The sequence below is a fragment of the Kitasatospora sp. NPDC048662 genome (assembly GCF_055587065.1).
In genome coordinates this window covers 81,185-136,522 of sequence record NZ_JBVJHA010000005.1, presented here as the reverse complement: position 1 = coordinate 136,522, position 55,338 = coordinate 81,185, and the positions used below count along the sequence as shown (strand labels likewise).

49 protein-coding genes and 1 tRNA gene are annotated in these 55,338 nt (G+C 73.3%); 18 read left to right on the top strand and 32 right to left on the bottom strand.

Going from position 1 to position 55,338, the window contains the following annotated elements:
• Positions 1-74: 74 nt before the first annotated feature.
• The 3 genes from ACZ6R9_RS16460 to ACZ6R9_RS16450 all read left to right on the top strand — a co-directional run bounded on the left by ACZ6R9_RS16460 (position 75) and on the right by ACZ6R9_RS16450 (position 3,970).
• Positions 75-965: an NAD(P)-dependent oxidoreductase gene (locus ACZ6R9_RS16460; RefSeq protein ID WP_465538644.1), complete on the top strand. Its 891-nt coding sequence runs from the start codon at positions 75-77 to the stop codon at positions 963-965.
• Between the two features lie 173 nt (positions 966-1,138).
• Positions 1,139-2,611 (top strand): RICIN domain-containing protein, encoded by a 1,473-nt coding sequence (locus ACZ6R9_RS16455; protein ID WP_465538643.1) that lies wholly within the window; start codon positions 1,139-1,141, stop codon positions 2,609-2,611.
• Between the two features lie 153 nt (positions 2,612-2,764).
• Positions 2,765-3,970 carry an alpha/beta hydrolase family protein gene (locus ACZ6R9_RS16450; protein WP_465538642.1) on the top strand — a complete coding sequence of 402 codons (1,206 nt, stop codon included), beginning with the start codon at positions 2,765-2,767 and terminating at the stop codon, positions 3,968-3,970.
• A gap of 31 nt (positions 3,971-4,001) precedes the next feature.
• On the opposite strand, the gene ACZ6R9_RS16445 is transcribed toward ACZ6R9_RS16450, so the two are convergent.
• From ACZ6R9_RS16445 to ACZ6R9_RS16425, 5 genes are all read right to left on the bottom strand, one after another.
• Positions 4,002-4,694 carry a response regulator gene (locus tag ACZ6R9_RS16445; protein ID WP_465538641.1) on the bottom strand — a complete coding sequence of 231 codons (693 nt, stop codon included), beginning with the start codon at positions 4,692-4,694 and terminating at the stop codon, positions 4,002-4,004.
• Positions 4,691-5,911: a sensor histidine kinase gene (locus ACZ6R9_RS16440; RefSeq protein ID WP_380480719.1), complete on the bottom strand. Its 1,221-nt coding sequence runs from the start codon at positions 5,909-5,911 to the stop codon at positions 4,691-4,693. Before ACZ6R9_RS16440 ends, ACZ6R9_RS16445 begins: the two co-directional genes overlap by 4 nt.
• 97 nt (positions 5,912-6,008) lie before the next feature.
• Entirely contained in the window at positions 6,009-6,929 is a 921-nt protein-coding gene (locus ACZ6R9_RS16435; protein WP_465538853.1) for an amidohydrolase family protein, read from the bottom strand.
• Between the two features lie 210 nt (positions 6,930-7,139).
• On the bottom strand, positions 7,140-10,820 hold the full coding sequence (locus tag ACZ6R9_RS16430; RefSeq protein WP_465538640.1) for a DUF4132 domain-containing protein: 3,681 nt from the start codon (positions 10,818-10,820) through the stop codon (positions 7,140-7,142).
• Between the two features lie 101 nt (positions 10,821-10,921).
• The gene (locus ACZ6R9_RS16425; RefSeq protein ID WP_380480723.1) at positions 10,922-11,596 is read right to left on the bottom strand and encodes a response regulator; all 675 of its coding nucleotides are present in this window, start codon (positions 11,594-11,596) and stop codon (positions 10,922-10,924) included.
• Between the two features lie 510 nt (positions 11,597-12,106).
• Here ACZ6R9_RS16425 and ACZ6R9_RS16420 point away from each other — a divergent pair.
• Positions 12,107-13,990 carry an APC family permease gene (locus ACZ6R9_RS16420; protein ID WP_380480954.1) on the top strand — a complete coding sequence of 628 codons (1,884 nt, stop codon included), beginning with the start codon at positions 12,107-12,109 and terminating at the stop codon, positions 13,988-13,990.
• Positions 13,991-14,147: 157 nt separating this feature from the next.
• Here ACZ6R9_RS16420 and ACZ6R9_RS16415 read toward each other — a convergent pair whose 3' ends face one another.
• The 6 genes from ACZ6R9_RS16415 to ACZ6R9_RS16390 all read right to left on the bottom strand — a co-directional run bounded on the left by ACZ6R9_RS16415 (position 14,148) and on the right by ACZ6R9_RS16390 (position 19,434).
• Complete coding sequence (locus tag ACZ6R9_RS16415; RefSeq protein WP_465538639.1) at positions 14,148-15,053, bottom strand: DUF4232 domain-containing protein; 906 nt, start codon at positions 15,051-15,053, stop codon at positions 14,148-14,150.
• A gap of 96 nt (positions 15,054-15,149) precedes the next feature.
• Positions 15,150-15,308 carry a hypothetical protein gene (locus ACZ6R9_RS16410; RefSeq protein WP_380480727.1) on the bottom strand — a complete coding sequence of 53 codons (159 nt, stop codon included), beginning with the start codon at positions 15,306-15,308 and terminating at the stop codon, positions 15,150-15,152.
• 34 nt (positions 15,309-15,342) lie between these two features.
• On the bottom strand, positions 15,343-15,657 hold the full coding sequence (locus ACZ6R9_RS16405) for a class I SAM-dependent methyltransferase (RefSeq protein ID WP_465538638.1): 315 nt from the start codon (positions 15,655-15,657) through the stop codon (positions 15,343-15,345).
• A gap of 270 nt (positions 15,658-15,927) precedes the next feature.
• A complete protein-coding gene (locus ACZ6R9_RS16400) occupies positions 15,928-16,455 on the bottom strand; it encodes a GNAT family N-acetyltransferase (RefSeq protein ID WP_465538637.1) in 528 nt (175 codons plus the stop codon).
• A gap of 32 nt (positions 16,456-16,487) precedes the next feature.
• Positions 16,488-17,690, bottom strand: coding sequence for a DUF5685 family protein (locus ACZ6R9_RS16395; protein ID WP_465538636.1), 1,203 nt, complete (start codon positions 17,688-17,690; stop codon positions 16,488-16,490).
• A 124-nt stretch (positions 17,691-17,814) separates the two neighbouring features.
• Positions 17,815-19,434, bottom strand: a complete 1,620-nt coding sequence (locus ACZ6R9_RS16390) for a serine hydrolase domain-containing protein (protein WP_465538635.1) — start codon at positions 19,432-19,434, stop codon at positions 17,815-17,817.
• 164 nt (positions 19,435-19,598) lie between these two features.
• Between ACZ6R9_RS16390 and ACZ6R9_RS16385 the strand changes: the two genes are divergently transcribed.
• Both ACZ6R9_RS16385 and ACZ6R9_RS16380 read left to right on the top strand, forming a co-directional pair.
• Positions 19,599-20,855, top strand: coding sequence for a sensor histidine kinase (locus tag ACZ6R9_RS16385; RefSeq protein ID WP_465538634.1), 1,257 nt, complete (start codon positions 19,599-19,601; stop codon positions 20,853-20,855).
• Entirely contained in the window at positions 20,852-21,550 is a 699-nt protein-coding gene (locus tag ACZ6R9_RS16380) for a response regulator (protein WP_465538633.1), read from the top strand. Before ACZ6R9_RS16385 ends, ACZ6R9_RS16380 begins: the two co-directional genes overlap by 4 nt.
• 103 nt (positions 21,551-21,653) lie before the next feature.
• Here the strand turns inward: ACZ6R9_RS16380 and ACZ6R9_RS16375 are convergent, their stop codons facing one another.
• From ACZ6R9_RS16375 to ACZ6R9_RS16355, 5 genes are all read right to left on the bottom strand, one after another.
• On the bottom strand, positions 21,654-22,418 hold the full coding sequence (locus ACZ6R9_RS16375) for an HAD hydrolase family protein (protein WP_380480741.1): 765 nt from the start codon (positions 22,416-22,418) through the stop codon (positions 21,654-21,656).
• 47 nt (positions 22,419-22,465) lie between these two features.
• Positions 22,466-22,894, bottom strand: coding sequence for a DUF6188 family protein (locus tag ACZ6R9_RS16370; RefSeq protein ID WP_465538632.1), 429 nt, complete (start codon positions 22,892-22,894; stop codon positions 22,466-22,468).
• 49 nt (positions 22,895-22,943) lie between these two features.
• The gene (locus ACZ6R9_RS16365) at positions 22,944-24,047 is read right to left on the bottom strand and encodes an NUDIX hydrolase (protein ID WP_465538631.1); all 1,104 of its coding nucleotides are present in this window, start codon (positions 24,045-24,047) and stop codon (positions 22,944-22,946) included.
• Between the two features lie 304 nt (positions 24,048-24,351).
• Complete coding sequence (locus ACZ6R9_RS16360) at positions 24,352-24,540, bottom strand: YegP family protein (protein ID WP_380480747.1); 189 nt, start codon at positions 24,538-24,540, stop codon at positions 24,352-24,354.
• Positions 24,541-24,672: 132 nt separating this feature from the next.
• On the bottom strand, positions 24,673-25,653 hold the full coding sequence (locus ACZ6R9_RS16355; protein ID WP_465538630.1) for an ATP-dependent DNA ligase: 981 nt from the start codon (positions 25,651-25,653) through the stop codon (positions 24,673-24,675).
• Positions 25,654-25,803: 150 nt separating this feature from the next.
• Here ACZ6R9_RS16355 and ACZ6R9_RS16350 point away from each other — a divergent pair, with 150 nt between their 5' ends.
• On the top strand, positions 25,804-26,349 hold the full coding sequence (locus ACZ6R9_RS16350) for an AAA family ATPase (RefSeq protein ID WP_465538629.1): 546 nt from the start codon (positions 25,804-25,806) through the stop codon (positions 26,347-26,349).
• A 291-nt stretch (positions 26,350-26,640) separates the two neighbouring features.
• On the opposite strand, the gene ACZ6R9_RS16345 is transcribed toward ACZ6R9_RS16350, so the two are convergent.
• The gene (locus ACZ6R9_RS16345) at positions 26,641-27,528 is read right to left on the bottom strand and encodes a helix-turn-helix domain-containing protein (protein WP_380480752.1); all 888 of its coding nucleotides are present in this window, start codon (positions 27,526-27,528) and stop codon (positions 26,641-26,643) included.
• A gap of 310 nt (positions 27,529-27,838) precedes the next feature.
• On the opposite strand from ACZ6R9_RS16345, the gene ACZ6R9_RS16340 reads away from it, so the two are divergent.
• A complete protein-coding gene (locus tag ACZ6R9_RS16340; RefSeq protein ID WP_465538628.1) occupies positions 27,839-28,360 on the top strand; it encodes a hypothetical protein in 522 nt (173 codons plus the stop codon).
• Positions 28,361-28,498: 138 nt separating this feature from the next.
• Here the strand turns inward: ACZ6R9_RS16340 and ACZ6R9_RS16335 are convergent, their stop codons facing one another.
• Positions 28,499-29,113, bottom strand: coding sequence for a helix-turn-helix domain-containing protein (locus tag ACZ6R9_RS16335; RefSeq protein WP_465538627.1), 615 nt, complete (start codon positions 29,111-29,113; stop codon positions 28,499-28,501).
• A 140-nt stretch (positions 29,114-29,253) separates the two neighbouring features.
• Between ACZ6R9_RS16335 and ACZ6R9_RS16330 the strand changes: the two genes are divergently transcribed.
• Complete coding sequence (locus ACZ6R9_RS16330; RefSeq protein WP_465538626.1) at positions 29,254-30,243, top strand: alpha/beta fold hydrolase; 990 nt, start codon at positions 29,254-29,256, stop codon at positions 30,241-30,243.
• 48 nt (positions 30,244-30,291) lie between these two features.
• On the opposite strand, the gene ACZ6R9_RS16325 is transcribed toward ACZ6R9_RS16330, so the two are convergent.
• The 7 genes from ACZ6R9_RS16325 to ACZ6R9_RS16295 all read right to left on the bottom strand — a co-directional run bounded on the left by ACZ6R9_RS16325 (position 30,292) and on the right by ACZ6R9_RS16295 (position 38,114).
• Positions 30,292-31,614: an aldehyde dehydrogenase family protein gene (locus ACZ6R9_RS16325; RefSeq protein ID WP_465538625.1), complete on the bottom strand. Its 1,323-nt coding sequence runs from the start codon at positions 31,612-31,614 to the stop codon at positions 30,292-30,294.
• A gap of 217 nt (positions 31,615-31,831) precedes the next feature.
• Entirely contained in the window at positions 31,832-33,655 is a 1,824-nt protein-coding gene (locus ACZ6R9_RS16320) for an asparagine synthetase B family protein (protein ID WP_465538624.1), read from the bottom strand.
• Positions 33,648-34,208 (bottom strand): hypothetical protein, encoded by a 561-nt coding sequence (locus tag ACZ6R9_RS16315; protein WP_465538623.1) that lies wholly within the window; start codon positions 34,206-34,208, stop codon positions 33,648-33,650. Before ACZ6R9_RS16315 ends, ACZ6R9_RS16320 begins: the two co-directional genes overlap by 8 nt.
• A gap of 19 nt (positions 34,209-34,227) precedes the next feature.
• Positions 34,228-35,061 carry a hypothetical protein gene (locus ACZ6R9_RS16310; protein ID WP_380480766.1) on the bottom strand — a complete coding sequence of 278 codons (834 nt, stop codon included), beginning with the start codon at positions 35,059-35,061 and terminating at the stop codon, positions 34,228-34,230.
• Positions 35,058-36,191 carry a hypothetical protein gene (locus tag ACZ6R9_RS16305; protein ID WP_465538622.1) on the bottom strand — a complete coding sequence of 378 codons (1,134 nt, stop codon included), beginning with the start codon at positions 36,189-36,191 and terminating at the stop codon, positions 35,058-35,060. Before ACZ6R9_RS16305 ends, ACZ6R9_RS16310 begins: the two co-directional genes overlap by 4 nt.
• Complete coding sequence (locus tag ACZ6R9_RS16300; RefSeq protein WP_465538621.1) at positions 36,188-37,309, bottom strand: hypothetical protein; 1,122 nt, start codon at positions 37,307-37,309, stop codon at positions 36,188-36,190. Before ACZ6R9_RS16300 ends, ACZ6R9_RS16305 begins: the two co-directional genes overlap by 4 nt.
• Before the next feature lie 166 nt (positions 37,310-37,475).
• Positions 37,476-38,114: a cupin domain-containing protein gene (locus ACZ6R9_RS16295; RefSeq protein WP_465538620.1), complete on the bottom strand. Its 639-nt coding sequence runs from the start codon at positions 38,112-38,114 to the stop codon at positions 37,476-37,478.
• Positions 38,115-38,237: 123 nt separating this feature from the next.
• Between ACZ6R9_RS16295 and ACZ6R9_RS16290 the strand changes: the two genes are divergently transcribed.
• Positions 38,238-38,501: a hypothetical protein gene (locus ACZ6R9_RS16290; protein ID WP_380480773.1), complete on the top strand. Its 264-nt coding sequence runs from the start codon at positions 38,238-38,240 to the stop codon at positions 38,499-38,501.
• Positions 38,502-38,621: 120 nt separating this feature from the next.
• On the opposite strand, the gene ACZ6R9_RS16285 is transcribed toward ACZ6R9_RS16290, so the two are convergent.
• Positions 38,622-40,019, bottom strand: a complete 1,398-nt coding sequence (locus tag ACZ6R9_RS16285; RefSeq protein ID WP_380480775.1) for an NADP-dependent succinic semialdehyde dehydrogenase — start codon at positions 40,017-40,019, stop codon at positions 38,622-38,624.
• A 72-nt stretch (positions 40,020-40,091) separates the two neighbouring features.
• A tRNA-Cys gene (locus ACZ6R9_RS16280) sits at positions 40,092-40,162 on the bottom strand.
• 230 nt (positions 40,163-40,392) lie between these two features.
• Between ACZ6R9_RS16280 and ACZ6R9_RS16275 the strand changes: the two genes are divergently transcribed.
• Both ACZ6R9_RS16275 and ACZ6R9_RS16270 read left to right on the top strand, forming a co-directional pair.
• Positions 40,393-40,815, top strand: a complete 423-nt coding sequence (locus tag ACZ6R9_RS16275) for a helix-turn-helix transcriptional regulator (protein ID WP_465538852.1) — start codon at positions 40,393-40,395, stop codon at positions 40,813-40,815.
• Positions 40,816-40,825: 10 nt separating this feature from the next.
• Positions 40,826-41,239, top strand: a complete 414-nt coding sequence (locus ACZ6R9_RS16270; protein ID WP_380480777.1) for a VOC family protein — start codon at positions 40,826-40,828, stop codon at positions 41,237-41,239.
• A gap of 131 nt (positions 41,240-41,370) precedes the next feature.
• On the opposite strand, the gene sph is transcribed toward ACZ6R9_RS16270, so the two are convergent.
• Positions 41,371-42,348: a sphingomyelin phosphodiesterase gene (gene sph / locus ACZ6R9_RS16265; protein ID WP_465538619.1), complete on the bottom strand. Its 978-nt coding sequence runs from the start codon at positions 42,346-42,348 to the stop codon at positions 41,371-41,373.
• Positions 42,349-42,551: 203 nt separating this feature from the next.
• Here sph and ACZ6R9_RS16260 point away from each other — a divergent pair, with 203 nt between their 5' ends.
• Both ACZ6R9_RS16260 and ACZ6R9_RS16255 read left to right on the top strand, forming a co-directional pair.
• Entirely contained in the window at positions 42,552-43,283 is a 732-nt protein-coding gene (locus tag ACZ6R9_RS16260; protein WP_380480780.1) for a Clp protease N-terminal domain-containing protein, read from the top strand.
• A 147-nt stretch (positions 43,284-43,430) separates the two neighbouring features.
• Positions 43,431-44,051: a GNAT family N-acetyltransferase gene (locus tag ACZ6R9_RS16255; protein ID WP_465538618.1), complete on the top strand. Its 621-nt coding sequence runs from the start codon at positions 43,431-43,433 to the stop codon at positions 44,049-44,051.
• Between the two features lie 649 nt (positions 44,052-44,700).
• Here ACZ6R9_RS16255 and ACZ6R9_RS16250 read toward each other — a convergent pair.
• Positions 44,701-46,050 (bottom strand): FAD-dependent monooxygenase, encoded by a 1,350-nt coding sequence (locus ACZ6R9_RS16250; RefSeq protein WP_465538617.1) that lies wholly within the window; start codon positions 46,048-46,050, stop codon positions 44,701-44,703.
• An 88-nt stretch (positions 46,051-46,138) separates the two neighbouring features.
• On the opposite strand from ACZ6R9_RS16250, the gene ACZ6R9_RS16245 reads away from it, so the two are divergent.
• A complete protein-coding gene (locus tag ACZ6R9_RS16245; protein WP_465538616.1) occupies positions 46,139-46,699 on the top strand; it encodes a TetR/AcrR family transcriptional regulator in 561 nt (186 codons plus the stop codon).
• Positions 46,700-46,707: 8 nt separating this feature from the next.
• Here the strand turns inward: ACZ6R9_RS16245 and srmL are convergent, their stop codons facing one another.
• Positions 46,708-47,883 carry a PheS-related mystery ligase SrmL gene (srmL, locus tag ACZ6R9_RS16240; protein ID WP_465538615.1) on the bottom strand — a complete coding sequence of 392 codons (1,176 nt, stop codon included), beginning with the start codon at positions 47,881-47,883 and terminating at the stop codon, positions 46,708-46,710.
• A gap of 575 nt (positions 47,884-48,458) precedes the next feature.
• Here srmL and ACZ6R9_RS16235 point away from each other — a divergent pair.
• From ACZ6R9_RS16235 to ACZ6R9_RS16225, 3 genes are all read left to right on the top strand, one after another.
• A complete protein-coding gene (locus tag ACZ6R9_RS16235; RefSeq protein ID WP_465538614.1) occupies positions 48,459-49,109 on the top strand; it encodes a class I SAM-dependent methyltransferase in 651 nt (216 codons plus the stop codon).
• 424 nt (positions 49,110-49,533) lie between these two features.
• Positions 49,534-50,097, top strand: a complete 564-nt coding sequence (locus ACZ6R9_RS16230; RefSeq protein WP_465538613.1) for a hypothetical protein — start codon at positions 49,534-49,536, stop codon at positions 50,095-50,097.
• 209 nt (positions 50,098-50,306) lie between these two features.
• Entirely contained in the window at positions 50,307-51,821 is a 1,515-nt protein-coding gene (locus tag ACZ6R9_RS16225) for an IPT/TIG domain-containing protein (protein ID WP_465538612.1), read from the top strand.
• Positions 51,822-52,210: 389 nt separating this feature from the next.
• Here ACZ6R9_RS16225 and ACZ6R9_RS16220 read toward each other — a convergent pair whose 3' ends face one another.
• Both ACZ6R9_RS16220 and ACZ6R9_RS16215 read right to left on the bottom strand, forming a co-directional pair.
• Positions 52,211-53,182: a helix-turn-helix transcriptional regulator gene (locus tag ACZ6R9_RS16220; protein WP_465538611.1), complete on the bottom strand. Its 972-nt coding sequence runs from the start codon at positions 53,180-53,182 to the stop codon at positions 52,211-52,213.
• 504 nt (positions 53,183-53,686) lie between these two features.
• Positions 53,687-54,508 (bottom strand): alpha/beta fold hydrolase, encoded by an 822-nt coding sequence (locus ACZ6R9_RS16215; protein ID WP_465538610.1) that lies wholly within the window; start codon positions 54,506-54,508, stop codon positions 53,687-53,689.
• Positions 54,509-55,338 lie beyond the last annotated feature (830 nt).

The window sequence follows — 55,338 nt, the reverse complement described above, 5'->3', positions numbered from 1 at the left end:
ACTCACCCCGGGGTAAGCACCCACTGCCAAGTGCGTACTTGATCACTTCCGGGTCCTGGACCAGCCTAATCGGCATGGCACAGAACACTGTTGAGAACACCGCCGCCGCCCCCGTGACCATGCTCGGGCTCGGCACCATGGGCACCGCGCTGGCCCGCACCTGGCTTGCCGCCGGGCACCCGCTCACCGTCTGGAACCGCACCCCGGCCCGAGCCGAAGCCCTCGCCGGCGAGGGCGCGAAGGTCGCCGGGAGCGCCGCCGAGGCGGTCGCCGCGAACACCCTGATCGTCGTCTGCCTGCTGGACGACACCTCGGTCGGCGACGTCCTGGCCGGGACCGACCTGACCGGCCGGGACGTGGTCAACCTCACCACCAGCACCCCCGCCCAGGCCCGCGCCCGCGCCGAGTGGGCCCGCGAACGCGGCGCCCGCTACCTGGACGGCGGGATCATGGCCGTCCCCCCGATGGTCGGCGTTCCGCAGGCCGGCGGCTACGTCTTCTACAGCGGCTCGCAGGACCTGTTCGACCGGCACCGGCCGGCCCTCGCCGTCCCGCTCGCCACCACCTACGTCGGCGAGGACCCGGGCTTCGCCGCCCTGCACGATGTCGCCCTGCTCAGCGCCATGTACGGCATGCTCGCCGGGGCCGCACACGCCTTCGCCCTGATCCGCAAGGAGAACATCGACCCCACCACCCTCGCCCCCCTGCTGGCCGGCTGGCTCACCGCGATGGCCCCCTCGGTCCACCAGACCGCCGAAAACCTGCGCACCGGCGACTACACCAACGGCGTCGTCTCCACCCTCGCCATGCAGGTCGCCGGCACCCCGACCTTCCTGGCCACCGCGCAGGAGCAGGGCGTCAGCCCCGAACTCCTCACCCGCTACTTCGAGTTGATGCGCCGCCGGCTGGCCGTGGGCAGCGGCGAGGAGGACCTGACGGGCGTGATCGACCTGCTGACACGCTGACCGTCCGGGGGTGGGGGGCGGTTGCGCGGGCGGGCCGAGGTGCCAGTTGCGGGGGCGGGCCGAGGTGCCCGTTGAGCGGGCGGCAAGTCGGTGGCAACCGGGCGAACCTACGGTCGGTGCTCAAACCGGGACATGGCACACCTGCCGTCCCGCCGTCCGTGAAAAGAGGCCCGATGTCACGCAAACTTCCGATCGCGGTCGCGTCACTGCTGACGCTGGCGGCTTCGCTGCTGGTCACCGCGCCCGCCGCACACGCGATCAACCCGTGCGACGCACCCGAGCCGCCGCCCTCCTGCATCGAGACGCCGCCCCCCGGGGGCTCGGGGACACCGCCGACGCCGAGACAACTGCCGTACGCCTACCCGGAGTCGTTGACCCTCGGCGGCTGGTGCGTGGACGTTCCCAACGGGTCACCGGTCACCGGGAGCGCGATCCAGATCTGGGGGTGCAACAACTCCGGCCCCCAGCGCTGGATCTCGCGACCCGTCGGGAACGGGGTGTCCTGGGTGAACATCGGCACGGGCAAGTGCCTGGACGTCAAGTGGGGCGCCTCGGTGGACGGCACCGCCGTCTGGCAGTGGGACTGCAACGGCACCCCCGCACAGATCTGGCGGGACGAACCCTCGCCCTCCGGTGGCCGGCAGCTGGTCAACGCGGGCAGCGGGACATGTCTGGACGTCCCGAACGCGGACTTCCGCTTCGGCAACCCCCTGCAGATCCGGGGCTGCGACGACAGCCCCGCCCAGCGGCTCGGCCGCCAGGCCGTCCAGCCCTGGCCGGGCTCCCGGCTGCGCCCCATCTACGCGATCGCGCACAACCTCAACTCCGTCGACCGGGTCGGCCCGGCGCTGGACGCCGGATACAACGCCATCGAGGTCGACGCCGCGAACCACGCGTACGGCGGCTGCTTCGTCGACAACTGGGAATGGGTGGCCTGCGACGTCGGCAACCCCGCCTCCGAGAACGTCGACAGCGGCAACCTGGACCGCAAACGAGTCTCGGCGATCTTCGACGAGATGGCCGCCCAGCGCCGCGCCGGACGCAACCTCACCCTGGCCTGGGTCGACATCAAGAACCCCGAGAACCGGGACCTCGGCACGCTGAAGGCGCTCGCCCGGGACAAACTGGTGGCCAACGGCATCCAGGTGATCTACGAGGTGACCTGGGACAACGACAAGCGCACACTCTGGGACGACCTCAAGCGGGACCTCACCCCGTCCGAGGGCGTGATGGTCACCGGAACGTACCAGGACGCCAGCATCGCCTTCTCCTACAACGGCGGCGGCGTCACCTTCCAGCACCGCCTCGTCGACGACGGCTCCGCGATCTTCGCCACCGCCGTCGGCACCTGTGACAACGAGGGCAGCGACAAGGTCGCCGGCCTGAAACAGAGCACGGCGACCCGCGACGCCGGCTACCTGACCGGCGTCTTCTCCTGGACCATCGGCTCCTCCTCCGGCGCCGCCGCATGCGCCGCCCGCCTGCTCGGCGAGGCGGGCGTGGACGGCCTCATCGCCGGCTACAAGTTCAACGACTACCAGCGCTCCGGCGACACCGACCAGGCCATCAAGAACATCACCGACTGGATCAACGCCCACACCGACCGGGCCCGCCTGGCGACGACCCAGGACACGGTCTTCGCCTGACCGGTCCGGACCCCGGCGGCGCCAATGCCCTCCGCCCGGGGGCGGAGGGCGGGTCCGCCGGGGAGGGGACGGGGTGCTCCGCCCGGGAGGGGACGGGGTGGTCCGCTTCCGAGCGGGCGTCAAGCGGGGTGTCCGCAGCCTAGGTTCGGGGACATGACCAGTCTTCGCCGCGTGGCTGTGACCGCCGCGCTCGCTCTTGTCCTGCCGCTGCCGATTGCTGCTGCGGCCCCCGCTCTCGCCGCCGGTTCGCCGACCTCGGCCGCGGCGGCCGCCGGTTCGCCGACCTCGGCCGCTGCCCCCGCGGCGGCCGCTTTCGCGGCCTCCTTGCCCCGCCCGACCGGGCCGTACGCGGTCGGGCGGGATCTGCTGCACCTGGTCGACCGCGACCGGCAGGATCCGTGGGTGCCGTCGGCGGGGGCACGGGAGTTGATGGTGTCGATGTACTACCCGGCCCGGGCGGGGAGCGGGGGGCCCGCGCCGTACATGAGCACCGAGGAGGCCCGGCTGCTGCTGGCGATGAAGGCCCCGGGTGGGGGCATCGCGCCCGAGGAGGTGGCCGCTGTCGGCACCTGGGCGCGGGCCGGCGCGCGGTCGGCGGCCGGGCGGTTCCCGCTGGTGCTGCTCTCGCCCGGCTTCACCTTCCCCCGGGCGGCGTTCACCAGCATCGCCGAGGACCTGGCCAGTCGCGGGTACGTGGTCGCGCTGATCGACCACACCTACGAGTCCTCGGGCGTGACCTTCCCCGACGGCCGGACGCTCGCCTTCGCCATCTGCGACCAGCCCCCGCAGGGCGGTCCGGCGGCCATCGCCGAGAGCCGGGCGAAGGACGCCTCGTTCGTCATCGACCGGCTGACCTCGGACGAGTCGCCCTGGGCGCGCGCCCACCTGATCGACCACCGGCGGATCGGCATGGCCGGGCACTCCATCGGGGGTGACGCCGCCGCCCTGACCATGGCCGCCGATCGCCGGGTGCGGGCGGGGGTGAACATGGACGGCACCTTCTTCGCGCCCGTCCCGGCCGGCGGACTCGACGGGCGGCCGTTCCTGCTGTTCGGCGCCGGCTCCGACGAGGCCCCGGGCATGGACCCCAGCTGGGACGAGGCCTGGTCCCGCCTGGACGGTTGGAAGCGCCGGCTGACCGTCGCCGGAGCCGAGCACGGCACCTTCAGCGACCTCCTGCTGCTCGCGCGGGCCGCGGGCCTGCCCGCCACTCCCGGGGCGATCGACCCCGGGCGCGGACTGGCGATCACCCGGACGTACCTCGGCGCCTTCTTCGACCAGCAGTTGAAGGGGAAGCCGCAGCCGCTGCTGGACGGGCCGTCCCCGGACCAGCCGGAGGTGACCGTCCAACTCCCGTGACACAGAAGGCCGGTGTCCCCGCCCGGTGGGCTCAGCCGGACGGGGACACCAGGCCCGCGTCGTAGGCGGCGATGACCAGGTGGACGCGGTCGCGGGCGTCCAACTTGGCCAGCAGGCGGGCGACATGGGTCTTGGCGGTGGCAGGGGCGATGAACAGCCGCTCGGCGATCTCGGCATTGGACAGGCCGCGACCGACCAGGGTCAGGACCTCGTGCTCGCGCTCGGTGATCCCCCGGAGGCTGCGCTTCGGCTCGGCCGGGGCGGGCCGAGCCGTGAGGTCGGCGATCAGGCGACGGGTGACGCTCGGCGCGATCAGCGCGTCGCCGGCGGCGACCACCCGGATCGCCGCGAGGATGTCCGTCAACGCCATGTCCTTGACCAGGAAGCCACTCGCACCGGCCCGCAGCGCGGCGTAGACGTTCTCGTCGTCGTCGAAGGTGGTCAGCATCAGTACCCGCACCGGCGGGTCGGCCGCGCCCGTACCCGCGGTGAGCAGCCGGGTGGCTTCGATGCCGTCCATGCCGGGCATCCGGATGTCCATCACCACCACGTCGGGACGGACCTCCCGCACCCGTCGGACGGCCTCGGCGCCGCCGGCCGCCTCGCCCGCGAGCTCCAGACCGGGGGAGTGGGCGATGGCCATGCCGAGCCCGGCGCGCACCAGTTCCTGGTCGTCGGCGAGCAGCACCCGGATCGGTGCGGCGGCCGCGTCGGCGGCCGTCATGCGGGCAGCCTCGCGGCGACCCGGAAGCCGCCCTCGGGGCGGGAGTTGGCGCTGAACCGGCCGTTCAGCAGGGCGACCCGCTCGCGCATCCCGGCGATTCCCAAGCCACTGCCGCCGGTGTGGCCGCCGGTGTGGCCACCGGTTGTGCGGCCGCGGCCGCCGTCGAGCACCTCGATGGCCAATTCCTGCTCCCCGTAAGCGATGTGGACCTCACAGCGGTCGGCGCCCGAGTGCCGCAGCACATTGGTGACCGACTCCTGGACGATCCGGAAGGCGGCCAGGTCGATCTCGGGCGGCAGCGGGCGCGGCCGTCCCCGCCACTGTACGTCCACCTCGACGCCGGCCTGCGCCATCGTCTCCGTCAGGCGGCCGACGGCCTCAAGTCCCGCGAGTGGTACGGCGATCGAGGGATCCTCGCCGGTCTCGGCCTGGCGCAGGGAGACCAGCATCCGGCGCAGGCCGGACAGCGTCTCGCGGCTGGTGGCCTCGATGGTGTCCAGGGCCCGGCGCGCCCCGGCCGGCTCCACGTCCAGGACCAGGCTCGCCGCACCGGCCTGGATCGCGATGACGCCGATGCTGTGGGCCACCACGTCGTGCAACTCCCGGGCGATCCGCAGCCGTTCGACGGTGATCGCCTGGCGGGCGGCGTAGGCACGAAGGTCCTGGCTGTAACGGCGTTGCTGGCGTATCGAGTTGCCGATCGCCCACGGGATCGCGATGCTCGCCGCGAACGCCGCGGTGGTGCTCGCGAGCTCGCCGGCCTCCACCGTGTGGAGCTTCACCGGCGCCGACTCGCCCAGCCAGAACACGAGTTCGGCGACGGCGGCGAGCGCGGACGTCCGGCGGGGGCGGGTTGCCGCCAGGTACCCGACCAGGACGTTCATCGCCATGAAGAGCGGCCACGGCTGGGCGCCCAGCAGCGCCACCAGCGCCGACTCGGCCAGCAGCACCCCGAACACCTGCACCGGCCACCGCCGGGCCCAGCCGGCCGCCAGCGCCAGCAACACGGCCAGCGCCGCCCGGATCCCGAGCGTCAACAAGGCGACCGGGCCGCGGGATTCGAGTGGTGGCGTCAGCTGATACGTCGTCGAGAAGAAGAGCAGCAGCGCGAGCGGGACGGTGGCGCACCAGCCCAGTGCCGTCCAGGCGCCCGACGGCAGTCGCCTCAGCCACGGCGCGCGCGGCAGATCCGGATTCGTGTGGTGCGTGCGGTGCATGCGGGGATGGTAGCCAGCACCCCCGCCGCCGGTCGTCCGCCCGCAGGCATACACCCACAGACGGACGGCGGTGGCAGGCGGTGGCAGGGGGCGGCGGTCAGAGAGCGAACAGCTTGGCGGCGTTGTCGTGGCAGACCGCCCGCAGCCAGTCGGATCCGAGCTCCAGCCGTTCCAGGGCGCGGAGTTGATGCAGGTAGGGGTACGGGATGTTCGGGAAGTCGGTGCCGAGCAGGACGCGGTCACCGAGGTCGGCGAGCCGGGGCAGGGCGCGTTGGGGGAAGGGCATGAAGCTCTCGGTGAAGTCGGTGAACGCCATGGTGGTGTCGAGGTGCACCTGCGGGTACCGCTCGGCGAGGCCGAGGAAGGCTTCGTACTCGGGCATGCCCAAGTGGGCGACGATCAGCCGCAGTCGGGGGTGCCGGGCGAGCACCCGGGCGGCCGACTCGGGGCCGGTGAAGCGGCCGGGCGCCGGTCCGGAACCGCAGTGCATCACCACCGGAACGCCCGCCTCGGCCAGCATGCCCCACGCGGAGCGGAGTTGCTCGTCCGCCGGATCGTAGTCCCCGACCTGCACATGGGCCTTGAACACCCGAGCCCCCGCGTCGAGCGCCTCGCGGACGTACTCCCCGGTGTCCGGTTCGGGGTAGAGCGTGGCGGTGTGCAGGCAGTCCGGGGCGCGGCGGGCGAAGTCAACGGCCCAGTCGTTCAGCCACCGGGCCATGCCCGGCTTGTGCGGGTAGAGCATCGAGGTGAACGCCCGGACGCCGAACTCCCGCAGCACGGCGGTGCGTTCGGCCTCCTCGGCGCGGTAGGTGATCGGCCAGGCCAGCCCGCCGATCAGCGGCCCATTGGCGTCGAAGTACTCCCACACCTTGCGCAGCACCCGCTCGGGCATGAAATGGGTGTGGACGTCGATCAGCCCGGGCAGCCCGAGCCCGGCCCAGAACCGCCGCACCTCGGCCGCCTCCTCGCGGCCGGGTTCGACGGCTCCGGGTTCGACGATCTCGGGCTCGACGATCTCGGGCTCGACGGTGCCGGGCTCGTGCGCTGAACTCACGTGGGCTGCCTCTCTCTTGACCAGCAGGTGACCGGGCGCGGCCCGGCGCCGCGGCCCCGGTGCTGCCGTTGCGCCCGGTGCCGGTGTGGCCACTGGTGTTTCTGCCGCTGTCGATTCTCGGGCAGCAACGGGCGCAGGTCCAGGGCGGACGGCGCTGGGACCGGACAGGCCCTAGCCGGCGGTCAGTTCCTCCAGGTCGGCGAGGAGTTCGGAGGCGGTGAGGGCGTCCAGCTCGGCGAACCGCTCGCGGTGCTCACGGCCGGGCCAGTAGTCGTGCGCCCTGGTGTCCAGCCACACCGTGCGGAGGGTCTGCTCGGGGAACTCCGTCACCACGCCGACCCAGATACCCGGTTCGAGGGCGATCACCAGGTGCCGGCCGTTCGGCAGCGGCTTGTGGAACCAGCGCTCCACCCCCGCGTCCTCGGGCGTGCCGCGCTGCCAGCCGCGCTTGGTCATGCCCAGCAGGCGGCCCACCGGCACCTTCGCCCCCTCGAAGCGGTGCAGCCGGTGCCCCGCGGCCTCCTCCGCCGTCAGCACGGCCGTCGGGCGGGCGAGCTGGCGGAACGGCTGGAGCAGCTCGTGCTCGGCGAAGAGCTCCACCCAGACGGGCAGATCGGCGCCGAGGTGCAGGGGGTGGGCGAGGCGGACGACAGCGTCCTCGGGGAGCGTGAACGCCTTGTCGTGGACGTCGGCGAAGGTGCCGTCCCCGGCGACCCGGAAAGCGGTTTCCGCAGTGCTCCAGAGCAGCCGGCGGGACAGGTGCCGAAGCAGCGGGTGATCGACCAGCAGCGTGCGGAACTCGGCCGCCGTCCAGGTCCGTCCGGCGACCATCGCGGCTTCGAGACGGTGGATCTGATCGCCGGCCAGCGTCCGGACGTCCTTCTTCAGCGCGGCGAAACGCTTGCGCTCGGCGGGCGCGAGCTCCGGGTCGTCCTTCGCGCCGGGCGCGGGCAGATCCTTTCGGCGCTTGCCGTCCGCGTCCAGCACGAACGGACGCAGCTGCTCGTCGAACCCGACCGTGAACGTCCGCGCACCGTAGTCGATGACCGTCGTGCCGTTCGCGTCCAGCCCCAGATCCGGCACCAGCCGGTCGCCGAGCTGCTCGCCCGTCAGACCCAGCGCCTGCGCGATCTCGGCGACCTTCTCCTGCGCCCGCGACTTCAGCGCCTTGAACTTCACCCGCTGCGCGATGCCGTGCAACTGCATCAACGCGACATCGCTGCCGATCGCCGCCAGCACCTCCAGACCCTCCACCGCGCGGTGGTGCGCACCGGCACCCGGCCACTCGCGCAGCACCGGAGCCAGCCGGCGCGCCGTCCCGTCGTCGCCCCACTCGCCCAGCACGAACAGCGCCCAACTGTCCGCGGCAGGCATCCCCGCCTGCCGCCACTCCTCGAACAGCGCCCACCCGAACTCCGCCGCCGACTCCGGCCGCAGCAACTGCGCCACCAGCGGCAGACCCGGGTACGGGTCACGCAGCTTCGACAGCGCCATCATCGTGACCACGTTGCGCACCGCCGGCTGCGGCAGCGCCTCACCGGAACGCAGCACCAACTGCGGCAGCGCACCGAGCAGCAGCCACTGCGGGAACTCCGGCATCCGCGCGGGCAGCGCGTTGACCAGCGGATCCGCGCTCAGCGACTCCGCCACCACGGCCGCCACCCCCTCGCCGAAACGATTCGTCACCGCCACCAGCAGGACGTCCGCGCCCTGCTGCGCCGCGACCAGCCGCAGCGCGTTCTCGGCGGCCACCCGGGCCCGGCCGGCCTTGCCGACCGCGTTCGGCACCAGCAGCAGCGCACCCTCGACGCCGTGCCGGGCGAACCACGAACGGGCCGTCGCCCGGTGCGACTTGAGGCGGACCAGCGCATCCGCCATCACCCCGGCCACGGTGACGTCCCGGAACGGCAGCAGCAACGGCACCACATGCCCGGGCTGAGCGAGCGCGCCGTCGCGCAGCAACGGCAGCGCGGCCAGGCCGAACCTGGCCACCACCGGACGCAGCGACTGCGCCGCGTTCCAGTACTCGGCGGGCCGCCACCCCTCCAGGTACGGGCCCACGATCTCCTCGGGGCCGTGCCTCAGCAGCTCCGCGCCGTACCAGAGACCACCGGCCTCCGTCAGCCGGATCCTCGCCTCGGCGGCCCAGTCGAAGCCCGCACCGAAAGTCCACGGGGCCTGCCTGCCCTCCCGCCACTGCTCCGACTCGCCGTCCTCCCACAGCAGTTGGGCGGCGTCCTCGGCGGTTACCCCGGTCAGCACCTTCGGCTTGCGGGCCGGACGCGGACGCGCCCACGGCGGCGAGGTCAGCAGCTCCGGCAACGCGGCCGGTGCCGCCTCCGGCAGGTGCTGCCGGGCGACGTCCAGCGAGCCGACGAACTCAGCGGTGTCGGCGTCGAGTCGGGCCAAAACCTCGGGCAACTGCGGACGGAGCGCGCCGAGTTGACTGACCAGCAACTGCCGCGCGGCCGCGGCCTCCGCGCCGGTCCGCTGCTGGGCGAACTCCGCCAGCAGCCGTACCGCGCGCACCGGGAAGCGGCGCATGGCGTGCAGCAGGGCAGGCCGGACGTGCCGGACCTCGATCCGGTCGAGCAGCACCCGGAACGCCTCGTCGCCGGGGAACTCGGCCATCAACAGCGACAGTTCACGCACCCGGTCGTTGTCGTACTGGGCCCCCAGCGCGTGTCCGAACAACGGCACGCACGCCGTGCCCACCCCGTCCGCGAGAGTGGCCAGCTGGCCTGTCGTCCACTCCGTCCAGGCCCGCACCCGATGCTGCCAGAGCCGTGCGACCTGCTCCGCCGTACCCACCGAATGCAGCAGCAGGGAGCGGTGCAGATCGCTGTCCCCACGGCACTTCCGGGAGTCGGCCAGGCACTCATCCACCCAGCCAGGCACCTCCGGGGCGAGGAACGCGGTCACCACCCGGCGCTCCCAGGTGGTCCGGCACTCCGCCAACTCGGCCAGCGCACAACGGTATTCGGCGTCCTCGGCCGACGCCAGCGCCCGCCGCACTCCCTGCGCCAGCGCGAACGCGAACTCCGCCGCACGCAGGTCGCGGTAGTCCGGGCCCTCCGAGACCAGGGCGTTGCGGTACTGGTTCGGCCGGGCGCAGCCCTCGTCGAACTCGAAGGCGGCCACCGTGGCGCGGGCCGCGAAACCCAGGCCGAAGCGGGCGATCCAGGAGTCCAGCACCTCCTGGAAGCCGCCCTTCTGCCAGGTCTCGCGCAACATCGCCGCCACCGCGGCCGCCCCGATCGCGTCCGGCATCCCGTCCATGTGCGCGCGGGCGGCCCGCACCAGGTGCGCCTCCGACCGGGGGCCCGTGAGCACCTGCTCGATCCGGGTCTCGTTCCTGGCGATCCGCAGCGACTCCAACTCCTCGGCCGCCGCCGGGTCCACCACCGCCCGGGCCGGCCCGCCCGGCACCCCGCCACCGCGGCGCGGCACCACCAGCGGGTACCAGGACTCCGGCAGCACGAAGGCGTCCTCGTCCGGCAGTTCGGCGAACTCGGCGGCACCGGTGTTACCGGCAAGCTCGGCGGCACCGGCGGCACCGGTGTCCTCGGCGGCGAGTTCGACGGCGGCTTCGGCGTTCGGCCCGGCAGGCGGGGCGGTCGGGGTGTCAACGCCTGCGGTCTCGCGGTAGCCCTTGCGCTCCTTCTCGGCGATCTGCTTCGCGAGGTGCGCCTCGGCGGCAGCCGGGTCCGCGAGCTCCTTGACCTGGACGCGCCCCTCGGTGCCGATCCGGCCGTAGCGGACCCGCACGGACGCGCCCTCGGTCGCGGCCTCCCAGAACTTCGACGAGCCGTCCCCGACCAACTCCCAGTGCCGCACTGCCCCTCCAGACATGCCGATGGCTCCGGGCGGCCGCCATGATCGCCCGGCCACCCGGAGGGAACCCTAGCGAGCGGCCCCGACAGCACCCGTGGTGGCGCGGAACCGCAGGGGGATCAGGCGCCGCGCTCCGAGGAGTGCGCGGTCAGGGTCTGGGTGGCGATCACCGCGGCCTGCACCCGGCGCTCCACACCGAGCTTGGCCAGCAGGCGGGAGATGTGGTTCTTGACGGTCTTCTCGGCGAGGAACACCCGCTCGCCGATCTGCCGGTTGGTGAGGCCCTCGCCGATCAGCGCCAGGATCTCCCGCTCCCGATCGGTCAGGTTGGGGAAGTCGGGGGCGGGCGTCGGGGCCTCGCCGCGCAGGCGGGCCATCAGCCGGGTCGCCGCGCCCGGGTCGAGCATGGACTGGCCGGAGGCGACGGTGCGGATCGCGGTGACCAGGTCGGTGCCGCTGATCTGCTTGAGCACGTAGCCGGCCGCGCCCGCCATGATCGAGTCGAGCAGCGCCTCCTCGTCGTCGAAGGAGGTGAGCATCAGGCAGGCGAGTTGCGGCATCCGTGAACGCAACTCGCGGCACACGGACACCCCGTCGCCGTCGGGCAGCCGCATGTCGAGGACCGCGACGTCCGGGCGCAGCGCGGGCACCCGGGCCAGAGCCTGTTCGACCGTGCCGGCCTCGCCGACCACCTCCAGGTCGGGCTCGGAGTCCAGCAGGTCGTGCACCCCGCGCCGGACCACCTCGTGGTCGTCCAGCAGGAACACCCTGATCGGTGCCGAACCCTCGGACATGGCAGCAACTCTCCTCGCGCATCGCGGACGTCCGGACCGGCGTCCGGACGCAGACACCCTGCAGTCTGCCAAACCGTACCCGCAGACCGACAGGCGCCTCTGCCTCCGACCGGCCCCGAACCAGGGCCGCTCGGCCCTTGACAGCCGACCTCCGCAGGTGCTCGAACGGTCGGGTGTCGTCCGGCGGGCGACGGGGGAGCGGTGGCGGCCGCCCCGCTTCGTATCCGACCGGCCGGGCAAACAGCGCGTCAAGGCCGCCCCAACGGGACGTCAAGCAGCCGGGACCGGTGCCGACCTGGGCAGATGGGGGACGTTACGCTCCAGCCTGCCCTGGACGGTGGCGGAGGTGACCTACATTGACGTGGGAGTCCGCCCGGTGGGCCGGATCGTCCGGCGGCCCGGGGCATCCGACCTCGCGACAGGAGCAGCACAGTGGTCGATTCCGCCCCCGCGGACACCGGCTCGGCGCGCGAGCGCCTGCGGGCCTGGCTGCTGGAAGGCCTGTCGGACATGGCCAAGCAGCACCCCGGCCCGCACGCCCAGGCCACCGACCAGCAGCACGGGCAGCGCTGGTGGCGGGTGATGTGCCTGACCGGCCTGGACTACTTCTCCACCCTCGGCTACCAGCCCGGCATCGCCGCCCTCGCCGCCGGGCTGCTCTCCCCGATCGCCACCATCGTGCTGGTCGCCGTCACCCTGCTCGGCGCGCTGCCCGTCTATCGGCGGGTCGCCCAGGAGAGCCCGCACGGCGAAGGCTCGATCGCGATGCTGGAACGGCTGCTGTCGTTCTGGAAGGGCAAGCTGTTCGTCCTGGCGCTGCTCGGCTTCGCCGCCACCGACTTCCTGATCACCATCACGCTGTCCGCCGCCGACGCCACCGCCCACCTGGTGGAGAACCCGCACCTGACCAGCGCGCTCAGCGGCCACCAGGTGCTGATCACGCTGCTGCTGATCGCACTGCTCGGCGGCGTCTTCCTGAAGGGCTTCAGCGAGGCGATCGGCGTCGCGGTCGTGCTGGTCGCGGTCTACCTGGCACTGAACGTGGTGGTGGTCGCGGTCGGCCTGTGGCACGTCGTCACCGCCCCGTCCGTGATCACCGACTGGACGCACGCCCTCAGCGCGGAACACGGCAACCCGATCGTGATGATCGGCGTCGCCCTGGTGGTCTTCCCCAAGCTCGCGCTCGGCCTGTCCGGCTTCGAGACCGGCGTCGCGGTGATGCCGCACATCGAGGGCGACCCCGAGGACACCGAGGACCGGCCGACCGGACGCATCCGCGGCGCCCGCAAGCTGCTCACCACCGCCGCCGTGATCATGAGCTGCTTCCTGATCACCACCAGCTTCATCACCACGCTGCTGATCCCGGCCGACGACTTCAAGGCCGGCGGCCCCGCCAACGGCCGCGCCCTCGCGTACCTGGCCCACCACTACCTGGGCAACGCGTTCGGCTCGGTCTACGACCTGTCCACCATCGCCATCCTGTGGTTCGCCGGCGCGTCCGCGATGGCCGGACTGCTCAACCTGATGCCCCGCTACCTGCCGCGCTACGGCATGGCCCCGCACTGGGCCCGCGCGGTGCGCCCGATGGTGCTGGTGCTCACCGCGATCGCCTTCCTGGTCACCTGGCTGTTCGACGCCAATGTCGACAAGCAGGGCGGTGCGTACGCCACCGGCGTGCTGGTGCTGATCACCTCCGCGGCGATCGCCGTCACCATCGCCGCCCGGGCCGCTCGGCAGCACAAGTGGACCATCGGCTTCGCGATCATCGCCGCGGTGTTCGTCTACACCACCATCATCAACATCGCCGAACGCCCCGACGGCGTGAAGATCGGCGCCTGCTTCATCGCCGGCATCGTGCTGGTCTCGCTCGCCTCCCGGCTCGCCCGGGCCTTCGAACTGCGGGTCACCGACGTCCAGCTGGACGAGGTCGCGGAACGCTTCGTGCGGGACACCGCGCACCGCACGATCCGCTTCATCGCCACCAAGCCTTCCACCCGCGACCTCACCGAGTACCGCGACAAGGTGCACCAGATCCGCGCCGACAACGACATCCCGGCCGAGGACGACCTGGTGTTCGTCGAGGTCACGGTGCTCGATCCGTCCGACTTCGAGGCCGAACTGAAGGTCCACGGCGAGGTGCTGCACGATCGCTACCGGGTGCTGACGCTCGAACACTCCAGCGTGCCGAACGCGCTCGCGGCGATACTGCTGCACGTGCGCGACACCACCGGCCAGCTCCCGCACATCTACTTCGAGTGGACCGAGGGCAGCCCGTTCGCCCAGTTCCTGCGGTTCTTCCTGTTCGGTCAGGGCGAGGTCGCACCCGTCACCCGCGAGGTGCTGCGCGAGGCCGAGCCCGACCGCAGCCGGCGGCCGCGCGTGCACGTCGGGTAGCGGCAGCGGTAGCGGGTTTCGGGGGCGGAGCGGGCCGGGGGCCGGGGTGGAAAGCGCTTTCTGGGGGCGGCGGGAAAGCGGTTTCCGGTTGGCTCCGGCAAGCGCTTTCCGAGGCGCTCGGGCGGGCGTGCCGTGCGGGCGCCGGGCGCCGGGCCGCTCAGGAGGTGACGCTCTCCCGTACCCACGCGCCGACGCCGAGCCGGCCGGTGGTGCCGAGGTCCAGCTCCGGGGTCACCATCACCGGCGCCGCGTCGGGCGTCGCGCGGACCCGCAGGTACGGGGCGTTCACCGGATCCATCGCGAGGTTGTCGTTGGTGTTGCGCCACACCACCATGGCCTGCGCGCCCTCGCCCGTCCGCAGCGTGATCCGCTGCGGCGGCGTGTCCGCGCCGGTGCCGGTCGCGATCGCCGCGCCGCCCTCGAGCACCTGCAGGGCGTCCACCGGCCGGTGCTTCTCGTCCAGTGCCTGCACCTGCGGGTAGCCGTTCACCGTCACCGGCGAGGTTCCGCAGTTCACCAGGTGCAGGCCCATCACCCGCAGCCCCATCGCCGAATCGCCCTGGTCCGCGTACAGCCGCACCCCCGACGCCGGGCACGGCCCGGCCTTCGACGGCGCCTCGGCTGTCGGGACGCTGCGCACCTGGCTGATCTTCACGTTCGGGACGATCGGCGGCTGGGACGCGTTGGCGCGCGCCGGGTTCGGGGTGCCCTGCTCGACCCGGCCCCGGACGGTCGCGCCCGGCGGTACCGCCGACACCGTGCCGGTCGGGCTGGTGTGCAGCCGCTGGCCGACGCCCGTCCACCCGAACAGCACCGAGAAGTCCGCGGTTTCGCTGCCCGCGTTGGTCACCTCGAACTCCGCGCAGGCGTCGTTCACCGCGAGAATCCGCACCCCGTCCCGGACCCACCCCTCCAGCGGCCTCTCCACCGGCACCCCGCACGGCCCCGCGCTCGCCGACGGCGCGGCCGGCCCGCCGCCGCCGGCCGTCACCGTTCCGCAGCCCGCGAGCAAGGCGGCGGCGGTGAGGAAGAGGGCAGCGGGGCGCACGGCGGAAGCAGACATTCGACGAGTCGATCACGTCACGGGCCGCCCGTCCTGTGACGCCTGTCACAGCGTGGGCAACAGCCTTGCAACGGTCGTCGGTTCACGGCCGAAGGCTTATTTCCCGCCACCGTGGGCCGGACGGCGCGCGAACAGGATCGCCCCCGGCACGCTCGCGTCGGGGTCGGTCAGCAGGTGGGCCTCCACCGTGAACCCGGCCTCGCGCAGCCACGCGGCCACCTGCTCGGGCGAGCGGCGGTGGACGTGGACCCGCATGCCCGCATCGGGTGACCGCCGTAGCCCTGCGTCTTCAGGCGCGACCCGATGCCGACGTGGAAGCCGAGCAGCAGTGGTCCGCCGGGGCGCAGCACCCGCGGAACCGGTCCAGGACGGCGGGGACCGCCTCGTCGGGGAGGTGGATCAGGGACCAGAAGGCGAGCAGTCCGGCGACCGAGGCGTCCGCGAGAGCGAGGTCCGCCATCGAGTCCACCCCGAACCGCAGGCCGGGGTGCTCGCGCCGAGCCACCTCGATCATCCCGGGCGGCAGGTCGATCCCGAAGACGTCGGGCCCCAACTCGCGCAGGCGGTCGGTGACGTGCCCGGGGCCGCAGCCCACGTCCGCCACCGGCCCACCCCCCACCGGCCCGCCCCCCCACCGGCCCGCCCCCGGCGGCGCGCACCAGGTCGGCGAACAGGGCCAGGGCGGCTCGAAGGTACGGCGCCCCGGCCAGAACCCCGCGCAGGCGGTCGGCGTAGTCGACCGCGACGGTGCCGTAGGAGGTCCGGGTGTCCGCCGGCCAGCCGTCCGCGTTCCTGCCCGACACCGTAGCCCAGTGACCAACTGCCGTGCCCCGTCGGCGAATCACCGCCGCCCGGCCACCTCGGCCCCGGCCGCTCACATGGGCAGCGAGTGCAGCCGGACCGGCCCGTCGGGCCACCCGGCCCCGGGTGTCAGCGGCTTCCACATCGCGCCGAGCGGGACGGGCGCCGGGCCGGTGGGCTGGTCGGCCGTCACCGGCTCGGGCAGGGGCAGAAAGCCGAGGCGGAGGTAGAGCGGGGCGCGACTCGGCAGGCAGAACAGCAGCGCCCGGTCCAGGCCGTCGACCCGGGCGGCGTCCAGCACCCCGGCGACGGCGAGGCGGGCCAGGCCGTGGCCGCGCAGGGCCGGGGCGACGATGACGCCGCCGACGCCCGCGACGTCGAAGCGCTGCCCGCCGGCCTCCACCGCGCCCACCGCCAACCCGGCGTGCGCGACCACCCGGCCCTCGTGCCACACGCCGAAGTGCCGGTCCTTGGGCCGCCACGTCACGCCGAGCGAGGTGGTCTCGAACGGGTCGGCCGCGCCGCCGCCCAGGGCCAGGACGTCCGGCCAGCCCCAGCCGGTGAGCTCGGTCGCTGCCGCGAACTCCAGGGTGTCACCCATGATGTGCTCCACGCGTTCTCGATCCTCCATGCCTACGAACAGTCGCACCCGCAGTCGCACCCACTGCAACAGCCGTCGTCGCACCCGCTGCAGCACTGGCAGCAGTCCGGGTCGCAGCCGTTGCAGCAGTCACAACAGTCGCAGCAGGAACTGCAGTTGCGCTGACAGAACCCCTTCTGGCGCTCCCGGGAGAACGGGTTGTCGTGCTCGCAGCACAGCAGCTGGCAGGTGCAGGCCATGGTCAGCCAGACCGCGCACCCCATGATCGTGTCCCGGCGCGGCTTCTGCGGCTCCAGCGGCTTCTCCGGCCCCGGAGGTGCGTCCGGATTCACCGGCGCCTCGGGGCCCGTCCCCGGCGCCGCCGCGTGCGCGCACGCGTGTCCGGTGCGGCCGAACACTCGGTCCACCGCCTCGCCGGTCTCGTGCGCCAGCAGCCGGTGCACCAGCGCCCGATCGGTGAACTCGACCTCCGCCAGGGCGAGTTTGATGCCGTGCACGGCGTCCCGGCACAGCCGCCGCGCCTCCTCCTGCGAGGTACCCGACACCGTCAGCGGATTCCACAGGCCCTGCGCCTCGTCCTGCTGCCGGTCCTCGGCCGCGTCCAGCAGGTGCGCCAGCCGTCCGAACAGCCGGCCCGCCTCGGCCAGCGCCGCCGCGTTGCCCGGACGGCCCGCCAGGACCGCCGTGTGCGCGAACGCCGCCGCCGTCGCCTCCTCGGTCGGCGCGGTCGCCAGCAGCAGCGGACCGCCCGCCGTCACCAGCCGCTCCGCCTCCTCCTGCCGCCCGGCCGCCGCCAGCAGCACCCCCGTGTCGAACCCGACCGCCGCCGCGCTGCCCGTGCTCTGCCGCTCCCAGCGCCGGGTCATTCGCCGCGCCCCCGCCGCGACCGGCCGGCGCGCGAACACCCCGTCCCCGTCCAGCACATGGTCACGGATCTTCACCGACGCCAGCGCCAAGGAGACCGCCGCCGCCAGCCGCGCCCCCTCGCCGCGCGCCACCGGCGCCGTCCGCATCCCGCGCAGCGGGCACGGCCCCGCCGTCCGGCGATCGGCGGCGCGCGGCGACTGCGCCTCGACCAGCACGGATATCACCAGGCCGTCGTAGTTGGTCGCCGTCCGCGCCAACTGCCCGTGATCGTCCCGCAATGCCAGACACAGGCCGCACAGGTGCGCCAGCCACGACGCGTGCAGCCGCTCCGACAACCGGTGCCGACACGGCCTGATGATGCCGAACAATGAACCCGCCCCCTACCTTGCCCAACCCGCCCCGATCAGCGGCCATCCTAGTGACGCACCTGCGCGCCCGAAGGTTTCGGGGCGCGCGGGCGGGGCGGTGAACTGCCGCGCAGCCCGGCGCCGTTCAGGGCAGGTCGACGGTGATCACCGCCGTCGTGCAGAACAGCACGGCCAGCGGCAGGACGGGCAGCGCGAAGGTGAGGGCGCGCAGCCACGGGTACCGGCCCCGGGCCGTCGGCAGGGCGGGCCAGCGACGGACGGACTCGGCGGCCGTGGCTGCCACCAGCCTCGCGCCGATCGCGCACAGGACGCCCGGGACGTGCCCCCACTCGCCGCTGCGCAGGGCCAGCAGCCAGCAGGTGGCGGCGGTCAGCGGCAGGGAGACGGCCTTGAGACGGTCCAGGGGGCGGGAGAAGCGGGCGCGGCGGGGCCGCACCACGCCGAGCAGGGCGAGCGCGGGCGCGCCGGCCGCGAGCAGTCCGGTGGCGGCGAGCAGGACGGGGTGCGGGGTTTGGGGCTCGTCGAACTCGGGGGCATCGACGCCGAGCAGGGCGAAGCCGATCCGCTCGGCCGGTGTGCGGGTGGAGTTGGTGAGGACCACCACCGCGCGCTGGTCGGTGGTGTGGGCGACGAACGCGCGGGAGCCGTTGGTCAGTCCGTTGTGCCAGCGGACGGTCGTGCCACCGGCGTTCCAGAGCTGCCAGCCCAGGCCGATGTGCCCGTCGCGGTCGGCGTAGTCGGCGACGGCGGCGTGCGGGGTGTGGGTGAGGGCGAGCGCGGTGGGCGGGTTCGGGGCGGCGTTGGCGGCCAGGAAGGCAGCGAGGTCGGCGCTGGTGGTCCAGGTGCCGGTGCCGACCGCCGCCCAGCCGGGGTTGGTCCACGGTACGACCGGTGTGCCGGCGGTGTGGAACGGGAGAGCAGCCCGGTCCGGAGTGCCGGGGGCGGTGCGGACGGTGGTGCGGTCCATGCCGAGCGGGGCGAGGACGCGCTCGCGCAGCGCGGTCGGGTAGTCGCGGCCGTCCACCTTGGCGAGGGTCTCGCCGAGGACGGCGTAGCCGAGGTTGGAGTAGGAGAACGCGGTGTCCGGCCCGGGCCCGGAGCCGGTCAGGCCGGCGAGCGCGCGCACCGGGTCCTGGAGCAGCGAGTAGCCGTTGCCGCCCAGCAGATAGCCGGCCATCGCGAGCGGGAAGCGCGGGCCGTCGGCCGGGAAGGACGGCAGGCCGGCGGTGTGGGTGGCGAGTTGCCCGACGGTGATGCCGGCCACCGCCGGATCGGCGAAGGAGTACTCGGGCCACAGGGCGCCGACGGTGTCGGTGAGCCTGATCCTCCCGGCGTCCAGGAGGCTGCCGAGCAGGCTCGCGGTGAGCACCTTCTGCGCCGAGCCGGTCTCGAACGCGGTGTCCGGGGTGACCGGGGTCGAGCCGTCGGTGGTGCCCAGCGCGGCCCTGGTGACGGTGCCGTGATCGACGACCGCGACCGAGACACCCACCGAGCCGCCCGCTCCCTGGCCGTCCGGCAGCAGACCGGCGACCCGCTCGGCCAACGCCGCGTCACCACTGCGGTGGGCGGCGATCGGCGCGCTGCGCGGGCCGGCGGCGAAGGCGGCCAGCGCGGCGACGACGGCGGCGACGACCGTCCAACGCGCGGCTGTGCCGAGCCCGGCGGGCCGGGGACGGACGCCGTCGGGGCCGACGTCACCGGAGGCCTTGCCGGGAGGGCGCGGGGTGGTTCCGGGCAGGGGCACGGAGATTCCTCCAGGAGGTGCGGGCGGCGGTCGGCGGACCGGGCCGCGGATTGACGAGCTTCACGTTCACCCAGGTCAGCGGGGTGACGCAGCAGCCAACCGGCCCGCTTCGAAGTAGCCGATCGGCCACCCCCGGCGCCTTCGCCCACGCGTACGGTGGCGGCATGCACAACCGACCGGCAGCCCGTCCGCCCGCTCCCGTCCGCGAGGGCACCGCCGCCCGCCCGTTGCCGGCCCTCCTCGTCGCGGTCGCCCTGCTGCCGGCGCTGCTCACCGACCTCGACCGCTGGTGGGGCATGCGCCCCGGACCCGCCGGCGACGCGCTGTTCCTGGTCTCCGGCGCCGCGATGGGATCGCTCGTCCTCTGGGCACTGCGCCCGCTCCCCGCCCACCGCTGCGGCGGGACGCGAACGGCGGCAGCCGCCGCCGGGGCGCTGCTGGTCTCGTTCGCGGCCTCCGCCGGCTACCGGCTGCTGCCCACCGCCCACCGGCCGATCGGCCTCACCGAGGCGCTCGCCCTCGCCCTGCTGCTCCCGCTGGTCGCCCGCCGGTGCCGGCCGCCGGTGATCGCGGGCACGGCGTTGGCCTCCTTCGCGGCCCTGCTGGCCGCCGCCGGGCGCGCCGGCGGGCCGTACGACGTGGACAACGCGCTGCTGGTACTGGTGCTGCTCGGCCCCGGACTGCTGCTGCGCTGGCGGGCGGAGCGCCGGGCCTGGCACATCGAACGCGCCGTGCGCCAGGAACGCAACGCGCTCGCGCGGGACCTCCACGACGTCGTCGCCCACCAGGTCACCGGCATCGTCGTCCAGGCCCAGGCGCTCCAGCACATCGCCGCCCGCGACCCCGAACTGCTGCGCACCGCCCTGGCCGACATCGAGCACGCCGGGGCGGACGCGCTGACCGCCATGCGCCGCCTGGTCGGTGCGCTCCGCGACGGCGAACACCCGCGCCAGGACGCGGACTCCCCGGCCCGTCGGCTCACCGCCCTCGCCCGGCCCGGCAACGGCCACCGCCCCGAGATCGCCGTCAGCGGCGAGGAGGAACTGGACGGCGCACCGGCCGAGATCGCCGCCGCCGTCCTGCGGATCGCCCAGGAAGCCGTCACCAACGCCGACCGCCACGCCCGCGGCGCCACCAGGATCACCGTCCGGGTCAACGGTGGGGGCGGGTGGCTGCGCCTGGACGTTCACGACGACGGTCGCGGCCCCGTCCGCACCCCCGCCGGGGACGGCTACCGGGAAGGCTACGGGGACCGCTACGGGCTGATCGGCATGGCCGAGCGTGCCAAGCTGCTCGGCGGCACCTTCCACGCCGGACCGGCCGCATCCGGCTCCGGCTGGCACGTCACCGCCCACCTGCCCGGTGCGGCGGACCGGCCCGGGCGGCGGGCTCCGGCGACCGACGGGGCGGCGCTGCGATGACCATCCGCGTCCTGCTCGCCGACGACCAGCGCATGGTCCGCACCGGCTTCCGCTACATCCTCGACGCCGAACCCGACATCGAGGTCGTCGCCGAGGCCGGCGACGGCATCGAGGCCCTGCGCCTGGCCGAACACCACCGCCCCGACGTGTGCCTGCTGGACATTCGGATGCCCGGCATCACCGGACTCGACGTCACCCGCCGACTCGCCGGCCCCGGCGTCCCGGACCGGTTGCGCGTCATCGTCGTCACCACCTTCGACCTCGACGAGTACGTGCACGAGGCCCTGCACGGCGGCGCGGTCGGCTTCCTGCTCAAGGACGCCGGCCCCACCATGCTCATCGAGGCCGTGCGCGCCGCCGCCCGCGGCGAGGCGATGGTCTCCCCGCAGATCACCGTCCGCCTGCTGCGGCACTTCACCTCCCGCCGGGCCCGCCCGCCGCTCCCCGCCTCGGGCCGGCACCCGCTGTCGGAGCGCGAGCTGACGACCGTCCGGGCCGCCGCCGAGGGGCTCACCAACGCCGAGATCGCCGAACGCCTGTACATCTCCCTCGGCACGGTCAAGAAGCACCTCGCCGCCGCGCAGCTGAAGCTCGACGTCCGCAACCGGGTCGAGCTCGCCGCCTGGGCCTACCAGCACGGGCACATGGACGAGCCGCCACGGCCGCCGGGCCACCGGGAACCGTGGGGCGGGTGAACGCGCGCGAGGGCGGGGGCTCCGCACGCCGCTCGGCGACGGCGTGCGGCGTGCGGCGAAGACCGGCGCTGCCGACCGCCGACCGCACGCCCCCACACCTTTCTCAGGCGGTGGCAGCCGCCAGGCGCAGGATCTCCGCGGCGACGGCCTCCGGGTGCGGGGCGACCGTCACCGCGGCGATGCCGTCGAGGGCCGGGTGGGTGCCGACGCGGACGGCGTGGTGGGCGTCGCGGAGCAGGGAGAGGTCGTTGATGTCGTTGCCGAAGGCGTTGTAGTGGTCGATGCCCAGGGAGACCAGGGCCTCGCGCTTGTCGGTGGTGCCGGGGGCGAAGTCGATGATCGCCTCGTCGAGGTGGTGGTTGACGGACAGCCCGAGGGCGCGGCAGGACGCGGCGAGGGCGGGCAGGTCGGTCGCGGAGACCACCAGGAACTTGACCACGGCCGGGAGTTCGGCGATCTCGACGCGGCGGGCCACCCGGTTCTGGTCGATGCGGCCGAGGATCGGGTGGTCGGCCGGGCCGGTGTAGGCGTAGTCCCACGGGCCGTCGGCGAGGTAGCCGGCCTTGAACCGTTCGGCCTCGGCCAGCAGCGTGGCGAGCTTCCCGACCGAGAACGCGGCGCGCGTCCGGACCCGCCCGCCGACCGAGACCAGGCTGCCGTTGCCGCCGATCAGCGTCGCGCCGGGGAACGCCCCTTCGAGGACGGGCAGCAGATCACGGATCGGCCGGGCGGAGGCGAAGACCAGCTCGTGGCCGGCCCGCTCGTAGGCGTCGAGGGCGTCCATGATCCGGGTGTCGATCGTCCTCCCGTCGAAGCAGAGCGTGCCGTCGATGTCGAAGACCGTGGTGCGGGCGGGAGAGATGATCATGGTCGGAGCTTAACGAGCCTTTTACCTCCGGCCTCCCTCGCCCCCGCTCAAGCAGGCGGCCCGCCGTCCGGTCGGCCGTCCTGTCCGCTGTCGGGTCCGCCGTCCGGTCCGCCGTCGGGCCCGCCGGTGAACAGGGGGCCGGCGGGGGAGGCGAGCTGCCAGGGGTGGACGGGGACGCCGGGGGCCGGGTCGGGAGCGACGGCCAGGATGTGGCCGGTGTCGAAGCTGAGGCGCAGGCCCCCCGCGAGGGTGACGGTGGCTCCAGTGACCGTGGCGTGGGCCAGCACACCGAGGGCACCGGACGCGGTGACGCCGAGCGCGGGGTAGAAGTGGTCGACCTTCGCACCGCGCAGCAGCCGGAAGTCATTGCGCACCGTCAGCAGCAACCCGCCGTCGAGATGGAGCACCAGCCGGTCGCCGCCGCCCAGCGACCGCACCACGCACCCGTCCAGGCCCAGCCCCGCCGCCTGTTCCATCGCTGCCTCCCGATCGACCCCGTGTCCGTACCGTCGATTCTGCCCGCCGTTACCCGTGCGACCCACCCGGCTCGGTGACCAGCGGCGACCCCGACTGCCGTACGCCGTTCACCAGTTCGGCCGGGCCCGCGCCGGGCGGGAGGTCACGGACGGCCAGGCACGCCGCCAGCCGCTGCGCGGTGGCCGGGAGCAGCACCCGCTGCGCCTCCTCGGGAGTGAACAGCCCCCACTCGGCGAGTTCCTCCTCCTGCAGGCGGATCGCCGACAGCTGCTCGGAGGTCACCGTCCCACCGTCGAACATCAGGACGGTGCGCGGGAGTTCGTCACCGAAGCCGGGCACCCAGTCGATCGCCAGCAGCCGGCCGGGCTCGTGCTGCCAGCCGAGTTCCTCCAGGGTCTCCCGCCGGGCGGCCTCCCGGGGCAGCTCGCGGTCCGCCTCGATCGAGCCGCCGGGCAGCACCCACACCGACTCGCCGTTCCACGGCGTCAACCGCACAAGCAGCACCCGGCCGCGCTCGTCCGTGAACAGCGTCCGCGCCTTCGCCCGGATCCGCGGACGGCTCGCGATGTACGTGTCCCGGTCCATCGGCGGCGGCGGGGCGGGACGGTCACCGCCGGGCGGCAGTAGCGCCGCGATCCCGGCCGGGCCGGTGTACGCCGGGGCGGGCCACGGACGCAGGTGCAGGGCGGTGTGCCCGACCGGCCGGCCGTCCGCGAGCTCCAACGGCGCCGCCGAACGCGGCGCCAGTACGCACGACCCGACCCGCCGGGACAGCAGCGGCGGCAGCGCCGACAGCAGCTGCTCCGGCGTCAGGTACACCAGCGCGTCCAACTCCTCGGCCTCCAAGCGGATTTGCTCGCGCTGCGCCTCGGTGAGCGGGTCGGCCCAGTACAGGAACGCCGCGATGGGCGGCCGGTGGTGGTCCCGCGACCAGTCCAGGCAGGCGAGTTCGCGCAGCACCGGGGTGATGCCCAACTCCTCCTGGATCTCCCGGACGGCGGTGTGCCGGGGTGACGGGTCGGACGCGTCCCAGCCGCCGCCCGGCACTTCGATCGGATGCTTGGTCCGGTACGACACCCGGGCCACCATCACCCGGCCCTGCTCGTCCGGGAACAGCACCCCTGCCGCCGCCAACAGTTCACGCCCTGCCATCGCCAACCCCCTTGCCCGGTCCGCATCTGCCGTCCCCAGCATGCCGCAGGGCCGGGCCGGGGAGCCGATGTGGCGACGAGCCCGTGACAACCCGACGGGTCGGTCACAGGCTCGCCACAGGGGCCCCGGGTACGGGCCCGTTGTGATGCACCGGCGTTTTCGCAGGCGTCTCGCAGGCGTCTCGCGGGCGTTTCGCAGGCGTTTCGCGCTGCACGGGCCGGCGCGTACGCCGTTCGTGCCCGGCGCACATACCGGTCGTGCGCTGTGACCGCATTGATCGTGCGCTGCGCTCACGCCGTCCGGGTCACGCGTTGGCGCCGGTCTCCTGGAGCTGCGCGTACGGCGCGAGCTTCCGGATCGACTCGATGCTCTTCAGGCACTGTTCGCGGGACTCCTCCGGGTCTCCGGTCACCACGATCGAGCCGTTGCTCGCCTTCAGACGGAAGCGGTGGAGGCCCTGCTCGTCCACGTACAGTTCGAACTTCCCAGCCATGCCAGTGAATACCTCTCGCTCGGGTAGCCCCCCGCAACGGCACCGTACGGACTGCCCGGGAGCGTCGCGCGCCGGGTCGGCCATCCGGTGCAGCGGCATGGGCGGCGGGTCGGGCGGGTCGGGCCGTGCGCGTCAGGCCGGGGGCTCGCGGACCACCTCGGCGGCCGGGCGGTCGGTGCGCACGCCCTGGTAGCGGGGCGCGCGGAGCCGGCCGTCGCGGGTCCACTCGGTGAAGCCGACCTGCACCACCAGTTCGGGCCGCACCCAGTGCGAGGTGCGCGTCGGCACCTCCTCGGCGGGTCCGAACGGGCTGACGGGGGAGGCGAGTTGGAGCAGGACGTGGTGCAGGGCGCGCAGCGTGCGGGTGTCGAAGCCGGTGCCGACCTTGCCCGCGTAGCGCAGTCGGCCGGGTTCGGCGTCATGCTTCTGGTCGCGTTCCTGGCCCCGTTCTTGGCCGCGCTCGTGGTAGCCGAGCAGCAGCGCGCCGAACGCCTCGCGGCTGCCTGCCGGTTCGGTCCAGCCGCCGACCACGAACTCCTGCCCGCGCTCGCACTTGAGCTTGAGCCAGTCGCCGGACCGGGCGGCCACGTACCGGCCGGCCGCGCGCTTGGCGATCAGGCCCTCCCAGCCGTGCGCGCACGCCTCGGAGAGCGGGACGGGAACGCCCGGTTCGGCGGCGGTGTGCTCGGAGAACCTCAGCGGCAGCTCGAACTCGATTGCCTCGGTGAGGAGTTGCTTGCGGTCCAGCAGTGGCAGCCCCGTGGTGTCGTGCCCCTGCAGGGCCAGCAGGTCGAACAGCACGTACTCGACCGCGACGCCGCTGGCCAGCGCGCGTGCCGGATCGTGCAGCCCCATCCGCTGCTGGAGCCGGGCGAAACTGGTCCGCCCGCCCTCGAAGGCGACGATCTCGCCGTCCACCGCGAAGCGCGGCACCGGCTGCGCGGCGAGCGCCGCCACCAGCTCCGGGTAAGCGCTTTCCAGTTGCTGTCCGGTCCGCGATCGCAGGGTCACCCGTGACCCGTCCCGCACTGCCAGCGCCCGGATCCCGTCCCACTTCCGCTCCAGCAGCCACCCCTCGTCGAACACCCGCCGGGTGCTCGACACCGCCAGCATCACTCCGCCACCACCGTTCACCCCGCCAGCCGTTCCCCTCGCCCGCTCCCCACGAACCGGCCCTCACCCGCCCGGCGGCCCCGCAGGCTACGCTGACGAACCAGCAGCTGCGGCTGCTGCCCGGAGACCGAATGGAGTTGACCGTTCGTCATGGCCCGCTGGATCCTCACGGGCGCGCCCGGCGCCGGAAAGACCACCGTGCTGCGCGAACTCGCCGCCCGCGGCCACGAGGTGGTGCCCGAGGCCGCGACCGAGGTCATCGCCCGGGAGCAGGCCGCGGGCGACCCGGAGCCGTGGACCGCGGATGGCTTCGTGGACCGGGTGCTCGCCCTGCAACAGGCCCGGCAGCGGCCCGCCCCGCCGCCCGGCCACGACCGGCTGTTCGACCGCTCGCCGGTGTGCACCCACGCCCTGGCCGTGTACCTCGGCCGCCCCGTGCCGCCCGCGCTCACCGCCGAACTGGAGCGGATCGTCGACACCCAGGCCTACCGGCGCGAGGTGTTCCTGATCCGCCCGATCGGATTCGTCACCCGCACCGCCGCCCGGCGGATCGACTACCGCGCCTCACTGGACTTCGAGCGCGTCCACCGCGACAGTTACCGGCACTTCGGCTTCCACCTGATCGACGTCCCGCCCGCGCCCGTCCCCGCCCGCGCCGACCTGATCGCCGCCGCGCTGGCCCGCGCTGTCCGCTGACGACAAGCCGCCCCGTCAATTCACTTTGCCAGCCCGCCAGTTCAGTTCTTCCTCCGTGGGCTCGACCCGGCCGGTGGCAGCCGCACGGCGAGGGGACCCGGGGGGCACGGGGGAGACGATTCACGCACCGAACCGGACCGCCGGTGCGCCGGCTTGCGCGGAAATCGGCAGCGCCGCCGTCCCGGTGCAGGTACGTGGGGGCATCGTGGCGCGGGAGCGGCTCGGGGTGGGGTGCCTTTGACCTTTGACAGCGGAGCTGCCGTCAGCCCCAGGCGGCACTGTGCGGTCCGGTCAGGTTGTCTCGGCTCTGAACTCCTTGATCTCCCCGTTCGGGAACTGAACGTAGCCGCGCGCACTCACCGGGTTGTTCATTCCGAACACCATGGTGGTCCAGAACGGCGGCGTTTTCCCGTACAGCGCCTGGCAGTCGGTGGGGAAGCATGCTTTGTCGGTCTGGGCGACGATCTCGATCCGCCCCTGCCAGCCGGCCGGGATGTGCAGTGTCGCCCAGTTGGTGCCGCATCTCGGCGAGTACCAGTTCTCCAGGCTTCCCACGGACTGGCCCTCGTTGACGATCGCGGTGATCTTTCCGCGCTGTGCCCCTTCACCCCAGCACGGGGTCTCGTTCGGCTCCTTGCCCTGGCAGCCGTAGCCGATCACCTCCCCGCCGCATGCTTCGGTCGGGACGGGATCGTTGCCGGGCGGGTAACTGGATGCGAGCGACGCGTGGTTGGGGGCGGCGTCGTTCGGTACGAGCAGCACGGTCACGGTCGCGGTGAGGACAGAGGAGCAGAGAACCGCCACGATCAACGGCCACCAGCGGGTCCGTACCAGGACTGTCGGCTCCGGGCTCTCCGGTTCCCACTTCGGTGGCTCCGGACCGGAGTTGTCTCCCGTATCCGGCCGGGCGGGTCGAGCCTCGCCGTCCTGTGCCGACTCCCAGAGACCTCGCCAGCGTTCTGTGTCCGTGACACCGCAGCCGGCGACGAATGCGGCGGTCACGTCCCAGGAGGGCATCTTCTTCCCACCCTCGGCGATCGACAGCGTGGTGGGGGAGAATCCCGAACGCTTGGCCAGCTGGCGCAGGGTCAACCCGGCTTCCTCCCGGGTGGCCCGTAAGCGCTCGGCGAACCGGACCACCGCGCCGGTGCCCTCCAGCGGAGTCTGTCTGCGCGCCACGTGCCCCTCCCTCTGCCCTCGAAGTGGGTGCTCTGTCCCATTGTTTGGCGTTGTTCGCGCATGTCAACGGCGTCTCCTGACAGGCCCCGAGGAACACGCCAGGTCACGTCCCCGGGATTGTCCACCTTTGTTCACCCGGCGCGCACCGGCCCTGCCGCGCGCGCTCCGGTGCTGCTGTCATGACTCCACTCCACCGGCCACGCGGCAGCAGCGGCCGGAGGCAAAGCCGACGCCGGCATCCGCCTGCTGCGGCCGGGCATCCGGCAGAGCAGCGGGTGCCGGGACAGCAACCGAACCGAAGGAGAAGGACATGCGCACCGCCAAGAGAATCCTGGGCGTCCTCGTGGCGACCACCCTCGCCACCGCCGGCCTCCTGGTCACCGCGCCGACCGCCTCGGCGGCCGGCTGCTGGGCGTCCTCGTGCGCCGGGCGGGACCACGGCGCGGTCGGCTGCTGGGCCACGGACGTGAAAACGGCCTACGTCATCCGGGACGGCGTGCAGCTGGCGACCGTGTGGAACGACTACTCCAGCAGCTGCAAGGCCAACTGGTCGGCCGCTCAGCTGACGCAGGTCGCCCGCAACGCCGGGTACAGGCTGTACGTCGACATCCAAACCACCGACAGCAACGGCGCATGGGAGTTCATGTGCTACCCCGGGCCGGACAACACCGGCAGCCTCGTTGAGGCGTGCACCGACTGGCCCTATTCCGGGTACAGCGGTTCCGGAGCGCCCTGGACCGACATGGTCGACGGCACGAACGTGACTGCCGCGCGGGCGTACGTCTTCGACTCCAGCGGCAACCTGGTCATGGACGCCCCGGTCTGGCAGTAGAGCAGAACACCCCACCGCAGCACCGCGCTCTGCCACTCGCGCCCCCGCCACACGCTGTGCAGTCGGCGGGGCGCGAGTGGATCGGGGGCAGCTTTTACCCGGAACATCGGAGAACGTGCTCGGCGACGCGATCGCGCACTACGGCCCGGCCCGGCGGTCGGGGGCCGGGGTGCGCGATCGCAGGCGTTCCCCCTGGGGTCCGAACATGATCAGGTATTCGACCGGTCCGCCGGGCCCGGCGTTCGCGACTCCGTGGGCGGTGCGGGTGTCGAACTCGGCCACGTCGCCGGCGCTCAGCACCAGGTCCTGCTCGCCGAGCGCCAGCCACAGCCGCCCGTACAGGACGCACAGCCATTCGTACCCGTCGTGGGAGGCCTGCCGCGGCCGCGTTGGCGGCGCGTCGATGGCGGGCAGGACGTGCTTGTGGGCGTGCAGGCCCCCGACGTACCTGGTCAGCGGTAGCACCGCCTTGTCGTTGCCGGAACGCCGCGGCACCGGGGTGCGCGGTCCGGGTGACGCGGCGGGTGCGGTGCCGGCCAGCTCGTCCAGGGAGACCTCGTACGCCTTCGCGAGCTGCAGCAGCACCTCCAGGGTGGGCTTGCGCCGGCCGGTCTCGATCCGCGACAGCGTGCTCAGCGAGATGCCGGTCGCGCGGCTGACGCCGGTGAGTGTGGCGCCGCGCTGCTCGCGCGCCGTCCGCAGCCGGGGGCCCATGGCCGCCAGCGTTTCGGCCGTGCCGTCGTCCGTCACCATCGCCCCGCTCCCTTTGGCCGTGCCGTCTCCGCCACCCTGTCCTGCCAGTTTGCCAGAATGGCAAGGGTGTTCGCGTCGCGCGGCCGCCGCGCCGCATGATCGGCGGGTAACCGAGGCCGCCCGTCAACCGAGGAGAAGCGATGCACCAGCCCGCGCCGTCCGCCGACCTGCGCCACCGCACCATCGAGGCACCCGCCGGGCGCCTGCACCTGGTCGAACAGGGCACCGGACCGCTGGTCCTGCTCGTCCACGGCTTCCCCGAGTCCTGGTACTCCTGGCGCCGCCAACTCCCGGCCCTCGCGGCGGCGGGGTACCGGGCCGTGGCGCTCGACGTACGCGGCTACGGCCGCTCCTCCAAGCCGGCCGCGACGGACGCCTACCGGATGCTCGACCTGGTGGAGGACAACGTCGCCCTGGTGCGCGCCCTCGGCGAGGAGCGGGCGGTGGTCGTCGGGCACGACTGGGGCTCCAGCATCGCGGCGGCCTCCGCCCTGCTCCACCCCGAGATCTTCCGCGCCGTCGGACTGCTGAGCGTCCCCTACGCGCCGCCCGGCGGCCCCCGCCCCACCGAGGTCTTCGCGCAGATGGGCGGCGACCAGGAGTTCTACGTCTCCTACTTCCAGGAGCCCGGCCGGGCCGAAGCAGAGATGGAGCCCGACCTCCGGGGCTGGCTCGCGGGCTTCTACGCGGCCATGTCCGCCGACACCATGCCCGCCCAGGGCGAGCCCGACCCGCACTTCGTGACCCGCGCCGGCGGCCGGCTGCGCGACCGCTTCCCCGGCGGCAAGCTGCCCGCCTGGCTGACCGAGGACGACCTCGACGTGTACGCCGGGGAGTTCGAGCGCACCGGCATGACCGGGGCCCTCCACCGCTACCGCACCATGGACCGTGACTGGGAGGACCTCGCCCCGTACCACGGAGCCCCGATCACACAGCCGTCCCTGTTCATCGGCGGCTCCCTGGACGCCTCCACGACCTGGATGGCCGACGCGATCGACGCCTACCCGGCCACCCTCCCCGCCCTGACCTCCGCTCACATCCTGGACGGCTGCGGGCACTGGATCCAGCAGGAGCGCCCCGAGGAGGTCAACCGGCTGCTGACCGCCTGGCTGGCCGCCCTCCCGGACTGAACCGGCGGGTGTGCCGTCCGGGCTCCGCTGTCGTCGGGGCCGGTCCGGTCAGGTCAGGCGGGCCGTCACCGTCTTGGGGCGCTGGTATTCGCGCAGGGCCAGGGTGGACAGGTCGGTGCCCGCGCCGCTGCCCCGGCGGCCGCTGTGGGGGAGTTCGGCGGATTGGGCGAGGTGGCAGTTGAGCCAGACTTCGCCGGCGGAGAGGCGGTCGGTGAGGGCGAGGCCGGTGGTGAGGTCGGTGGTCCAGACGGAGGCGGCGAGGGCCTGGGGGACGGACTCGGCGAGGGCGACGGCCTGGTCGAGGGTGGCGGCGCGTTGGACGGTGAGCAACGGGCCGAAGACCTCCTCGACCACGGCCGGGTCGTCGGCGGGCAGGTCGGCGAGGACGGTCGCGGGCCGCCACAGTCCGTCGGTGCGGCCAGGGGCGGTGTGGACGACGCGGGCGCCGGACTGCGCCACGATCCGGTCGTAACGGGCCGCCTGGTCGGGGTTGTTGAGCGGGCCGAAGTCGCGTCCGGCGTGGCGTTCGGCCATCGCGGCGGCGAGCGCGGTCACGGTGTGCTGGTACGTCTCGTCGAGGACGATGACCCTGGCTGGGGCGGCGCAGCTCTGGCCGGCGTTGTAGGTGCAGGCGGCGGCGAGTTGCCGCCAGGTGTCGGCGGGCGCGTCGGGCAGGACCAACACCGGGCTGTTGCCGCCGAGTTCGAGGCTGACGGGGGTGAGGCCGGCGCGGGCGGTGATGTCGGTGCCTGCGGTGGGGCTGCCGGTGAAGGCGATCAGGTCGCAGCCGGCCGAGACCAGCAGTCGGCCGGTCTCCCGGTCGCCCGGCAGTGCGGTCAACACGCCCGGCCCGAGGGCCTGTTCGGCGTGCTCGGCGAGCAGCAACGCGCTGTCGGGGGTGGTCTCGGCGGGCTTGAGGACCACCGTGTTGCCCGCCGCGAGGGCGGGGGCGCAGCGCCAACCGGCCATCAGCAGCGGGTAGTTCCACGGCACGATGGCCGCGACCACGCCGACCGGCTCCCAGCGGACCCAACTCTGGTGCCCGGCCAGGTAGTCTCCCGCGGCGGGGGAGGTGCCGGCCCGCACCGCGCCGCCGTAGAACCGGAACAGGTCGGCGACCTCGGCGATTTCACCGGCCGCCTCGGCGTCGGGCTTGCCGGTGCCCGCGCATTCGGCGTCCAGGTAGTCGTCCGCGTGGCGCTCGATCAGGTCGGCGAGTGCGGCGAGCCGGCGGTGCCGTTCGCGCGGGGTGAGCGCGGACCAGGCGGGCCGGGCGGCCCTGGCGGTGGCGACGGCGGCGGCCACCTCCGGCGGGCGGGCGGCGTCGAGGGTGCGGCGGGGCGCGCCGGTGCGCGGGTCGGTCAGTTTCATCGGGCGTTCTCCGTCGGTGTCACAAGTCGTGGGTGCGCAGCCAGAGTTCGAGGGTGAGCGGCAGTCGCGGCTTGCTGCCCCGGCGCGGGACTGGCGGGTTCACCGGGCCGGCCGGGTGGCCCTGGCGGCCGTCATCTCTGGCGGGTGAGTGGCGTCGGGGGTGCGGCGGGGGCGCCGGGACGCGGTTCGGGCGGATTCATCGGTGGTGCTCCAGGAGTCACAAGTCGTAGGCGCGCAGCCAGAGTTCGAGGGTGAGCAGCAGCCACAGCTTGCCGCCCTGGCGGGGCAGCAGCAGTCCGCCGCCGCGCATCCAGGTTTCCACGGTGTCGGCCCGGAACAGGCCGCGGGCGCGGGCGGTGGGGCCGAGCAGCAGGTCGAGGGTGTGTTCGCTGAGCGGGCCGCGCAGCCACTGCTGCACGGGTACCCGCATTCCGCTCTTGGGGCGGTAGGTGACGGTGTCGGGCAGCAGGTCGCGCACCGCCTCCTTGAGGATCCATTTCTCCTCGGTGGCACGGAGTTTGAGCGCGGGCGGGGTCGTGAACGCGTGCTCCACCACCTGCCGGTCGAACAGGGGGGAGCGGCCGTGGATGCCCTGGGAGGCGGTGAGCCGTTCGACCTTGGTGAGGATGTGATGCGCGCCCTTGGTGCGCAGGTTGCAGTGCAGCAACTGGTCGAGCAGCGAAGGCATTCGGCGGTCCGACAGATACGGTGCGACGTGGCGGCGCGGGTGCGCGGCCGGGCCGAGCGCGTCGAGTTCGGCCAGTGCCTCGCCGGTGAGCAGTACCGGCAGGTCCTCCCAGCACTTGCGATAGGTGTGCAAGTAGGCATCGGCGCGGGCCTGTTCGGACGGATCGTCGCGGAGCAGCTCGAACACCAGCATCGGCAGGTTCTTCGGCCCGCCGAACACCGGGTCGCCGCCCTCGCCGTTGAGCGACACGCTCAGCCCGTCGCCCGCGACGGCCTCGGCGAGCATCAGGTTCGGCACGGTCAGCGGGTCGCCGACGGGGCTGTCGAGCAGTGCGACAGTGTCGGCAAGCCGGGCCGCGACCTGCTCGCCGGGTACGGTCAGGACCCGGTGCCGGGTGCCGCAGTGCGCCGCGACCAGTCCCGAGTAGCCCAGTTCGTTGGGCAGTTCGTTGCCGAAGCTGATCGAGTAGGTGTGCACCGGCCGGTCGTGCAGCCTGGCGGCCAGTGCCGTCACCAGCGAACTGTCCACCCCGCCGGACAGCAGGACCGCCACGTCCTGCCCGTCCGGCAGCCGCCGGGCCACTGCCTGCTCCAGCAACTCGCGCAGGACAGAGGCATAGTGACGATACGTCAGCTCAGTGAGAGCCGAACCCGCCTGCGGTTCCCAGAACTCCTCGACGCGCACCGAGCCGTCCGCGCCCAGGCGGGTCACCTTGCCGGGCAGCAGCTCGGACACCCCGCGCAGCAGCGTCTCGGTGCCCGGCAGGTAGGCGAAGGTGAGGAAGGAGCGGACGGCGCCGAGGTCCAACCCGGTGTCCACGTCCGGGCGTTGACGCAGATGCCGGAGCGAGCTGGACGCCGCCCAGCCGCCGTCGCGGGTGCGGCAGTGGAAGGCCGTGCGGGCGCCCATGTGGTCGCGGATCAGCACCAGGTCCGGGCCGTCCAGCACCGCGAGGGTGAACATGCCGTCCGCCGCCCGCAGGCCGTCCGGGCCGAGCGCCAGCCAGCAGCGCAGCAGCAACTCCCCGTCGGAGCACCCGGGTTCGGTGGGCTGTCCGGTCGCGGCCAGGGCGGCGTGCAGCTCGTCCCGGTTGTGCAGGGTGACTTCACCGACGGCGGTGCGGCCGTCCACGGTGAACGGGCCGTCCGCGAACCCGGGCACCCCGGCGAGCAGGGACGCCGACACGCAGCGGCCCTGCGTCTCGAACGGGCCTGCCACCAGGCCGGGTTCGGGCCGCCGCGGGCCGGCCACGGGCAGCGACAGTACGGTGTAGCGGGCCGGGCGGTGCGGGGCCCGCGCCCCGGCGGGTGCGGGTGCGGGTGCGGGCACGGCCAGGCGGTGCGACTCAGCCAAAGTCGTCCCCGTCCCATGCGCCGCCGTCCGCCGGGTCGCTTCCGTCGTCGCCGTCCCCGGCCGTGCCGAAGCCGCCGTGGTCGTCGAACCCGTCGTCGAAACCGCCGCTGCCGTCACCGCCGCTGCCGTCACCGCCCGAGCTGCGGGCGCGTTCGGCCTGGCGGCGCAACTCCTCCTCCTCGTCGGCCGACAGCAGCTCCGGCGCGTACTGGACGGCCGCGATGCCCGCGCCCAGGCCGAGCGCGCCCAGGACCACACCGAGCCGGCCCGGGAACGAACTCCGGTTGACCAGCACGTAGCGGCCCTGGCCCCACACCGTGCGGCCGTAGCCGATGTCGCGCCCGTAGCCGGTCCGGCCGTCGGTGTGGGAGCGCTTGACCAGGTCGCGGCCCAGCCGCTCGTCGGTGCCCGAGTCGCCCCGGTCGTCGCGCCAGTGGATCCGGCCGTCGGTGCCGCGGCTGCGCCATTCGCTGCGGCCGTCGGAGTACCGGCGGTGCACCGTGCCGTCGGCCAACAGCTCGTCGCTGTAGGTGATTTCGGGTGGCTGGGTCATCGTCCAGAGTCCTCGGGGGTCAGGGCGTCGGCCAGGTCAGGAAGCCGGTGTCGCGGGCCCGGGTGGGCGCGGCCGGACGGGCGGGTGGGGCGAATCCGCCGCCACGGACGGTGCGCAGCACGGTCCGCAGCAGCCGGGCCGGGCGGACCGCCGCGAGCTCCGCGACCCGGCCCCGGGCCAGCCAGGCCCGCTCCGCAGCCGGCAGCTCCGACGGCAAGTCGTCCGCGTCGCACCGGGGTTGACCGGCGAGCGCGGCCAGATGCAGGGCGGCGGCGTGGCGCGGCAGCAGGCCCGTGGTGCGCACCCGCAGCCGGGGACCGGCGTGTTCGCGCACCCGTAGGAACAGTTCCAGCCCGGCGGGCGAGGCGTCGTGCAGCACGTGCACCACCGCGCCCTCCGCCCGCTCCAGCGCGGCCAGCAGCCGGGCGTCCAACGGCAGTCGCTCCGGGGTGAGGATCGGGCAAGCCCCCTCCAGGTGCAGGCGGTTGGCCAGCAGCATCGCGGCGATCGCCGGATCCTGGCAGACCAGCAGCCGGGGGAACGCGTAGTCGTACAGGTCGCCCTCCGGTCCCGGCCGGTGCGGACGGGGCTCCACCAGGTCCGGCAGCACGGGCAGTTGGGGCTGCCGGGCGAGCGAGGCCGCGAAGCGCTCCGCCGACAGCAGCGGCCGGGTGGTGTAGCGCAGCCGGTGCGGGCCTCGGTGCAGCGGGAGCAGCGTCCGGTCGGTCTCGTAGTACAACTGCCGTGCGGTGAAGGCGAGTTGGCCCGGGCGGGCGCAGCGCTCGGCGGCCCGCCGCACGGCCCGGTCGAGCAGCCGGTCGGGTATCGGGGTCAACCCGCGTCCCTTCGTCATCGGGCGCCGCCCTCCGGCTCGGCCGGGGGCCAGGTGAGGAAGCCGATCCGCTCGGCGCGCCGCCGGGTCTCGGCGGGGGTTTCCACCGCAGGTGCGGGGGCGGTGGTGGCCCGTTCGACGGCCTTCTCGACCAGGGTGAACAGCTTCGCCGGCGGCATGGTGATCAACGGCGAGCGCCAGCCGTCCATCAGCCAGTCCCGTTCCTGCGCGGCCAACCGCTGCCAGCCCGGTGCGGACGCCAGCGCCGTTGGAAGGTGCGGCCGGCTCATTTCGCGAAGTCGCACCGCCTTCCCGGGCTCGAACACCACGCGCGGTGCAAGTCCGCGAAGACGCACCGCCTTCGCGGGCTCGAACACCGCGCGCGGTGCGAGCCCGCAGTCCACCACCCGGCGCCCGGGCAGCGCCGCCCGGATCTCCGTCGTGCGGGCCAGCGCCGACAGCGACAGGTCACGCAGCACCGCCACCGGCAGAGCGGCCGGGACGCTTCCCAACTCCTCGACCAGCAGCACCTGGTGGCGTTCGGCAAACTCGTTGGCGCGCAAGAAGCCCGCCACGGAGGGGAGTTCGCACAGCAGCACGGCCCGGGCCTCGACGGTGCCCGGCTTCGACGCGGTCGGCGGGTGCTCCAACAGCCCGTCCGGCAGCCCGAAGTAGACCTCCCGCCAGCGGTCGATCACCTGGAGCTGGAACCTGAGGGGCGACAGCCGCGGACGGAACGGAGCCCCGGCCCGCGCACGCCACGCCCCATGGAACTCCCGCACCGCGCGCGTGGCCGCGGCCACCGCGAGCAGGCCCACGGCGAGGAACCAGGCGCGCCTGCCGACACCGACCGCCACCGAGCCGCCCGCCAGCGCGCACCCGGCCCAGACAGTGCCGCTCACGAGGTGCGCGCGGTGCTCCTTCGGGCCCGGAAACCCGTACAGGCGACGCTCGTTGAGCCAGTACAGCTGCTCGACGGTGATCCGCAGGCGGCCGCCGGTGCCCTTGGCCACCAGCTCGCGGAACTTGAGGTCGTGCAGGCGACCGGGCTCCTCCTTCGGGTCCAGCGCGAACGTCCGACCGCAGTGCGAGCAGCGGTGTCCGTGACGTGCGCGCCGGCCCACGCTCTCCCGGCAGTTCGGGCAGATCACCGGGCACCGTCCGTGGGCCGGGCCGACGGGGCGTCGTCGGCCGGTCGCCGCGCGGGCAGGGCCTGCGGCCAGCTGAGGAAGCCGAGCCGTTCGGCGCGCCGCCGGGTCTCGGCGGGGGTTTCCGCCACAGGTACCGGGGCGGTGGTGGCCCGTTCGACGGCCTTCTCGACCAGCGCGAACAGCTTCGGCGGAGGCAGGCTGATCAACGGCGAGTACCAGCCGTTCGCCAGCCAGTCGCGTTCCCGGTCGGCCAGCCGCCGCCAGCCCGTCGAGGCGCCCAGGGCCGACGGCGCCCGACGCTGCCCCGCGTCGTCGCGCAGTCGCACCGCCTTCGCCGGCGCGAACACCGCGCGCGGCGCGAGCCCGCAGTCCACCACCCGGCGCCCGGGCAACTCCTCCCGGACCGCCACCGTGCGGGCCAGCGCCTTCAGCGACAGATCGCGCAGCACCACCACCGGCAGAGCGGCCGGAACCTTCGCCAACTCCTCGACCAGCAGCACCCGGTGGCGCTCCGCGAAGTTATTGGTGCGCAGGAACGCCGCCACGGCCGGGAGTTCGCACAGCACCACGGCCTGCGCCTTGACCGTCGTCGGCTTCGAACCGCCCGCAGGGTGCTCCACCAGCCCGGCCGGCAGCTCGCGGTAGACCTCCCGCCAGCGGCCGATCACCCGCCGCTCGAAGTCGCTCAAGGACACGTGCGGCCGCATCGGGACATCGGACCGCAGCCGCCCCGCGCCCACGAACTGCTGCACGGCCAGGCTCACGGCGATTACCGTGACCGGGCCCAGCAGGAACCAGGCGAAACCGCCGATCCCGATCGTCAGCGAGCCGGTGATCACCGCGACCACCGCCAGCACGGCGCCCCCCACGACGCTGCCGTCGCGCTCGTCGTGGGTCGGGTACCGGTGCAGGCGGCGCTCGTTGAGCCAGTACAGCTGCTCGACGGTGATCCGCAGGCCGTCGCCGGTGCCCTTGGCCACCAGCTCGCGGAACTTGAGGTCGTGCAGCCGTCCCGGCTCCACCTTCGGGTCCAGCGCGAACTTCTTCCCGCAATGCGAGCAGGTGTGTCCGGTGCGTTCGCGCTGGCGTCGGTCGGTCCGGCAGTTCGGACAGATCATCGGGCGTTCTCCCGGGTCATCGGGCGTGCTCGATCGGAGAGTTGGTCGGCGAGGCGGGAAAAGCGGGGGAGGGAGGCAGGGGAAGCGGGCGAGGTGGGCGGAGCAGGGGGAGCGGGCGATGTCGGTGAACCGGTGGGCGTGGCCTGCGACTTCAGCGGCACCGGCGTCACCTGGAGTCCTCCAGGGCCGCCGCGATCCGGTGCAGCCGGTGTGCCAGCCGCTCCCGCAGGCCCACCGTACCCACTCGCTGACGTGACGTCACCTCCCGCAGGGCGGCGGCCAGTTCGTGCTCGCCACGCTGCTCGGCGACCTGGGCGGTGATCGCGTAGTCCTCGTGGTCGATGCCGTAGCCGGTGTTCGCGGCCAGAATCGCCAGACGGTTGTCGCTGCGGTTGCCGAACGAGTGCGGCATCAGCTCGGGGATCCGGATCAGCGTGCCCGGCGCCAGATCGACGGCCACCACCCGGCGGCGGCGCGCGTCGTACAGCCCGCAGGAGGCCGGGCCGAGCGCCAGCACCAGGTGCTCACCGCCGTGCGCGTGCGGGGTGAACGCGGTGTGCGGCGCGACCAGGCCCAGCTTGTAGGTGGCGTTCGACGGGCGCTCCGGCGAGGTCGCCGCGTCGCCGATGAAATAGTGCGCATACTGCTGGTCGTCGATGAAACGCAGGAGCCCGCTGTCCGGGTCCTGCGGACCGAGCTCCCGCACCCCCGACCGATCGGCGCGCAGCACCCGCCCGTCCGGGCGCAGCCGGAACAGCTCGGCGCCGTCCGGCAGTGCGGACGCCTGTCGTTCCAGGCTGCGCAATCCCCCGCGTATCGACACTCGCGACCCCCCTCGTCGGTGCTCGCGGTGATGCTACCCGGGCTGCCGGGGTCGCTGACCAGCGGCATACTCGAACAAATGCTGAATTCTGCGGAGGTGAGAGCCATGCCCGCGACTGCTGCCGGAGCTTCGGGCCCCCGTCCGGTGCGGGGGACATACGCCTGGCTGACCGATAAGCACAACTCTTCGCTGGTGTTCCTGCTGGCCCTCTCGCTGGGCCTGGCCCTGGTCGCCCCGCAGGTGACCGAACTCTGGTTGCTGATCGTGTTCTCGGTGGTGTGGGGCGCGACCATCGTGGCCTTCGTCGCGCAGTTCTGGGGCCGCTACGAACACGCCCACCCGCACCACCACGCCCGCCACGCGGCGTGACCACACCGGTCGGTCCGGCGGCCGTCGGCTGCCGGACCGCACAGTGCAACTTCCCGTCAGTGGCCGGACCACGCAGCTCAGCCGTCCGTCAGTGACCGGGCGGCGCAGCGGGGCCGTCCGTCAGCTGCTGGACCACACCGTGGTGATGTTGCAGAACTCGCGAATGCCGTGACCGGACAACTCCCGCCCGTAGCCGGAACGCTTGATCCCGCCGAACGGGAACGCCGGGTGGGAGGCCGTCATCCCGTTGAAGAACACGCCGCCCGCTCGCAGGTCGCGCACGCACCGCTCCCGGTCGGTCTCGTCGCGTGTCCAGACGTTGGAACTCAGGCCGAACGGTGAGTCGTTGGCGATCGCCACCGCCTCGTCCAGGTCGGCGGCCCGGTACACGGTGGCGACGGGGCCGAACGCCTCCTCGTGGTGGATCTTCATGCGCGGCGTGATGCCGGTCAACACCGTCGGGAGGTAGTACCAGCCGCCTTCCAGCGCCGGATCGTCCGGCCGCTCGCCGCCGCAGGTGACGCTCGCGCCGAGCCGGACGGCGTCGGAGACCAGCTCCTCCAGGTCGGTGCGGCCCTGCTCGGTGGCGACGGGGCCGACCTCGGTGGCCTCCGCCATCGGGTCGCCGACGGTCAACTCCCGCATCCGGGCGGTGAAGCCGGCCAGGAACTGGTCGTACACGTCGGCGTGCACGATGAAACGCTTCGCCGCGATGCAGGACTGGCCGTTGTTCTGCACCCGGGCCGTCACCGCCTTCGCGACCGCGGCCGGTACGTCCGCCGAGGGCAGCACCAGGAACGGGTCGCTGCCGCCCAGTTCGAGGACGGTCTTCTTCACCACGTCGCCCGCCGCCGCCGCCACCGCGCGGCCCGCGCCCTCGCTGCCGGTCAGCGTCACCGCCGTCACCCGCTCGTCCCGGATCACCGCCTCCACCGCGCGCGAGGGGATCAGCAGCGTCTGGAAGCACCCCTGCGGGAACCCGGCGAGGACGAACAGTTCCTCCAGCGCGAGCGCCGTGCGCGGCACGTTCGAGGCGTGCTTCAGCAGGCCGACGTTGCCGGCCATCAGCGCGGGCGCGGCGAAGCGGATCACCTGCCAGAACGGGAAGTTCCACGGCATCACCGCCAGCACCGGGCCGAGCGGCCGGTAGCGGACGAACGCCGACGCGCCGCCGGAGTCCGCGATGTCGGCCGCCGTCGGATGCTCGTCGGCGAGCAACGCCTGTGCGTGGTCCGCGTACCAGTGCATCGCCTTCGCGCATTTGGCGGCCTCGGCGCGGGCCTGGGCCAGTGGCTTGCCCATCTCCAAGGTCATGGTGCGGGCGACCTGTTCGTTGCTCTGCTCCAGCAACTCGGCTGCCCGGTGCATCAGTTCGGTGCGCTGCGGGAACGCGCTCAGCCGCCAGGACTCGAAGGCCGACTGGGCGCGGGCCAAGCGGGCTTCCACGCCTGCTTCGTCCAGCGGATCGAAGACCTCGACGGTACGGCCGTCGGCCGGATTGACGGTGGCGATGGGCATCGGGAATCCACTCCCTCCTCGGACCCCGCCCGGCCTTCCGGGCGGGTGGCGGACCTCGAAGAGGGAGCGAGGAGGTGGAGACAGGAATCGAACCTATGTAGACGGCCCTGCAAGCCGCTGCCTCGCCTCTCGGCCACTCCACCGGGCTCCCTCGCGTGACTCAGAAACTAGCAGCGGGACTCGCGTGACCTGCGCCGCGACGCACCGGAGTGTCGGGCAATTCGCCCAGATCGACTGCCTGTTGGGGCAGTGTGGTGGGTGCCCGGTGTGATCACCAGTTGATCGACGGCCGGGCGGCCGGACTGCCCCGGCGACTACCCTGGGCGGCGTGCAGATCGACGACCTGAAGCGGCTCCGCAAGGCCCGCGACACCATGGACCGCGACTACGCCGAACCACTGGACGTCGCGGCGCTGGCCAAGGTCGCGCTGATGTCGGTCGGCCACTTCCAGCGCAGCTTCCGCGCCGCGTACGGCGAGACGCCGTACAGCTACCTGATGACCCGCCGGATCGAGCGCGCCAAGACCCTGCTGCGGCGCGGCGACCTGTCCGTCACCGAGGTCTGCATGGCCGTCGGCTGCACCTCGCTCGGGTCGTTCAGCACCCGCTTCACCGAACTGGTCGGCGAGAGCCCCAGCACCTACCGGGCCCGCGACCACAGCGCCGCCGAGCACATCACCGCGTGCGTGGCGATGTACCTCACCCGCCCGATCCGCGGCACCGGCACCGGCCGGCCCAATGCCGGACCGGCGAAGCCGATCAGGAACGGAGAAGCGGAAGCGGGCGCCGGTCAGTAGCGTCGGGGGCATGGACATCAAGCTTTCGCAGTGCTTCATCGCCGTTGACGACCACGAGGCCGCGCTCGGCTTCTACCGGGACGCGCTCGGGCTGGAGGTGCGCAACGACGTCGGCTTCGAGGGAATGCGCTGGGTGACGCTCGGCTCGGCCTCCCAGCCCGACGTGGAGGTCGTGCTGGAACCCCCCGTCGCCGACCCCGGCGCCACCGACGCCGACCGGCAGGCCGCTGCCGAACTCCTCGCCAAGGGCCTGCTGCGCGCCGTCAACTTCCGTACCGCCGACTGCGACGCGACCTTCGAGCAGATCCGGGCCACCGGCGCGGACGTGCTCCAGGAGCCGATGGACCAGCCGTACGGGGTGCGCGACTGCGCGTTCCGCGACCCGGCGGGCAACATGGTCCGCTTCGCCCAGCCCCGCCGCTGACTCCGGTGGGACGGGTGCCGCCCGGAGCCCTTGGGGCGGCACCCGTCCGCGTACCTGTCCGTGTGCGTACCGGCTTGCCCATCCGTGTACCGACGACTTCCCTTCCGGTCAACGCAGGTTGACGGAACCGGTCAGCCGGCGATCAGCGGGTAGTGGTCGGAAAGATCGGTGTAGGTGTACGAGGTGCCCCAGCTGCTGACCGTCCACGGCGCGCTGTGGAAGCGGTGCACGGTGTTGGTGTACTGCTGCGGGCGGGCGTGGTCGGCCCGGTAGAGGACGTAGTCCAGGTCCTCCTTGGGCTCGCCGGGGTAGCGGTAGGCGGCGATCGAGTTGTCGACCGTGTCGAAGGAGTTCGCCCAGCCGTCACGGGTACTGGCCGGGGCCAGGTTGCCGTTGGACAGCAGCGCCGGGTACTCGGTGCCGTGCGAGTCGATGTTCAGGTCGCCGGCCACCACGATCGGCTCGCTCGCCGGGATCTGCTTGGCGTCCAGGAACGCCTTCATCGCGCGCAGCTGCCTGCCCCGGATATCGGCGGCCTGGCCGCTGGAGCAGCCGGAGTCGGTGGACTGGAGGTGGGTGCCGACCACGTGGGTGCGCTGCCCGTTCACGTCGATCTGCGCGTAGACGAACCCCTTGTTGGACCACCAGTCCGAGCCGCACGCGTCCTTGAACACGTACTGCTCCTTGCGCAGGATCGGCCACTTGCTGAGCAGCGTCACCCCGCCGTCCTCGGGCGTGGCGCTGCTGTAGCTGCCGGAGGTGGCGTCCCACCCGCTGGTGGAGCGGCCGACCACGGGCGTGTGGTACGGGTACGCGGCCGAGGCCTTCGACACCAGCGCGTCGGAGGTGGCGTTGTCGAACGCCTCCTGCAGCACCACCACGTCGTGGCCCTGGAAGAAGTCCGCGCCCGCGATGGCCTGGGCCCGGTAGGACTGGCCCCAGTTCGGGTACAGGTTGGTGCTCATCAGGAAGGTGTTGTAGGTGAGCACGTTCAGCGGGGCGACGGTGAGCGGGGCGCCGTCGGCGTGAGCGGCGGCCTGAGGGACGGTCAACAGCGTTGCGGCAGCGGCGAGTACGGCGGCGACGCGGGTGGTGCGGGTGGCGGGCATGGAGGCTCCGGGGGTGTGGGGCGGCGGGTGTGGGGCAGTCGGTGTTGTGCAGTCAACTCGGGCCTTCGTGACGCGGACAAGACACCGGGGGGCGGGTGGGTGAACTCGACCGAAACACCCCCTACCGGCGGGTAGAAAACGGCCGGTGCGGCGACTGTCAACCGACGGTTGACACTCCTCAACTGTCAACCTAGGGTTGCCTCATGGCTGACACCTCTGGAGCAAAGCCCTCCATCCGGCTCGACGACCTGATCGAGGGCATCAAGAAGTCGTACCCCGAAGCGCTCGACCAGCTCTCCAACGCCGTCCTGGTCGCCGACCACCTCGGCGACGTGGCCGACCACCTGATCGGCCACTTCGTCGACCAGGCCCGCCGCTCCGGCGCGTCCTGGACCGACATCGGCCGCAGCATGGGCGTCACCCGCCAGGCGGCCCAGAAGCGCTTCGTCCCCAAGGACCCCGGCGAGGTCACCGAGATCGACACCGCGCAGGGCTTCAACCGCTTCACCCCGCGCGCCCGCAACGTGGTGATGGCCGCCCACCAGGCCGCCAAGGACGCCCACAACGACGAGGTCCGCCCCGAACACCTCGTCCTCGGCCTGCTCGCCGAACCCGAGGGCCTCGCCGCCGCCTACCTCACCACCCGCGGCATCGCCCTGGACACCGTCCGCGACGCCGCCCGGGCCGCCCTCCCGCCCGCCGTCGAGGACGCCCCCGAACTCGTCCCCTACGACGCCGGCGCCAAGAAGGCCCTCGAACTCACCATGCGCGAGGCGCTGCGCCTCGGCCACAACTACGTCGGCACCGAACACCTCCTGCTCGCCCTCCTCGAACACGAGGCCGGCACCGGCATCCTCACCGACCTCGGCCTCGACAAGCCCACCACCGAGGCCGCCCTCCTCGACGTCCTCGCCCAACTCACCCCCGACGCCTGACCGTTCGCCCCCCGGCGGGCCCACCCTCGCGAGGGCGGGCCCGCCGTCGTCCCGTTCCGTCCCGGCTGGCGAAACCCGGTTGACGGCCGGTCGCGGCGGGCGGTTCGCTGGCGATTCACCAGGGCGATGGGCGAAGGGTGGGGCGGGATGGGATACCGACTCGAAGGGCCGGTACTGGAAGGCGAGTTGGTGCGGCTGGAGCCGCTGGAGCAGCGGCACGCGGGGGAGTTGGCGCGGGCGGTGGAGGAAGCCCGGGACAGTTACGGGTTCACCTGGGTGCCGCGGGCTGAGGAGGTGGCCGGGTACATCGAGGCGCAGCACGCGCGGGCCGCGGACGGGCGGCTCGCGCCGTACGCGCAGATCGCGCTGGCGAGCGGCCGGGCGGTCGGGGTGACGGCGTACTGGGAGCCGCGGACGCTGCCGGACACCGACGTACTGTTCGCCGTGGAGGTCGGCTTCACCTGGCTGGCGGCCTCGGCACAGGGGACGGGCATCAACGCGGAAGCGAAGCTGCTGCTGTTCCAGCACGCGTTCGAGCGGTTGGGCGTGGCCCGGGTGGACCTCAAGACCGATGCGCGCAACGCCCGTTCGCGGGCCGCGATCGCCGCCGTCGGTGCCCGGTTCGAGGGCGTGCTGCGGAAGTCGAGCCGCTCATGGGTGACGGGCGAGGACGGCGGTCTGCGGGACGCCGCAGTCTTCTCGATCATCGACACCGAGTGGCCACAGACCAAGGCCGCCCTCCGGGAACGCGTCGCCCGCTATACCTGACGGAACGTTAGTTGTCATGCGGTGGCGCCCGGGTTGGCTGGCCCGGGCGGCGGCGGGGGCGCGCCGCCCATGCCGGTCGGTTTGCCGGGCGGGGCTTTCTGCGGGGCCAGGGCGTTCCTCCTTGGAGCGGGCGGCAGGTGAGGGTGCGGTTGTTTGCTGAGTGCCCGATGGCGGGACCTGCTATGCGGTGCCTTGCTGTGTCGCGCGCCGCCGCACCGGGCCCTGCCCTGCCATGCCGCGCCTCATCGTGCTGCGTCATGCTGTGCCCCGCTGTGGGGGGCGTCGGTCCGCCGGGGAGGGGTGGGGTTCGGTCGAGGGTGGGCGGCTCCCACGCGTGGTGTCGCAGGATTGCCCGGAGCGTCGGCCCCGGGGGCATCAGCGGCATGGCGGTATTGCGGATGGACACCGCGAGGTGGTGCGACAGCCCCGGCCCCATCCGTCCCGCCTGCCGGGCGGGGCTTTCTGCGGGGCCACGGCGTACCTCCTCAGAGCGGGCGGCAGGTGAGGGTGCGGTTGTTTGCTGAGTGCCCGATGGCGGGACCCGCTATGCGGTGCCTTGCTGCGCCGCGCGCCGCCGTACCGGGCCCTGCCCTGCCATGCCGTGCCTGGTCATGCTGCGTCCTGCCGTGCTCTGCCGTGCCGCGTCCCGCTATGCGGGGTGGGCCGCCGGGCCGCCGGGGTGGGGTGGGGTTCGGTTGAGGGTGGGCGGTTCCCACACGTGGTGGCGCAGGATTGCTCGGAGTGTCGGCCCCGGGGGCATCAGCGGCATGGCGGAGTTGCGGACCGCCACTGCGAGCGGGTGCGACAGTCCCGGTCCCATCCGGCCCGCCTGTCGGGCCGCCCGGGCGACGGCCTGGGCGCGCGGGCGGCGCGTCGCGTCGTACCGGGAGAGCGCGGACGGCAGATCGGGCGCGTCGGCGACGGCGGCCGCGAGGGTCACGGCGTCCTCCAGCGCCTGGCACGCGCCCTGGCCCAGGTGCGGGGTCATCGCGTGCGCCGCGTCGCCGAGCAGCGCGACCCGGCGGACCGTGAACGTCGGTAGCGGGGTGCGCAGTTCGCGCAGGTCGTGGTGGAGTACCGCGTCCGGCCGGGTGGCGGCGAGCAGTTCCGGGATCGGCTCGTGCCAGCCGCCGAACCGCGAGCGCAGCTCGGCCAGCGGATCCGCGAACCGGGTGCCGGGCGGCAGCGGAAGGACGGCGTGCCACTCGGCCCGGCCGTCCGGCAGCACGATGTGCCCGAACTCCGCGCCGCGGCCCCAGGTCAGCTCGAACTCGCCCTCCAGCGCCACCGGTTGATCGGTGATCGCGCGCAGAACGGCCGTGCCGGTGGCCACCGCGCCGGGGTGCTCCGGCAACAGCAGGCCGCGCAGCCGACTGCCGACGCCGTCCGCCGCGACCACCAGATCCGCGCACCGCGTGCCGTCGGAGCAGCCAACCCGGACCCGCCCCGGCCCGTCGTGCCCCGGCCTGTCCCGCCCCGGCCCGTCGTGCCCCGGCCTGTCCCGCCCCGGCCCGTCGTGCCCCGGCCTGTCCCGCCCCGGCCTGTCCCACCCTGGCCTGTCCTGCCTCGGTCCGTCGTGCCCCGACCCGTCCCGCCCCGGCCCGTCGTGCTCGACGGTCAGTGCGCGGACGCCGATCAGCAGTGCCTCGGCGGGCAGTGCGGCCCGGAGCAGCCGGTGCAGTTCGGCGCGGGTGATGCCGACGATCGGGCTGCCCACCGCGCGCTCCAGCGCCGCGCCGTCCATCCGGGCCAGCCAGCGGCCGTCCGGTCGGCGGGTGCCGCCCCGGTACTGTCCGTGCGAGGCGGCCCGGACCGCCTCGCCGACGCCGAGTTCGTCCAGCGCCCGCAGCCCGTTCGCGGCCAGCGAGATCGCCGCCCCGGCATCGTCCGGCACCGCCGAACGCTCCAGCACCGTCACGTCCCAGCCGACCCGACGCAGCCCGAGTGCCGCCGCCAGCCCGCCGATCCCGCCACCGACCACCGCCGCAGTACCGCGCACCGTCGAAACCCCCAGTCCTTCTACAGATGTAGAAGGAACGGTAACGGTGCTTACGGGAGCTGCCCGCAGCGCGGTGTTAGATGAGGGCATGGCCACCGACCGACGCACCCTGCTCGCCGACGCCGCCCTCGGCGTCCTCGCCGACCAGGGCATCCGCGGCCTCACCCATCGCGCCGTCGACCGCGCGGCCGCTCTGCCCGACGGCACCACCTCCGCGTACTTCCGCACCCGCGCCGCGCTGCTCACCGCACTGGTCCGCCGACTGGTCGAACTCGACCAGCACGAGCTGGAGTTGACCGCTGCGCAGGCCCCCGCGCCGCGCACGGCCGCCGATCTGGCCGAGGGCCTCGCGCTGCTCGCCCACCGCCGGCTCACCGGCGAGGGCCGCCGCCGCTCGCTGGCCCGATACGCCTGCGTGCTGGAGAGCGTCCGCGACCCGGAACTGCGCGAGATCCTGATCCCTCGCGAGAACACCGGCCGGGAGGCCGTCCGGCAGTTCCTCGCCGCGCACCGCGTCCGCGACGTCGAGGACCGCGCGCTCACCCTGTTGGCAGGCTTCGACGGGCTGGTGCTGGACGGGCTGGTGCGCGGCGAGACCCTCCGGTGCGAGGCGCTGGAGGGTCTGGTCGCGGCGGCCCTGCGACCCTGAGCTCCCGATCAGGAGTTGACCGCCCACTGGTGGGCGGTGCCCTGGTGCAGGGCGGCGTAGACCCGGTCGCGCAGGGCGTTGGCGTCGCTGTCGGTGAGGGTGCGGTGGAGGTGGCGCAGGACCACCTTGACCAGCAGGTTGTGCTGGTCGGGGCGGGCCCCGAGGCGGGTCAGGGCCTGCGGGGGGAGGACATGGCACGGGGTGGTGGAGAGGATCTCGACGGTCTCCACGCACTCCGCGTCCGCGCCGAGCGCGTCGCGGACGCGGTCGCCGAGGTCCTCCGCCAGGTCGATGCGGTCCACGGCGATGGACAGGTCGCGGCGGATCGCCGGCAGCGCCGAGACCGGACGGTACGGGGCGAGATCGGTCAACTGGGCCGTCACCGCAGGGTCGGTGGAGCGCAGGATCCGGATGTCCGGGATGCCCTTGATCAGCATCAGCACCCGGTCCAGTCCCATCCCGAGCGCCAGCCCGCTCCACTCCGGCCCCAGCCCGGCCCGGGCCAGCACGCCGGGGTGGGCGAGGCCGCACTCGGCGACCTCCACCCACTCGCCGCCGAGGTTGACGTCCAACTGCCGCCCCGCCAGCGTGTACGGGTGGGCGCGATCCTCGGTGCGATACTCCGCGCCCGGCAGCAGGGCGTCGGCCAGGGCGGCGATCATCTCCGTCAAGTCGGCGGATATGGTGGGAAGTTGGCGGCGGGTCAGGTACCAGAGGTCGAGCTGGTGCGGGGTGCCGGTGTGCAGCCGGTCGATGCTGTCGCGCCGGTACACCAGGCCCGGGCAGACCAGCAGGACGGACTCGGGGGCGGCGGGATCGGCCGGTTCCGCTGCGAGATCGCGCAGGGCGCGCAGGGCACGCAGCGCGCCGGGCACGAGCGCGCTGGAGTGGCTGCGCAGCATCCGCCGGTCGTCCACGTAGCGGGTGTACCGGGTGTCCCGAGTGACGTCGTCAGTACGGTAGTTGAGGTGGTCGTAGTTGTCGGCGACGGTGACGATCCGCTCCCCGCGATGCACCCGCACCGGGCAGTCCCAGCGCCGGGCCAGCGCATCGGCGGCGCGATCCACCACCAGCTGCACGGCGTGCGGCCCGGCGGCCGGATCGGTCAGATCGCGGACGGCCAGATCGCGGGCGAGCTGATCGGCGGACAGCGGACGAACGGAAGAGACGGGCAGAGCGGACACGACGGGCCTCCGGGCCTGAGCAGGGGACTTCGAGGGGGAACACACACCCCCGGCCCCTGGGCACGAGCCGCCGACCGGGACGAACCCCGCCCGGCTCGGCCGATCTGCTCGGCGACGCAGCGCTAACGGCGTGGCGAAACCCGACCCCAGCGGCACCCATCGGGAGCCGGGGGGCCGGTAAATCGGCGAGAGATCGCTACGACGGCCACGGGCAGAGTCTAAGCACCCCCAACCACCCGCCGGCAATCGGTTTTCGCGCGGGCCGGCCGGACGTTCGACACCCTCCGGCGTGCACTTCACCCTCCAGCGGGACGGACGGGCCGCGTCCTGACGACCCTGGCGCAGCTCGAACTCGGAAACAAGGTGCGGGGGTCCGCCGGGAACGGCCGACGCCCAACGCGCGGCCGGGCTGTTCTTCCGCACCGACTGGCGGGTGCGTCGATCGAATGTGACCGAGTGCGAGGTCGAGACCGCTTCGCGGAACTTGAGCCGACTCCGGGTGACCCCGTGCTTCGTTGGCAGGATCCGGAGCGAGGGTTCAGACTGGGCGCTTTCGAGGAGCGGGAGGCGCAGGGATGACGGACCACCAGGCCGGGGTAGGGCAGGCGTACGACGTGGTGGCGGAGCTGTACGCGACCATGTTCACGGGTGAACTCGCCAGTCGGGACGACGAGTTGGCGTTGATCGGGGAGCTGGTCTCGGCGCCGCCGGTGACCCGGCGCGGACTTCCCGTCGGCGACCTCGGCTGCGGCCCGGGCGAGGCGACGGCGCTGCTCGGCGGGCTCGGTGTGCGCGCCGTCGGGCTCGACCTGTCGGCCGGGATGCTCGCCCAGGCCCGGCGTCGCCACCCCGGCGAGAGTTTCGTGCGCGGCTCCCTGCTGTCCCTCCCGTTCGCGGACGCGAGCCTCGGCGCGGCGCTCGCCCGCTACTCGCTGATCCACCTGCCGCCCGCCGAAGTCCCGTACGCCCTCGCCGAGTTGCGCCGCGTCCTGGCCCCGGGAGGCCGTCTGCTGCTCGGCTTCTTCGCCGCCGACCCGACCCTTGGCGACGCCGACCACCCCGTCCCCTTCGACCACAAGGTCACCACCGCCCACCGCTGGCCCGTGGACACTCTCGCCACCCTCCTGACCGCCGCCGGCCTCACCGAGACCGCGCGCAGCGTGCGCCAACCCGGCCCGGGAGAGCGCTTTCCGCAGGCGACTCTGCTGGCCGAAGTCGCGTCCTGACAGCCCGTTTCCGGATGCCAACCACGCGCGTGGCCAACCCTGTTCAGGCCCCGATGCGACGGCAGCGAGCTGCTGCCGGGTAGTTGGTCGCGGCCGTGATGCCTCAGCCAGGAATCGGCTCGCCGGCCGGGAATCAGCTCGCGAGTCAGGAATCAGCTCGCGGCAGGCGGGTCGCAGCAGGGAATGTCCACCATGTGCTGGTCAACGACGTGAGTGCGGCGGGCACGACGGCGCACTCTTTCGGGTGGCTACCGCTGAACCGGCCTTGCCGGTGGCTGCGGGGGGTGCCACTTTGAGGTCTCAAGGTGAGGTCTCAAGGTGAGGGCTTTGCTCGGGCTTTGGGTGGGCGACACCTCGGACTCCGACATCGCTCAGGGCCGGTCCGATTTCCCTCGTTCGTGGGCGTTCGCGAAAAGGAGCCGTTATGCGTTTCGCTGGACTGGCGCGGTTGGTGGCTTCCGCCTCCGCGGCTGCGTTTCTCGTGCCGATGGCCACCGCCGCCGCCGCCCCGACTTCGCCGAACCGACACGTGCAGGCAGTCCCCGGATCCGTCGCCACGGCGCCGCGATCGGTCGATGAACCGCACTGCGCCGGGGAATGGATCGACTCCAACTCCGACGACACGCGGGAGATGAAGAGCTGGCTGTGCATGTACGACGCCGGAGACGCCAAGAACGTTTATGCGGGCCTGTGGACCGAATGCCGCTGGTGGAAGATCATCGGCTGGTCCGCGCCGCCCAATGGCTGTCGGATCTGGGAGCCCAGCTACTACAAGCTCACGGCACCGGACGGCACGGTGTACGAGGGCACCTTTCCCGGCGCGTCCGGTTCGAGCGCGGCCGCATCGGAGAGCGACCGATACCCCTGCCAGGAAGGCAGCTGGCACGTGTGGAGCTACTACGGCGTCCAGATGAAGGACGTTCTCGGCAACTGGGGCAGCAACGTGTCCGGCACCCACGAGGGCACCTTCACCGTCCACTGCCCCTGACCACCGCAGGGCTCCCCGCACGCCCTCACTCCTCGTCCGGCTCTGCCCCTCGCGGCCCGGCCCTCGAAATCACCGGGGACCGGGCCGCGAGGGCGTACGCCCGATGGCATGACGTCCCGGGCCCGGACACATCGCCGGACGCCCCCGGCGGAACCCAGAGGGACACGGCCTCCCGTTCCGGTGAGGCGATCCGTTCCCAGGGAGCACGCATGTCGACGGAGCAGAGCACACCGATCACGCCGCAGGTGGCCATGACGCTGGCCGCGATCGCGGCGACGGCGGCCACGCCGCGTCCCTCGGGCGAGACGGTGGCGGAGCAGCAGAGCCGGATCTTTCTGGGCGTCAGCGAGCAGTTGGCCGAGTCCTCCCTCGCGACCGGGAACGACTGGGTCCTGAGGTGGCTGGCGCTGAGCCCGGACAACGCGAACATGGCGTACCTGGCCGCGAGCCGTTCCTCCAATGCGTTCGCCGTGGTGCTGCGCGGCACGGTCGCCAACGTCACCGACCTGCTGGAGGACCTCGACGTGGGCACGGTGGTGCCGTTCACCGCCGCCGGCTCGCCGCCCGCCCCGGTGGCCGTCTCCAAGGGGGCGATGGAGGCGTTCACCCAGGTCGTCACCATGAGCGCGGGAGGCGTCACCCTGCGGCAGGCGCTCGCCGAGGCGTTTGTGGGCACTGAGTCGAAGCCCACCGTCTACGTGATCGGTCACAGTCTGGGCGGCTGCATCGCCACCATGGTCGCGCCCTACCTCCGGGCGCAGCACTGGCAGGGCGCCACCCCACGGTTCGGCCTCTGCACCTTCGCCGCCCCCACCGCCGGCGGCCAGGACTTCGCGGCGTACGTCGACTTCCTCGACTGGGTCGTCAACGAGCGTTACTACAACGCCTGGGACTTGGTGCCGCAGGCCTGGACGAGTCTCGACGACGCGAAGAAGTGGTACCCCCATCCGCCCGGCCCGGAGGCGAACGAGGACGTCAAGGCGGTGATCACGGCGATCGCAGCCCTGCGGGGTCCGCACGTCTACGCCCAGCCGGGCACGGCGCACCTGTTGCACCCGGACTACAAGAGCGACTACGACCATGCCATGGTCAGGAAGACGCTCCAGGACTTCATGGGCCAAGTCGCCTTTCAGCACGCGAACTCCACCTACCTGGGTCTGCTCGGTGCCCGCGACGTGCTGTCCGGCCCGGTGGTGCGGGCCATCTCCAGCAACGCCGGCCAGGCCGGCAGTGCGATCGCCATCGCGGGCAGCGGATTCGGTGCGGGCACGACGGTCGACTTCGGCACCGTCCCGTGCCAGGATCCGGTCGTCAGCAGCGACGGCCTCGGGATCAGCGTCTACGCGCCTCCCGGCGTCGGCGTGGTCGCCGTCCGGGTCACCACCAACCTGGGCACCTCGCCGGCCGTTCCCTTCGGCCAGTTCGCCTACGACGGCCCCGCCCCGGCGGTGATCACCGGCCTCACCCCGGACAGCGGCCGGAAGGGCCACCCCGTCACCATCACCGGCGTCAACTTCTCCTCCGACGCCCAGGTCTTCTTCGGCGACAACCGTTCTCCGTCCGTCGAGGTCAAGCGCACCGGCGCGCCCAGCGAGATCGTCGCCACCGCACCCGACCCGACCACCGGCGCCGGCAAGCCCCACACCATCGACGTCACCGTGCTGTCGAACGGCTACTCGTCCCCGACCGGCCCGGTGACCGAGTTCACCTACAAGGAACTGTGAGACTGCTCCCGCAGGCGCCGGGCAGGTGGTCGGCGACGGTCGGAGCGAACCCGGCTCCCAGCACCGCTCGCCGACCTGCCGGGCGATCGACAACCCGGCGCCGCACTCGCCGCAGGTCCCCACGCCGAACAGGCACGAGCGCGACGGCGAAGAGCCCGGCCTCGATGGCGGAGTCGCACAACACCCGTGCAGGGAACGGGTGGGGGGTACCCGCCGGGTCGCCGGGCTCCCAGTCGCCCACGGCGGAGAAGTAGTGGCCGGCCTCGCGCCGATGGAGACGAACCCTTCCCTCCCGCAGGGCGTCCTCGGCGGTGCCGTACGCGTGCTTCAACTGCGAACAGTCCGTCCTGCGGGCCATCCTGCCGGGCCGTGCTGTGGAGGCGGCGGCCTCAGTCCACCCAGCCCCGGCGGTGGGCCTGCCAGCCGAGTTGGATGCGGGTGTCGGCGCGGGCGAGGGACATGAGGCGGCTGATGCGGCGTTGGACGGTGCGCAGGCCGAGGCTGAGTTGTTTGGCGACGGCGGGGTCGGTGGCGCCGGAGAGGAGGAGGGCGAGGATGCGGCGGTCGGTCTCGTCGGGGTCGCCGGCGGGGACGGGGCCGACGGCGAGGGCGGGGCCGGTGCGGCCGAGGGGGTGGGCCCATTCCCAGGTCTGTTCGAACAGGACGGTGAAGACGGTGACCAGGGCCGGGGCGCGGACCACCAGGGCGACCGGGTCGGACGCGGACTCGCTGAGCGGGACGAGGGCGAGCGCCCGGTCCGCGACGATCAGCTTGGTGGGGACCTGTTCGACCACCCGGATCTGCTGCTGACGGCCCATCGCCTCGAACAGCGGCTGGGCGGCGCCCGGTTCGTCCAGGGCACGGCGCTCCAGCACCACCCGGTAGGTGACGCCGCGCTCGACGGCCGTCGACTCGGCGCCGGTCTCGTCGGCGGGAACCACCTGGTGGCGGCCCGTCACCAGCGCGAGGAGTTCGTGCTCCGCACCGACCTGCAACTGTGTGACGTGGTGACTGATCGCGGCCCGCCCGGCCACCACCTCGATCAGGTCGCGGTGCGCCTGGCCCTCCCGGGCGGTCGCCGAACGGTAGACCTCGGTGAGGGTGGACGCCGTCAACTCGGTCTCCCGCAGGGCGTGCCGCTGGCCGGTGAGCAGAGCCTCCAGGGCGACCGCCGGGGGAGCGGCGGTGTAGCGGGGCCCGGCGCCAGGGGCCACCAGCCCGCAGGCCTGGAGCAGTTCGAGCGAGCCGATCGGCAACGGGCCGCAGCGGGCGGCCAGTTCGGCGCGGGTCGCCGGGCCGTGGGCCACCAGGTGGGTGTAAACCCGCTCCGCGTGCTCGTCCAGACCTATCGCCGACAGCACCCGCGCTCCGTTCGACGCACGCTCACGCGCCGAGGCCCGCATGCACTGGCCCGCACGCACACGCGCCCAGGCCCGCACGCACCTGCCGCGCCCAGGCCCCCGCGTCGGCCGCAGGCCAGTGGCGGCTTGCCGCCGGGCGGTGACCTGCCAGGCCACCTCATGACCGGTCAGCCCCGTTTTCTGCCAGGCTCACCGGCCATAACCCGACACCTGGAGGCGTTCATGACACGGCCGGCGCGGATACGCGGCGCGATGGCACTGATGGCGGCGGGCATCCTCGCCACCGGCACGCTCACCACGATCGACCAGGCATGGGCCGCCCAGCCCGCGAACGTCGGCTCCACCCCTGACGGGGCGTCAGAGCGCCCTCCCGCACACCGTCACCCTGATCACCGGCGACCGGGTGCAGGTCGGCACCGGCACCGGCACCGACGGCCGCACCGCCGTCACCCGCGATCCCCGGGCCCCACCCCCGCACTGCTCCGGTGAGGCCCGCTCGCCGCCTCAGGCGGGCAGGCCGTGCAGGAACTCGGCCACCAGACGGTGCAGTTCGGCCGGATGATCCAAGTGGACGTCGTGCCCCGCACCCGGCACGCTCGCCGCATGCACGTCCGGACGCAACGCCAGCATCCGGTCGGCGTCCGCAGCCGGGATGATGCCGTGCTGGCCGAGCACCAACAGCGCCGGGCAGTGCGCCGCGCCCGCCCAGTCGTCCCAGCGCTCCCGGACGGCGTTCTCGGCCAGCGCCGCCACCATCACCTCCGGGTCGAAGCGCGGCCACCAGCCGTCCGCGCGCTGCTCCAGGCCGTCCGCCCACGCCTCGCCGAGCGGGCCGCCACCGAAGAACCGCACCGCCGACGCGTACTGCGCGAACGGCACCGGCCACGCCTCCAGCAACTGCCCGATCTCGGCCGGCGCGTCCGGTGACGCCCCGGCGGCGGCCTCCACCAGCACCACCCCGGCGAACCGCCCCGGGTGCGCGGCCGCCGCCAGCAGCGCGGTGTGCCCGCCCAGCGACTGCCCCACCAACAACGGACGTTCGAGGCCGAGCGCGTCCGCGACCGCGATCACGTCCGCCACGAACGCGTCCCGCCCGAGATCCGCCGGGCGGCGGGTGGAACGGCCGTGACCACGCTGGTCCACCGCCACCACCCGGTGCGCCGGAGCGAGAGCGGCCGCCAGCACATCCCACTCGCCCGCATGCCCCGCCAGCCCGTGCAGCATCAGCACCGGCCGCGCGCCCGCCGCACCCGCCCAGTCACGGCAGTGCAGTTCGACTCCGCCACCGGCCACCGTCCGGGCCGTCCACGGGCTCTGCGTGCTCATCCGCTCATCTCCCAACGCTACGGGGCCGGTCGGCCACGGGGTGTGAGGTGACAATGCCACGCGGGGCGATGTTGATCAATGGCACCGGCGAGTAGCGAACGACTGTGATCAGCGGTTGAGATGACGGACCGTCAACCACCGCCCCGAGGCCCGCCGCCCAGCTGTGACGCTCTCTGACGTTCCGTCGGGTAGCTGTGGTTGAGGTCGGTGGGTGCGGTCGGAGTCCGGCGGTGGTCGCTGTTGCCAATAGCCCGGTTCCCCGTTTTCCCCGCCGGAGGCGCTTCGCTCCCAGGGCCTCGTCGGGCAGTCGGCCTGCCCGCCGTCTTGCCGGAGGTGCCCCCCGTCCGGCCCTGCCAGGGCTGGTCGTGGTTGAGGTGGGTCAGGACGGTGCGGACCCGGCGGTGGCCGCTGTCGGCCAGTAGCCCGGTTCCCCGTTTTCCCCGCCGGAGGCGCCTCGCTCCACGGGCGCCTCGTCGGGCAGTCGGCCTGCCCCCCGTCTCGCCGGAGGTGCCCCCGTCCGGCCCCGCCAGGGCTGGTCGTGGCTGAGGTGGGTCAGGACGGTGCGGACCCGGCGGTGGCCGCTGTCGCCAGTAGCCCGGTTCACCGTTTCCCCGCCGGAGGCGCCTCGCTCCCCGGCGCCCCGTCCGGCAAGTCGGCCTGCCCCCCGTCTCGCCGGAGGTGCCCCCGTCCGGCCCCGCCAGGGCTGGTCGTGGCTGAGGTGGGTCAGGACGGCGCGGACCCGGCGGTGGCCGCTGTCGCCAGTAGCCCGGTTCACCGTTTCCCCGCCGGAGGCGCCTCGCTCCCCGGCGCCCCGTCCGGCAAGTCGGCCT

Excerpts from the sequence above, each read along its gene's own strand:
- ACZ6R9_RS16225 (WP_465538612.1), top strand. The coding sequence starts at position 50,307 with ATGTCGACGGAGCAGAGCACACCGATCACGCCGCAGGTGGCCATGACG.
- sph (WP_465538619.1), bottom strand. The coding sequence starts at position 42,348 with ATGCCCGCCACCCGCACCACCCGCGTCGCCGCCGTACTCGCCGCTGCC.
- ACZ6R9_RS16245 (WP_465538616.1), top strand. The coding sequence starts at position 46,139 with ATGGCCACCGACCGACGCACCCTGCTCGCCGACGCCGCCCTCGGCGTC.
- ACZ6R9_RS16230 (WP_465538613.1), top strand. The coding sequence starts at position 49,534 with ATGCGTTTCGCTGGACTGGCGCGGTTGGTGGCTTCCGCCTCCGCGGCT.
- ACZ6R9_RS16235 (WP_465538614.1), top strand. The coding sequence starts at position 48,459 with ATGACGGACCACCAGGCCGGGGTAGGGCAGGCGTACGACGTGGTGGCG.
- ACZ6R9_RS16315 (WP_465538623.1), bottom strand. The coding sequence starts at position 34,208 with ATGACCCAGCCACCCGAAATCACCTACAGCGACGAGCTGTTGGCCGAC.
- ACZ6R9_RS16260 (WP_380480780.1), top strand. The coding sequence starts at position 42,552 with ATGGCTGACACCTCTGGAGCAAAGCCCTCCATCCGGCTCGACGACCTG.
- ACZ6R9_RS16455 (WP_465538643.1), top strand. The coding sequence starts at position 1,139 with ATGTCACGCAAACTTCCGATCGCGGTCGCGTCACTGCTGACGCTGGCG.
- ACZ6R9_RS16450 (WP_465538642.1), top strand. The coding sequence starts at position 2,765 with ATGACCAGTCTTCGCCGCGTGGCTGTGACCGCCGCGCTCGCTCTTGTC.
- ACZ6R9_RS16255 (WP_465538618.1), top strand. The coding sequence starts at position 43,431 with ATGGGATACCGACTCGAAGGGCCGGTACTGGAAGGCGAGTTGGTGCGG.
- ACZ6R9_RS16420 (WP_380480954.1), top strand. The coding sequence starts at position 12,107 with ATGGCCAAGCAGCACCCCGGCCCGCACGCCCAGGCCACCGACCAGCAG.
- ACZ6R9_RS16290 (WP_380480773.1), top strand. The coding sequence starts at position 38,238 with ATGCCCGCGACTGCTGCCGGAGCTTCGGGCCCCCGTCCGGTGCGGGGG.
- ACZ6R9_RS16340 (WP_465538628.1), top strand. The coding sequence starts at position 27,839 with ATGCGCACCGCCAAGAGAATCCTGGGCGTCCTCGTGGCGACCACCCTC.
- ACZ6R9_RS16460 (WP_465538644.1), top strand. The coding sequence starts at position 75 with ATGGCACAGAACACTGTTGAGAACACCGCCGCCGCCCCCGTGACCATG.
- ACZ6R9_RS16270 (WP_380480777.1), top strand. The coding sequence starts at position 40,826 with ATGGACATCAAGCTTTCGCAGTGCTTCATCGCCGTTGACGACCACGAG.
- ACZ6R9_RS16410 (WP_380480727.1), bottom strand. The coding sequence starts at position 15,308 with ATGCGGGTCCACGTCCACCGCCGCTCGCCCGAGCAGGTGGCCGCGTGG.
- ACZ6R9_RS16415 (WP_465538639.1), bottom strand. The coding sequence starts at position 15,053 with ATGTCTGCTTCCGCCGTGCGCCCCGCTGCCCTCTTCCTCACCGCCGCC.
- ACZ6R9_RS16370 (WP_465538632.1), bottom strand. The coding sequence starts at position 22,894 with ATGGAACAGGCGGCGGGGCTGGGCCTGGACGGGTGCGTGGTGCGGTCG.
- ACZ6R9_RS16445 (WP_465538641.1), bottom strand. The coding sequence starts at position 4,694 with ATGACGGCCGCCGACGCGGCCGCCGCACCGATCCGGGTGCTGCTCGCC.
- ACZ6R9_RS16400 (WP_465538637.1), bottom strand. The coding sequence starts at position 16,455 with ATGGGTGACACCCTGGAGTTCGCGGCAGCGACCGAGCTCACCGGCTGG.
- ACZ6R9_RS16440 (WP_380480719.1), bottom strand. The coding sequence starts at position 5,911 with ATGCACCGCACGCACCACACGAATCCGGATCTGCCGCGCGCGCCGTGG.
- ACZ6R9_RS16300 (WP_465538621.1), bottom strand. The coding sequence starts at position 37,309 with ATGATCTGTCCGAACTGCCGGACCGACCGACGCCAGCGCGAACGCACC.
- ACZ6R9_RS16285 (WP_380480775.1), bottom strand. The coding sequence starts at position 40,019 with ATGCCCATCGCCACCGTCAATCCGGCCGACGGCCGTACCGTCGAGGTC.
- ACZ6R9_RS16215 (WP_465538610.1), bottom strand. The coding sequence starts at position 54,508 with ATGAGCACGCAGAGCCCGTGGACGGCCCGGACGGTGGCCGGTGGCGGA.
- ACZ6R9_RS16385 (WP_465538634.1), top strand. The coding sequence starts at position 19,599 with ATGCACAACCGACCGGCAGCCCGTCCGCCCGCTCCCGTCCGCGAGGGC.
- ACZ6R9_RS16355 (WP_465538630.1), bottom strand. The coding sequence starts at position 25,653 with ATGCTGGCGGTGTCGAGCACCCGGCGGGTGTTCGACGAGGGGTGGCTG.
- ACZ6R9_RS16365 (WP_465538631.1), bottom strand. The coding sequence starts at position 24,047 with ATGGCAGGGCGTGAACTGTTGGCGGCGGCAGGGGTGCTGTTCCCGGAC.
- ACZ6R9_RS16380 (WP_465538633.1), top strand. The coding sequence starts at position 20,852 with ATGACCATCCGCGTCCTGCTCGCCGACGACCAGCGCATGGTCCGCACC.
- ACZ6R9_RS16360 (WP_380480747.1), bottom strand. The coding sequence starts at position 24,540 with ATGGCTGGGAAGTTCGAACTGTACGTGGACGAGCAGGGCCTCCACCGC.
- ACZ6R9_RS16430 (WP_465538640.1), bottom strand. The coding sequence starts at position 10,820 with ATGTCTGGAGGGGCAGTGCGGCACTGGGAGTTGGTCGGGGACGGCTCG.
- ACZ6R9_RS16375 (WP_380480741.1), bottom strand. The coding sequence starts at position 22,418 with ATGATCATCTCTCCCGCCCGCACCACGGTCTTCGACATCGACGGCACG.
- ACZ6R9_RS16335 (WP_465538627.1), bottom strand. The coding sequence starts at position 29,113 with ATGGTGACGGACGACGGCACGGCCGAAACGCTGGCGGCCATGGGCCCC.
- ACZ6R9_RS16275 (WP_465538852.1), top strand. The coding sequence starts at position 40,393 with ATGGACCGCGACTACGCCGAACCACTGGACGTCGCGGCGCTGGCCAAG.
- ACZ6R9_RS16350 (WP_465538629.1), top strand. The coding sequence starts at position 25,804 with ATGGCCCGCTGGATCCTCACGGGCGCGCCCGGCGCCGGAAAGACCACC.
- ACZ6R9_RS16330 (WP_465538626.1), top strand. The coding sequence starts at position 29,254 with ATGCACCAGCCCGCGCCGTCCGCCGACCTGCGCCACCGCACCATCGAG.
- ACZ6R9_RS16310 (WP_380480766.1), bottom strand. The coding sequence starts at position 35,061 with ATGACGAAGGGACGCGGGTTGACCCCGATACCCGACCGGCTGCTCGAC.
- ACZ6R9_RS16325 (WP_465538625.1), bottom strand. The coding sequence starts at position 31,614 with ATGAAACTGACCGACCCGCGCACCGGCGCGCCCCGCCGCACCCTCGAC.
- ACZ6R9_RS16425 (WP_380480723.1), bottom strand. The coding sequence starts at position 11,596 with ATGTCCGAGGGTTCGGCACCGATCAGGGTGTTCCTGCTGGACGACCAC.